We start from the raw sequence: 45,051 nt of genomic DNA on the forward strand, positions 1-45,051 counted from the left end.
CGTCGAGTCCTTTTCTTTCCGTCACTCCAGCTCTTCTTTCCGTCGCTTTGGCCTTTCTATCCGTCGCTTCGACTCTTCTTTCCGTCGCTTCGGCTTTTCTTTCCGTCGAGCCCTTTTCTTTCCGTCACTCCGGCTCTTCTTTCCGTCGCTTCGGCTTTTCTTTCCGTCGCTTCGGCCTTTCTTTCCGTCGAGTCCTTTTCTTTCCGTCGCTTCGGCTCTTCTTTCCGTCGCTTCGGCTTTTCTTTCCGTCGAGCCCTTTTCTTTCCGTCACTCCGGCTCTTCTTTCCGTCGCTTCGGCCTTTCTTTCCGTCGCTTCGGCTCTTCTTTCCGTCACTCTGGCTCTTCTTTCCGTTGCTTTGGCCTTTCTATCCGTCGCTTTGGCCTTTCTATCCGTCGCTTCGGCCTTTTTTTCCGTCGCTTCGGCTTTTCTTTCCGTCGCTTCGGCTCTTCCTTCCGTCACTCCAGCTATTCTATCCGCCACTTCGGCGATTAAATCGGCGGGGCATTGACATTGACCTTCAGTTCTACGCAAAAGCGCAAAAAAACTGCCCAACATGTAAGTTTGGACAGTCTCTGCATCATATGTTTTTAATCTTCTTTTTCGATTAGTGCTGCTAATGCTGTAACCGCTTGCTCAGCATCGTTACCAGTACCGCTAAGTACAACCTCTGTTCCTTTTGCAATGGCTAAGCTCATAACACCCATAATAGATTTAGCATTAACTTTTTTCTCGTCTTTCTCAAGAAAGATATCGGCGCTAAAGCGATTTGCTTCTTGTACAAATAGCGCTGCTTGTCTAGCTTGTAGTCCTAATTTTAATTTTACATGGACTCTTCTCTCGGTCATTCTTAAAACTCCCCTTTACTACCGTTCATCTTATTATTTTTATCTTACCTTACTTACTGACAAAAGAACAATACGAGATTAAGTATCATATTCATACCTGAAAAGTATGAATATTCAACCACCAATTTTTTCTCCGCTTCTTAATGCATCGGCAATCTCGTCGATTTTCCGTAATCTATGGTTGACACCTGATTTACTAACCGTTCCACTTGATACCATTTCACCAAGTTCTTTTAGCGTTACATCTTGATATTCTACTCGTAATCGTGCAATTTCACGAAGTTTTTCTGGCAATTGATCTAAGCCTATTGAATTCTCAATAAATCGGATATTTTCTACCTGACGTAATGCTGCACCTATTGTTTTATTTAAGTTCGCTGTCTCACAGTTGACAATGCGATTAACACTATTTCTCATGTCCCGTAAAATGCGAACGTCTTCAAATTTCATCATTGCTTGATGAGCTCCAACAATATTAAGAAAATCAGAAATTTTTTCCGCTTCCTTTAAATAGGTTACAAAGCCTTTTTTCCGTTCAATTGTTTTTGCATTTAGCTCAAATTCATTCATCAAATCCATTAAAGCCTCGCCATGCTCTTTATATAATGAATAAATTTCTAAATGGTAGGCAGATGTTTCAGGATTGTTGACAGAGCCACCCGCTAAAAATGCACCTCGTAAATATGCTCTTTTTTGACCACTCTTTTTAATGAGCTCTCGAGAAATAGTATGATTAAATTGAAAGTCGTCTGAGATGATTTCTAAATCAATTAGTAGCTCACGCGCACCTTCTCTTACACGGCAAATGTATACGTTATTTTTTTTCAAACGCATCTTTTTTCTAACAAGTAACTCTACATTATATGGATACAGCTTTTTCATAATCGTATAAAGTCTTCTTGCGATTGCAGCGTTTTCAGTTTGTACGTCTAAGCTTAACTGTTTATTAGCAAAGGATAATGAACCATTCATACGAATTAGGGCAGATACTTCTGCTTTCATACAATGATTGTCCGCTTCTATTTGAGTTATTTCCTTTTTCGTTTCAGAAGCAAAAGACATATCACGCCCCCCTTTCAACCTTTTGTTCTATGTATATGTCCATCTTATCATATACAATAAGCGCTTTATAATTCACTAATTTCTTGTTTATAGATATTTGCGTAATCTACAAGCCATTCTGCAACATTGGCCGCATTATGACGAACCGTCCCATCTGGGCGAATTGTGGCAATATCTCGTTTAATAACTTCTAATCCCATACTTTCGAGCTTTGCAACGTCAAACGTTACTGGCTCCGCACATTCTTCCTTATAAAGCTCTTTTACAGGAAGAGGTAGTTTTACGTCATTTACTAAAATAGAATCAATGAAGGAGTCTCCAACATGTTTATATATAGCTTTCACATGATCACCTGCAGTATAGGAAATGGTTTCACCTTTTTGAGTCATTAAATTACAAACGTAAATTTTTCTTCCTTTAGCCTTTACGACAGCTTCCCCAATTTCTTTGACAAGAAGGTTTGGAATAATGCTTGTATATAAACTTCCCGGACCAATTAAAATATAGTCAGCACGATTGATTGCTCGAATAGCCTCTGGTAACGGTTGCACGTTTTCAGGCACTAAAAAAACTCGACTAATTGGTTTTTTAGCCATTGGAATTTTAGATTCACCTTCAATTATTGAACCGTCCTCAAGTTCTGCATGTAAATTTATTTTTTTATTGGCTGCTGGTATAACGCGACCATGAACCTTTAAAACCTTTCCCATTTCACTAATGGCATGGTTAAAATCCCCTGTAATATCTGTTAAAGCAGTCAACATTAAATTACCTAATGAATGACCACGTAAATCTTCCGATGCTGAAAATCGATATTGGAACATTTGCTCTACAAGCGGCTCAACATCCGATAACGCCGCGATAACATTACGGACATCACCAGGTGGTGGAATGTCGTAGTCATCTCGCAAGCGTCCTGAAGAGCCACCATCATCAGCTACTGTCACAATTGCAGTAATATCAAATGGGTGATGTTTGAGCCCCCGTAGTAACGTAGAAAGCCCTGTACCACCACCTATTACAACAAGTTTTGTCCGCTTCTTTCCCATTCACTCAATCCTTTCTACGATTGATGTCACGATGCGTAATAACAGTATTTTCCTTCCCAGATAAATATGCCCCAAAAAATTCTGCTAATGTTACCGAACGATGTTGTCCCCCAGTACATCCAAAAGCAATAACAAGCTGTGATTTGCCCTCTTGTCTATAGAGTGGAATCATAAACTCAAACAAATCCGTTAATTTTTGGATGAGTGTTTGAGTATCTTCAAGTGCCAGTACATAAGACGATACCTCAGTTTGTAAACCTGTTTTAGGACGTAACTCTTCTACATAATATGGATTTTTTAAAAAACGAACATCAAACACTAAGTCGGCATCTATCGGCATACCATGCTTAAATCCAAAAGACATGATATTAACGGAGAAAATATTATCAGCATCACTAGCAAATTCTTTAGCGATTTTTTCACGTAGTTCTTTTGGCTTCATATTAGATGTATTATAGACAAATTTAGCGCGGCCCTTTACTTCCGATAAAAGCTTGCGTTCTTGTTTAATGCCATCTAATGGTAAACCATTTACAGCCAATGGATGTGCACGTCTTGTTTCCTTATAACGTCTAACTAAAGCTGCATCATCTGCATCTAAAAATAATATTCGTGCAACAATATCGCCTTCTTTAAGTATATGGTCGAGGGCGCCAATAAGAGAATCAAAAAAGTCGCCACCACGCATATCCATGACAGCAGCTATACGTGTAATATTTTTACCCGAATCCCTGAGTAGAGTTAAAAATGTTGTGAGTAACGCTGGTGGTAAATTATCAATACAGTAATACCCCAAATCCTCAAAGCTTTGAATAGCTACTGTTTTCCCTGCTCCAGACATTCCTGTAATAATAACCAATTCATGTGAACTTTTTTGGCCTTCAACCACCACTGTCAGCAGCTCCTTTATTGTTCTATTGATATTTGTATTTTCTCATGAAGTAACTCAAAATCAGTCGTATATTCAAACGTACCGTACTGAATGCCTGATTGTGAGATGGCAAATTGTAAGTTTGTTCGATCACCTTCAGCCATTGGCAAATGGTTTAAATCCTCAACTGGGTGCCATGCAAGTTTGCCTTCTCTAGTTTCTTTAAACGGTACTCCTTCTATATCCTTTGCAACAAATGTATATAGCATCCATTCGTCGACTACCTTATTATCTTCTTTAATAACCATCGTATAAACACCCTTTAAATGAGCATTTATTGGTGTGACATTTGTTTCTTCATGAAACTCACGTACAGCAGCCTCATAAATCGACTCCCCGCTCTCCATTTTACCGCCAGGAGCTACGTACCAACCACGTCTCGGCTTCTGAAGTAATAATACTTGACCGTCTTTTACGGCTATTAAATTTGCGATTCTTTGCATAGGCACACCTCTAATCTCTTTTACATTCTACCTTTTATTATAGCAAGACCAAACAAGGTTTGTCCTCAATTCTAAACTTTAGGTGCATTGCATTTTCAACTTCATCGATACTTATGGAAAGCATGTTTTTTGCCTCTACTCAAGCATATGAAACTCCGCCATAAAAAAATCAAAATTTCCGTTCACAACAAAAATAGGTTGCTCCACCTTATTTGGCGGAAACAACCTACTCAACAAAATAAAAGGGGGATTGCTAATTACATTTTATATATTACACCTTTTATATGTCATTCAAGTTACAACTATATTAAGACCGTATTAAAATTGTATTTTTTTCCTTAAAATAATGATCTTGGGCACTTCTCCATAACGTGTGGTTGATTTCCGTTCCGACCGGGCGCTTTGCCGCTGACGCTTCGCTTCGCTGCAGGGTCTCGGGCCAACAGATGTCTTTTGCGCGAAAGCGAAGCGGCAGCGGCACCGATGTTGGTCACGAAGGCGTTATCACAGGACGTGATGGTTTTAGCCTTCGTTCCTCTAATCGCTAATCCCCAAGGAGTCGCCCAGCCTCCACTCCAATCAACTTGTTAACATAGTAGGATACGTTTCAACAAATGTCATCCACAACTTTTGGTGATGAGCCAATCAAAAATAGATTTTTGTCTTGGTTCACTTTAAGCATTAATTTTTTCTAATAATTCTTCCACATAGTGCTGTACTGCTTGCGCTGCAATACTTCCGTCACCTGTTGCTGTAACGATTTGACGAAGTGATTTTTCACGGACATCTCCAGCTGCGAAGATACCTGGCACTGTTGTTTCCATATTATCATTTGTCAAAATATAACCAGCATCATTTAAAATGCCTAGAGATTCAAATGGTTTTGTTAACGGTAGCATACCAATGTATACAAATACGCCATTAGTAGCAAATTCAGATTCTGTACCGTCTACAGTTGATTGTAATGTTACACTTCCAACTTTACCTTCAGCCTCATTAATTTCTTTGACTGTTGCATTCCAAATGAAATCAATTTTTTCGTTAGCAAAGGCACGATCTTGGAGAATTTTTTGTGCACGTAATTTATCACGACGGTGCACAATTGTTACTTTATCAGCAAAGCGAGTTAAATAAACGCCTTCTTCAACAGCAGAATCCCCGCCACCTACGACAACAAGATTTTTTTGCTTGAAGAATGCACCATCACATACTGCACAGTAGCTGACACCACGGCCCCCAAGTTCTTTTTCACCAGGCACGCCCATTTTTTTATACTCTGCACCTGTAGAAAGAATAATTGCGCGTGTTTTATATTCTTTAGTACCTGATTTTATTGTTTTATATTCCTCACCATCAATAATTTCAGTTACATCGCCATATGCATATTCTGCACCAAATTTCTTAGCATGATCAAACATTTTTGTAGACAGCTCAGGTCCTAAAATTGTATCAAATCCTGGATAGTTTTCTACTTCTTCTGTATTTGCCATTTGTCCGCCAGGGATACCACGTTCAATCATTAAAGTTGAAAGGTTGGCACGTGATGTATAAACAGCTGCAGTCATACCAGCCGGACCTGCACCAATTATTACAACATCATAAATTTTTTCTTCTGACATAAAAACTTCCCCCTAAACAAATTACTTTTTTATAATAACTTCAGTATGTTCATCGTATGTGAAAGTAAAAAGTTATTCAACTATGTTGCTCACAGTCTACTTATGACTGTTTGGCAAAAACATTAAAATTTCTTCAATATACTTCGATAAAGTTGACACTGATACCCCGTATTGTTGAGCTATCTCCTTTTTTGTAACCTTGAGCATTCGGGAAGAACGAAATAAATAATCATTTGCTCCTGCAATAGCTGCCGGATTTGTAAAACGATAATTATTAATCAATGCTTGCTCACAAAGCACAAACCACATTTGGAACATGGGTGCAATTAATGTCGTAAGCTTGCCATATTGTTCTAGTAATATTTCTGGCACACTTACCGCTCGTATAAAGCTAGCCTCTACTTTGTTTTTCATATCAAATTGATGCCCTAGTGCATAAGCGAGGAATAGCTTTTCAAATGAATCAAATTGTTCAACGTCTATCCATTTTGGATGCGCAATAATTTCCTGTTTATGCGCTGTACAGCTAAGTAAAAATAAACCAAATATGCGCTCACTTGGATAACTACTCTCCAGTTTATCCACAATATAATCACGGTCATGCTCTAATGCATCAAGTGCATATCCGTTTTCTTCTTGACGCCAAGGTTCAAAGCCTTCTTTATCAGGATCTTGCTCAAGTAGCTGCTCCCAAGCACTCTTTGAAATTGATTCATGTCCTGAGAAATACGCTGCATGTGATAACCAAAAGTAAAAGCCAGCATCACCTACATAGCCTCGTTTTTGCATGCTACGCAACCATTTAAATGCTAAATCATATTGTCCAACGAGCGCTAATGTTGCGCCCAGCTTGTAGCGATGTTCCCATAAGTATGGCTGAATTTTTACAAGCACTTCTAAAAGATCCTTTAAATCTTCTTCATTTTTTTCATAATACGCAATAACCGTTAAATTACATAGTGCATGTAAATTCCCCTTATTTTCACGTAATACATTGTTTAGAAGAGCCTTCGCCTGTTCTGCTTCACCAACATAAAAATAGGCAAGAGCTAAGTTGTTATAAGCTGACCAAAAATCTGGTTTGTCTTCTATTAAATCTTCTAGAATACTAATAGCTTCAGGGAAATCCCCTTTTTCCATACAACGTCTCGCCTGTTCCTGCCGATATAAATCTTCAGCAGAACCTTCAAGCTCATCAAAATCATCCTGCTCAAAATCAACAAAATCTAATATTTCAGCAGCTTCATCTGCATAAGTACCCTCTGGCTCAATTTGTAAATATTGCTCTGCAAAGCGTTTAGCATCATGCATAATGCCGACACATCCTGAAACCTCTGCCATGTAAAAAATAATTTCTGGATTGTCTGGATCTATCTGATAGGCACGACGAAGAAGATCATACGCTTCCTCGAAACGTTGACCCTCTAACTCTACTATCGCTAATTGCAATAAAATCATTGGATCATCAGGACTTAAATCAACTGCTCGCTGTAAATATTTATAGGCTTTATTCATTTGTCCGCTATTCATTGCTTGAATTGATTTTTTATAATAATAGTCGCCTGTTGGAATGAACGACACTATATTCGTTTGATTCTCTTTTTGACGTTTCTTTTCCAAAATATTTCCTCCGAAACAAGAAATAAGGAACGTATTATACGTTCCTTTACACAGTAACTTATATTATACCATACAATAAGCAATATGCCGTTATTTCTCTTCGTGACGTTTTTCTAACACTTGTAACACGTCATATACACTTACTTTTTGCTCTTGTAGTAACACTAGTAGATGATAAATTAAATCGGCTGCCTCCCATTTTACTTCTTCTGCATCGCGATTTTTTGCACCTATAACAACCTCAGTTGCTTCTTCTCCAACTTTTTTACAAATTTTATCGATTCCTTTATCGAATAAATATGTAGTGTACGCCCCTTCTGGCATTTCTTGTTCGCGCTTTTCGATGACATTTACAAGTTTAGAAAGAATCTCAACAGATCCGACCTTGGCATTTTGCTGAATAATCTCTGTAAAGCAAGAAGTTGTTCCGTTATGACAAGCAGGACCAGCAGGAATTACGTCCACAACTAATGCGTCACCATCACAGTCCGCCTTGATAGACACAACTTTTTGCGTATGACCACTCGTTGCCCCTTTGTGCCAAAGCTCTTGACGTGAACGTGAGAAGAACCATGTTTCTCCTGATTCAAGTGTTTTCTCCAATGATTCTTTATTCATATATGCTACAGTTAGTACTTCTTTTGTATTAGCATCTTGTACAACCGCAGTGACAAGACCTTTATCATCAAATTTAATGTTGTCAATCATCTTACTGCCACTCCTTTTTCACGTAAGTACTCTTTTACTTGTGCTACGCTCGTTTCTTTATAATGGAAGATGGATGCGGCAAGTGCTGCATCTGCATCGATATCTTCAGCTAATACCTCGTAAAAATGTTCGGCATTCCCTGCACCGCCGCTTGCAATAACAGGAACTGTCACAGCCTCTCTCACAGCTTTTGTTAACGCTAAATCAAAACCGGATTTCTCACCGTCCTGATTCATACTCGTTAATAAAATTTCACCAGCTCCCAAGCGAACCGCTTCCTTTGCCCACTCAGTTGCCTGCCATGTTGTTTTGTTTCGGCCTCCGTGCGTATAAACCATCCACGTAGCATCTTCTTCGCTATAGCGGGCATCAATAGCTACAACAATACATTGTGCACCAAAAAAGTCAGAACCTTCTTTAATAAGCTCCGGTCGCTCTAAAGCAGACGTATTCACTGATACTTTATCGGCACCTGCACGTAAAATACGTTTCATATCATCTAATGTACGAATTCCACCACCTACTGTGAATGGAATTGCTAATGTAGCTGCAGTTTGCCGTACGACATCAACCATTGTTTCACGTCCTTCATGTGATGCCGAGATATCTAGAAACACAAGCTCATCTGCCCCTTGCTCATCATAAAACTTGGCAAGCTCTACAGGGTCACCTGCATCACGTAACGACACAAACTGTACACCTTTTACAACACGCCCATCTTTCACATCAAGACATGGAATAATGCGCTTTGTTAACATGATGCCACCCCCTTCAACCACTGCTCTAATAAATACACACCTAGTTCGCCTGACTTTTCGGGGTGGAACTGCATTCCCGTAATAGAGCCATTTGCCACAATGCCAGGAACCTTAATACCATGATAATCCGCATAAGCGACAAGCTCCGTTTCATCGATATCAGTTGCATAAAATGAGTGCACAAAATAAACATGCTTTGCCGTTACTTCACCCTTTAACCATGAAGGACGCTTTGTCACTACGAGCTCATTCCATCCCATATGCGGCACTCGATATGCCTGCCCAGCGTTGTCACCACTAAATCTTTTAATACTTCCTTTAAAAAAGCCTAGGCCTTTCGTTGGGGACACTTCATCACTTTGCTCAAATAATAACTGCATTCCTAAGCAAATTCCGAGAAGTGGTCGATTTTCAGTTTTCACCTTGTGTAAATATTGATCTAAATTCGTTTCAGCTAAACGTTTGATGGCATCTGGAAATGCTCCAACACCAGGGAGTAACAGTGCATCTGTTGCATCTAGCACTTTTTCATTAGCCGAGACAACAACCTCACAGCCAAGTCGTTTTAAAGCCTGTTCAACACTAAATAAATTCCCCATGCCATAATCAATAACACCTATTTTCACGTTAACAGCCCCTTAGTCGATGGTACACCTTTAACACGTGGATCAATTTCCACTGCTGCGTCAATGGCACGTGCTAACGCCTTAAAAATAGCTTCAATGATATGATGTGTATTATGTCCATAAGGTACGATGACATGAACATTCATCCGAGCCTCAAGTGCAAACTTCCACAAAAATTCATGTACTAATTCAGTATCGAAGCTACCGACCTTTTCCTTCAACTGTGGCACACGATATTCTAAGTGCGGACGATTCGAGCAATCCACCACGACCTGTGCTAGCGCATCATCCATTGGCACAAATGCTGTGCCGTAACGCTTTATTCCTTTTTTATCACCGAGCGCTTCACGAATAGCTTGTCCTAATACAATTCCAAGGTCTTCTGTTGTATGATGATCATCTATATATGCATCACCGTTCGCTTCTATCGTCCCATCGAAAAGCCCATGTTTGATAAATAGGTCTAGCATGTGATCCATAAAGCCAACACCCGTTTTAATATTCGCCTTTCCTTCACCATCTAAATCGATAGCTACTGAAATTTGAGTTTCATTTGTTGTACGTTCAACTTTTGCATATCGTTTCTTATCAGTCATTGTGCTACTCCTTTTCCCATCCACGTGATTCGACTGCACGAGCATGGCCCTCTAAGCCTTCCATACGTGCTAGACGTGCAATTTTCGGTGCATTTTCTGCCCAAGTTTTTTCACTATAAAAGACGACGCTCGATTTTTTCACAAAATCATCGACGTTTAAGCCACTTGCAAAGCGTGCAGTGCTATTCGTTGGCAGCACATGATTTGTCCCTGCAAAATAATCACCTACTGGTTCAGAGCTATAACGACCGATGAAAATACCACCTGCATGCCTTACCTGTTCAGATACAGTCTCAGCATTTTTTGTGACAATTTCTAAATGCTCAGGTGCTAGCGAATTAATTGCATCTACGGCATCTGCCATCGTTTCAGCCACATAAATAGCACCAAAGTTTTCGATAGATGCACGCGCTACTTCTTCACGCGGTAAAGTGGTTAATTGCTTCTCCACCTCATCAGCTACTTTTTTAGCCAATTGCTCAGAAGTTGTCACTAAAATGGCACAAGCCAATTTATCATGCTCAGCCTGTGATAGAAGATCTGCCGCGATTTCATCAGCAAATGCTGTGTCATCTGCCAGCACTGCAATTTCACTTGGACCTGCAATCATATCAATCGCTACCTCACCAAATACCTCACGTTTTGCTAATGCTACAAAAATATTTCCTGGACCTGTAATTTTATCAACAGGAGCAATTGTCTCTGTGCCATATGCAAGAGCCGCAATCGCCTGAGCTCCACCGATTTTATATATTTCCTCTACCCCTAAAATATGAGCCGCAGCAAGTACACCGGGAGGTAATTTTCCATCGCGACCTGCTGGAGATGTCATAACAATGCGTTTGACACCTGCAACTTGTGCAGGAATAACGTTCATCAAGACCGAAGATGGGTATGCTGCTGTACCTCCTGGAACATAAAGACCTACCGCATCGAGCGCAGTAATTCGTTGCCCAAGCCAAGAACCATCTTTAAGCTCTAAGCGATAACCTGAACGCTTTTGCTGTTCGTGATACAAGCGAATATTTTGGGCAGCCTCTGTTAAATCAGCATAAAGCTGATGATCAATTAAATTTACTCCCTCTTCAATTTCTTCCTTCGTTACACGTAAATGATCAGGGGCAAAGCCATCCCATTTCTCTGTATAAAAACGAATCGCCGCGTCACCTTGTGCACGAACATCTGCTAATACTTGACGTACAACCTTTAACTGTTCTTCATTTCCACCTTCAAGTGGTCGTTTTAAGGAAATACCTTTTGCTAGCTTGGTTATTTTCATAGGATTAATCTCCTTTAAATCTAGGAATGTGCCTCTTCCAATAGTAGACATTTTTATTTAACACATTTTTTTAAACGTTTCACAAGGTCGATAATACGGTCACTCTTCATGCGATAGCTTACTGGGTTGGCAATTAATCGTGATGATACGTCTGTAATAAATTCATACTCCACTAAACCATTTTCTTTCAGCGTCCGGCCAGTTGAAACGATATCGACAATTCGATCTGCTAAGCCAATCATGGGCGCCAATTCAATTGATCCATTTAGCTCAATAATTTCAACTTGCTCTCCAATACCCTTATAATATTTCATTGCAATATTAGGATATTTTGTCGCTATTCTTGGTGCAATTTCATTCATTGTCGTATTAGGTAAGCCTGCTGATGCGATATAACAAGTACTTATTTTCAAATCCAGTAATTCATGCACTTCTCGTTGCTGTTCTAACAAAACATCTTTCCCAGCAATGCCAATATCCGCTACACCGTGCTCAACATAAACAGGAACATCCATTGGCTTTGCTAATATAAAACGAATTTTTTCTTCTGGAATTTCAAGCATTAATTTACGGGACATTTCGACTTCTTCTGGTAAATTAAAGCCAGCTTCTATAAGCATTTGATATGCCTCGTCAAAAATGCGTCCCTTCGGCATAGCAATCGTTAATTCATTCACCGTCAACGTCCTCCTGTCCGACAACAATTACTTTTGTAAAGTGTGCTAAAAAAGATTCTTCATCAACAAGGCTACTCCTTAACTGTAAGGTAGCTTGTTTACCAGCTTCTCGTAGTGTCTGCACCTTTGTAAGAGCCGCTTCAAATTGTTCTTCCTCAAATAGTACAACTGTAGCTTCTTGTCGTTCATCACATTGCCCATCAAGTGTTTCTAATAGACGATCAACGCGAATACTAAATCCTGTAGCGCCTACTTTTGAGCCAAATACCTCCAGCAATCCGTCATAACGTCCCCCATTGCCTAATGGAAAGCCACTGCCAGTTGCAAACACTTCAAATAACATTCCTGTGTAATAGCTCATATGACTAGAAAGTGTAAAATCAAAGGCTACATAATCCGCTAAGTCTGCAATTGCTAGTAGTTTAGCGAGCTGCTGCATATATTCTAATGCGTCATTTTTGCGCACATATTTTTCAATATCTTGAATTTCTTTTAAATTCATAGCTTCTTCAATAAATTGCAATAATGCATCGGATTTTGTTTTAGGTAAATCGAATGATTCTACTGCTTCTTCAAAACCTACATAATTGCGTTGCACAAGTAGTGTCCGAAGTATATTTTGTTGTTCAATGCTTTCTGTATAATCTTGTAAAATACAATTTAATATACCTGCATGACCGATCGTCACTTTAAATTCCGCTAATCCAAATTGCTTTAATAACTCCATTGCCGTAACAATAACCTCAGCATCAGCAAATACAGAATTGTCTCCAATTAACTCGATCCCCATCTGATCAAATTCAGCTGGGCGTCCACCTTCCGCTTCCTGTGCGCGAAAGACACTAGCAAAATAAGCGAGGCGTATTGGAATCATCTCTTTTAATAATTTTGATGTTGCTACACGTGCAATCGGAGTTGTCATATCAGGTCGTAGTACTAACGTGTTGCCCTGGCTATCTACTAATTTAAATAAATGTGTATCGGCAATTGCTGATGCTTTACCGACTGTATCAAAATACTCAACTGCAGGCGTTTTAATAAATTCATAGCCTCTTCTGCATAAAAAGTCTCGTCCAGTGTTTCTTACAGCCTCTACCTTTTCAAATATTTGCGGAAATGTATCGCGCATTCCAAGTGGTTTCTCAAACATTTTAATCGACGACATTTTGACACTTCCTCACGTTTCACTTTAACTCACTAGAGTGTTAGAGAATTAGATTATGAAAGAATTCTAACTTATTTATCCCTTTCAGTCAATGCAAATTCCTCTGAATTATTGAACAATTTAAACACTGATTATTCTGTTAATTATACTCGAAAATAAATAAATTGAAACTTTATTCAGCAGAGCAAGTTCTTCTCTCCTCAAACTTGTAAACCTTTAGACAAAAACTATGTGAAATACAGAAGTTGGGTGATATAACGTGAAAGTTAGTGGATAAAATTCAAAAGTTGGGCGATAAAACCTAAAAGTTAGTGGATAAATTTCAAAAGTTGGGTGATAAAACTAAAAAGTTAATGTCATTCTTTTAAAACGTATGTCATGTCACCCCCTCGTTTTGCCGGAGAGTCATACTTTAATTTCATTGTTACAATTATTTCCACCAAAAAAAAAAAACACTGTGCATAGTAAAGCATGCACAGTGTAGATATTATTATTTTTTAGGCGTGCACCATTCCACTACTTCATTGCGTTTGCGCTCTGCCATCTGTTCAGCTGTATAGATAATTTGCATAGGGTTACCGCCTGCTAGACAGCCTGCTGGCACATCTTTATGGACTAGGGTTGCAGCTGACACAATCGCGCCGTCACCTATCGTAACACCTGGTAGTATCGTTGAATTGGCTCCAACCATTACTTCATTACCAATATGAACATCTCCAAGACGATATTCCTCTATTAAGTATTCATGCGCCAAAATAGTCGTATTGAAACCTATAACGGTATTGTCACCGATATGAATACGTTCTGGAAACATTGTATCTGGCATAACCATTAAAGCTATAGAAGTTTGTTCACCGATTTCCATTTTTAACAAAGTTCGATACAACCAGTTTTTCACACGTAAAAATGGTGTGAAGCGTCCAATTTGAATGACAACGAAACACTTCATCACCTTCCAAAAGGACACCGTATCATAAATATTCCAAAGCGAGTTTGCTCCTTCGACACGGTAGCGTTCTGTTTTACGTGCCATTTACTTACCCCACTTTCACAATTTCAAATAAATCCGTCATATGATGCAACATATATTCCGGCTTGAATTGCTGTAAGTATTCCTCACCTTTAAATGCCCATGCGACACCAGCCGCTCTAACTCCAGCATTGTGTCCTGCCTCAATATCGTGAGAATTATCACCAATCATAATCGCGTCTTCTTTGTTTACACCGAGGCGTTCAAGCGCAAGCAAAACTGGCTCTGGATCAGGCTTTACATTTTTCACATCATCCGTGCCAATACGGATATCAAATAAATGACTTGCGCCTAGTACAGATAGACCACGGTCAATCATCCCATTACGCTTTGTAGACACAATCGCTAATTTGATACCCATATCCTTTAATTGCTCTAAAGTTGATACAACATCAGGATATTGAGTGACAAGCTCATCGTGATGTAGTTCATTATATTCACGATATTTTGCCATCATTGCGTCCTCTTCACCAGGAGTAATGTCACTAAATGTCTGTTTTAAGGACGGCCCAAGGAATTTCAAGCAATCTTTTGGCGAATATTGCCCGGGAAATCGTTCATTTAAAACATGCATAAATGTTTGAATGATTAAATCATTTGTATTGAGTAATGTGCCATCAAAATCAAATAGTAATGCCTTTACAGCCATGCTTTGCACCCCTTATTTATCATCTAAATACTTCACTGCTGGTTTTACTTTTATACGTCGGTAAATGATCGCACCAAGACCCACTACAATACCTATTATCGAAACAACCTGAGCTGAGCGTAAATCTCCTACTAAATATAAGCTATCTGTACGCATACCTTCTATATAGAAGCGACCAATTGAATACCAAATTATATAGCTGAAGAATATTTCACCACGATTTAAATTTACTTTGCGTAATACTAATAAAATAATTAGCCCAATGAAGTTCCAGACGGACTCATATAAAAAAGTAGGATGTACATATGTTCCTAATTCTTCAATATACATTTGATTAATAATCCAATCCGGCAGCCTTAGATTTTCTAAAAATTCGCGTGATACCGGACCACCATAAGCCTCCTGGTTCATAAAATTTCCCCATCGGCCAATTATTTGTCCAATTAAAATACTCGGTGCCGCAATATCCGCTACTCGTAAAAAGCTTATATTTCTTCTACGAGTGAATATGTAAGCTGTCAAAAATGCACCAATAAGTGCACCATGAATAGCGATACCACCATTCCAGATTTGAATAATCATCCCTGGGTTTTCACTATAATAATCCCAACGCATCGATACATAGTAAATACGTGCGCATACTATGGATATAGGAACAGCCCATAGTAATAAATCCGCAAGAAATTCCTCGGGTAAGCCTCTCTTAACGGCCTCTCTTTGTCCCACAAAATAAGCTAAAATAATACCCGATACAATTAGTAACCCATACCAACGAACTGGGATAGGTCCTAAGTGGAAAGCGATCGGATTAATTTCTAATAATAACAAGTCCATCTTGTTCTCCTCTCAAATCAATTCATTGCACTTGCAAAACTTACGCACAGTTAAAACCATGTTGCTGTCGCTTCGCTTTCGCACAGTTAAAACCATGTTGCTGTCGCTTCGCTTTCGCACAGTTAAAACCATGTTGCTGTCGCTTCGCTTTCGCACAGTTAAATTGCCACAGGACGTGGCGTTCTTAGACTGAGTTCCTTTATTTCAGCGGATGTTTGGATACCCGCTGAAAGAAGTTAAAAACGATTAGTCGTCTAACTCATCCGTTGATGAGATCACCTCATCTAATCGTCTTGAAAATTCCTCGGCTGCATTAACGCCCATCTTTTTCAAACGATAATTCATTGCTGCTACTTCAATAATAACAGATACATTGCGTCCAGGTCTTACAGGAATCGTTAACTTTGTTAATTCAGTATCAATGATTTTCATTTTCTCTTCCTCTAAACCTAAACGATCATATACTTTTTCTGGATCCCATATTTCCAACTCGATAATTAATGTGATCCGTTTGTACGGCCGTACCGCACTTGCCCCAAAGAGTGTCATAATATCGATAATACCAATGCCTCGAATTTCGAGTAAATGTTCTAAAAGAGGTGGTGGACTACCAATTAAAAAATTCTCTGATTCCTGACGAATCTCCACACAATCATCAGCCACTAAACGGTGCCCCTTCTTGACAAGCTCAAGTGCTGTTTCACTTTTCCCTACACCACTTTTTCCTATGATAAGTACACCGATGCCGTATACATCAACTAAAACTCCGTGAGCAGCAGTCATTGGTGCTAAGCGACCTTCTAAATAGTTTGTTAGTCTACTCGAAAATTTTGTTGTTGTCATGTGTGTTTTAAATACAGGAACATGCTTTTCATTGGACGCCTGTAAAAGTTCCTCAGGTACCTCTAAATCGCGAGAAATAATAATAGCTGGGGTATCCTGCGAACACAGTAGACGCATCCGCTCCAGTTTCACATTTGCAGGTAGCATTTCAAAAAAAGAAAGCTCTGTTTTTCCAAGCAATTGTACTCGATTTGCAGGATAATGCGTAAAATATCCCGCCATCTCGAGCCCCGGTCTTGAAATATCACTAGTAACAATCGTTCTTCCTATTCCTTCCTCACCAGCTAATAGTTCTAACTTAAATTTCTCCATAACATCTCTTGTTAATACTACGACCAATGTTTAGTAGCCTCCATTCAAAGGAATTGAATATGTTTTATCCCGCGTAAACAGTCAGTAAATTTCCACTTATCGTGGCCATTAATTGTCTGTAAACTCCGATTGGTTAAACTAGCAATCAGCCATTCTGATTGCAGTTTCACCTTATTTTAGCATGTCTATGTATAAAAGAAATGTATTTACACTCTGTTAGTTTGACTAAAAAATTCTGCAAAATATAAAAAACTAGCGGTACTCCAGCCCGCTAGTTTCATTATCATTTTATTTTTGAGTAGCCAACCATTTGGCAACTGCTTCTGCATCTCCATCTTTAACAATACCAGCAGGCATTGCATTTTTACCATTTTCAATAACATTCAAAATTTCTTTTTCTGATAAACGAGAGCCTACATCGCTAATTTTTGGTGCATTTCCTTGGCCTTGTAGCTCGCCACCATGGCAAGTAATACAAGATTTCATAGCAATTGTTTCGCCATTTGGAGTAGTTGTTTTAGTACCTTCAGTTGTTGATGTTTTACCTCCGCCACAAGCAGCTAAGAATATTGCTGAACCAATCGCTAATGTTAACATTGCCTTTTTCATTAGGGCCCCTCCTCAAAGTAAATAAGTATCTTTCTCTGACATTATACCAAAATTATGCACGTTTGAAACCTTCACCTAACACCTCATAAGCATTAGAAACGATAACAAACGCTGATGGATCAACGTTTTTAATGAGTTGTTTCAGCTTTGTGAACTCTGTTTGGTAAACAACAACCATAAGTACTGGTCGTGCTTCCCCTGTATAGCCACCTATTGCAGGCAACTTTGTCACTCCTCGATTGATCTCGGCATAAATGGCATCACGTACCTCATCTTGTTTCATCGTAATAATGTAAATCATTTTAGACTGACTAAAGCCGAGCTGAATAATATCAATCGTTTTTGTAGTGACATAAAGTCCAATTAGAGCATATAAACCTTTCTCTAAGTCAAAAACAATTGCTGCACTAATTGCGATAATCCCATCAATTAATAGTACACTTGTACCAAGCGATAATCCGGTATACTTTGTAATAATTTGCGCTAGTAAATCAGTGCCACCAGTAGAAGCATTCCCTTTAAAGACAAGTCCTATTCCTAAACCGACAACAATTCCCCCAAAAAGTGCACCGAGTAAAGGATTATCTGTCCAAGGCCCCCATCCGTTCGTTAATAATACAATAAACGGTAATGTCACTGTTCCAATAAATGACTTTATCCCGAACTTTTTTCCAAGGAATAATACACCTGCAATAAATAATGGAATATTGAATGCATATTGTACAAAACCAGGATTCCAACCAAATAAACCGTGTAAAATTGTACTAATCCCGCTTACTCCGCCAGAAGCTACTTGATTTGGTAATAAAAATACATTAAAGCCAATAGCAATAATTGCCGCTCCTACTATGACGTACACATACTCCACAATGCCTTCCCTTACATCATGATTCATTTCCCCCACGCCCACTTTAACTATCAGAATTTTTTTAAGACGAGATGATTATAGCAAATAGTTTTCGCATTGAGAACTTCGTCTTGATGAAGGGAATATGTATTTTTATAATTTTGTTCATTATCATAATGTGGGGTTGATTTCATAAGTTTCAACAAATGTCATCCACTACTATAAATGATGAGCCCAATAATGTATAAAACATAAAAAATAAGCTACCTTAAAAAGAATTTTAAGATAGCTTATTTTTGGCTTTTCACTAAAATATATACTTAACTGTAATTTCCACTATAGGACATTTTAGATCAAATCCTTGTTTATAAAGATTTTTCTGCCCACTCCATTGCTTCATTGTATAAAAGATCGATTTTTGTTAAATCAATATTGAGCTGAGGAGCTAAATTTTCTAAAGTAGACCAATCTAACTTGCCTAGCGCAATACTGAATTCCAAATAAGGTGTCATCTCAGTTTGATTACCTAAAATCGTTTCTGTTATGTCTTCTGAAAAAGGTAGCTGCTGTAAAATAGCCATCAGCGGTCTTTGCAACAAAGTGTCTATCAAAGAAAACATCCCAACTAAAAAATATTCAGAGAAGTTTTTCTTATAGGAAAGCTTGGCTAATTTCTCACATACTTTTGCTCTAAATAACGATGTACACATGACTTCTTTAAAAAGATCAGTATCTGCATTCACATCAATTTCTCGCATCGCCAATAAATAAATCCACTTTCGTAAATTTGAAACGCCGAGCAATAAAATCGCTTGTTTTATCGAACGAACCTTGGATTTAGATCGCATCTCTGAATTATTAACCATTTGCAATAACTTATACGTTAATGAAATATCACGCTCAATATTTTCAGCTAATAACTGAACATTAGGTTCCTCTTCTTTTAATAATGCAATAATACAAAAATATTGAATAGTATTAGCTGGTATATCGGTCGCTGTAATTATTTGAGGTTGTTCAAAAAAATAGCCTTGAAATAATTCATAACCAGAATGCTTTGCCACTTCAAATTGATTACGTGTCTCAACCTTCTCTGCGAGCAATTTTATGTGAGGGAAATTTTCTTTCACTTTATTTTCAATTTCCATTCGCTCAAGTAACGGTGACAATAAAAAGTCAACTTTTATAAAATCGATATAAGCAAATAACTCATCATAAACTTGTACCTCATTATCCAAAACAAAATCATCTAATGCAATTTTAAACCCATATGATTTCAGCTCAATGACTCTCTCTACTAACTGAGGTGTAAGTGGGACGTCCTCTAAAATCTCAATAACAACTTGCGATGGATTTAAATATTCATTTAAGGGACTCTTAAGCAAGTTTTCTGTAAAATTAACAAAACTAGGTTTGCCTTTTGTTACCTCTTCAATGCCAATTGAAAGAAATGAGTTTACTAGTACATCAATTGTTGCAGCATCTGAATCAACCATCGGAAAAGCATTCACGTTTTTGCTACGATATAATAATTCATACGCAACGATTTGTTCATGAAGGTTAAAAATAGGTTGTCTGCCGATAAATACTTTCATTTCGTCGCCCCCCATTTCTCCATTTTCTAGTAATTAATATTATAGCATCTTTCATTACTCTCTGCTTCCGTCTAAAAATTTCTAACAATAATCAGCATTATATACAAGAAAATGGCACATCACCATAACATAGAATCGATTTCCATTCTGCCTGAGTGCTTCTGAAGGCGTCGGGGCAACAATTAGTTTCTGTGCAAAAGCGTAGCTGCAGCGGTAGGATATTGGTCATCCGTAACACTGATTTCCAAGGAGTCGCCAAGCATTCACTCCAATCAACTTTTCCTCATGCTATACACAAAGTACAATCTCTAACTTTAGGTAATAAACTAAGAAAATTTATTACCTACACAAATACCTTTCTCCTATGCTTCGCCACATATATTATTTATTCCTTTCTCAGAATGACCTTTTTTCGCTCAATCCTTCCAAAAAATTTCTCGAGTCGACTTATTCGGAAATTCCATTTTATATGGACATTTTCCAAATTTTGATTTATAGTACATTACAACACTAATGCACTATGTTACATAGGACTGAAAGGGGGTTTTTCGATGCTCGTTCATCTAGATGGTACAACACCTATTTATATTCAAATTGCCGAATGGCTACAGCACGAAATCATTGCCGAACGATTACAGGCGGACGAGAAGGTCTATTCACAATACCAGCTAGCTGAATTATTTAATATAAATCCTGCTACTGCTGGTAAAGGGCTGACAATCTTACTTGAAGAACAACTTTTATATAAAAAACGGGGGTTAGGTATGTTTGTCTCTACGGATGCAAAGGAACGAATTTTAATGAAACGTCGAAACGAAATATTGACGAAAATGGCGCAAGAGATCGTATTAGAGGCAAAACGTTTACTTGTATCTGATGAAGAATTGCTAGTGCTTATTCGAAAAACACAGGAGGGGTTGGAATGAATATTATTCAATGTGAGGAGTTATCTAAAAGCTTTGGACGTCGTCATGCACTTCAGCAAGTAACCTGCGCTATTGATGCAGAGAAAATTATCGGTATTATTGGTCGCAACGGTGCTGGTAAGTCGACTTTACTTAATATTTTTGCAGGCTATCTAAAGCCTACAAGTGGGTCATGCAAAGTGTTTAATGAAAATCCCTTTAATAATATTCAAACTGCTGCCAACATGATTTTTATCGATGATCGATTAAGCTTCTCTGATTACTTGTCACTCGAAGATATTTTAAAGATGGGGGCCGATTTTTATCCTAATTGGCAAAATGAGCTAGCTTATCGCATGCTCGATTATGCGGGTATAGATCTCACAGCAAAGCATCAGCAACTATCTAAGGGGCAATTAGCAACCTTTAACCTTGTTTACGGATTAGTAAGTCGCTGCGCACTAACGATTTTAGACGAACCGATGAATGGTATGGACGAAGTGATTCGTACAGATTTTTACAGGGCGATTTTAAAGGAGTACCTTGCCTTTCCACGAACATTTTTAATTACTAGCCACCATTTGCAAGAGATGGAATCTATTTTAGAAGAAATTTTACTAATAGATGATGGCTCTGTCATTGCACATGCACCATTAGATGAATTTAAGGAACAGCTCATATCACTTAGCGGACCAAGTGATGCACTTGCAGATTTACTCTCTGAGATGGAAGTGTACGCTCAAAAGATTGTAACAGGGATGACCTCAGCAATTGTAGATGCTAGTAAACTATTCGTCTCAGAAGAAACACTTCGAACAAAAGGCATTACGATATCGTCCCTTACCGCAAGTGAAGTCTGCAAGTATTTAACAAGTAGAAAAGGACGTGATATTGATGCAATCTTTGACTAATATTTCACTTAAAACAATTGTACAAAAACAGGTGAAATGGAAAGCAAAATTATATATTTCCGCCCTTAGTTCTTTAGTTATTGTACAAATCATTTTTGGAGTTTTAACATCTGGCTCTGGAAATGCATCTACTGGTCATGGGCGGGGAAATTTAAATATTCAATTCTCTATTTACTCAATCGATACGTTTCTTATTGTTACAGCAGTTTGGGCATTTATTGTAGCACTTCTCTTTACAACAAAAGCGTATCGTACTGATGATTTATCTGTTATTTCTAGTCGGACATCAAGCGCCATTGCAAATATAATTGTCATGATTATTTACAGTTTTATTGCAGTCATCATTATGATTTCGACTTACTATTTACAAGTAGTATTAGGAATTTCTTTAGTGGAAAAGAAATCTTTTGTTATAGAAAATCTATTTATTTCACCTTCAACATTACTATTATGTTTCAGTAGCATCTGTTTATTTGGCGCAATCGGCTTACTACTAGGCACCAGTTACAAGGGGCCAGTAATTATAAAAATATTTGTATCTATGTTTATGTTGTTAGGCCTCATATTAATTTTTATGTCACCAGGGTCTATTAACCTTCTGCCAATCATAATGTTATCCAATCTTATGATTAGTGTTATTTATTTGCTTGTAGCTTTACTATGTTTTAGCCTCACTATTTGGATTGCAGATAAATCGGAGGTGTCTCGCAAATGATAACGACATTTTTCTTATTTTTTATTCCACTACTATTCGTAGTTGCTATTTTTCTACTACTAAGTAAATTAGGTAAAAAAGCTAAAAATATTTGGACACCTAAACGTATTATGATTGCTATTATTAGTTATATCGCACTTGGACTTACTGCCTTCCTATACATTAGTTTTTTTTCAGAATCAACAATACCAGTACTCTCTCGTTCTGAAATTAAACAAGTTGAGAAAAAGTTCGATCAAATCCAAAAGTATGATCAAGAATACAATTCTTCCTATTTAACCGAGGACTATAAAAAGAAAACATGGGAAATTAACTTTGAAGGAAATACTTTACCTGTTGTTATAAATGATGACAATTTAAGCTTGAAGATTCGACAACGTTATAATGATAGTATTGAATCTGGGAAAGCTCTTGTTACCTATTATCAATTTCCTTTCATTATAGAAGGTATTGATGTTTCAAACGAAGTACCGTTACCTAACGTATACGTGGCAGAAAACCAGTTATTTATTGGATCTTTACAAGAACAAGTAAATTATTATCGTATAAATGCAACATTAGGTATTTTAGATATGAATCGTGGGATAGAACGTGAACCATATACAATGGACTATTCTTATTCAAGTGTCATAGTTATCGATTTACCACGAAGTACGGTTCTAGAAGATTCCCAGGGTCTTGTTCAATATATAGAATAGATAAAATGGATAATCACACACAGATGTTTAGGTATGACATTCGAAAATACGTATGCAATATATGTGTTAATGTTATGATGATGAGCAAAAAAAAGGACAGTCCTAAGTGATTTTTTTATCACATTTGGACTGTCTTTTTTTATTTTCCACTTGCTTTTGCTTTAATAGCACCAACTACAGCTGGGACAACTGAAAGCAAGATAATTAATATAAGAACCGTTGAGAAGTTATCTTTAATAATTGGAATATTACCAAAGAAATAACCTAGTAATGTACAGCTGAGTACCCATAACACTGCACCTAAAACATTATACATAATGAAGTAGCTATACTTCATTTTACTAGCCCCTGCAACAAATGGTATGAATGTACGGATGAAAGGCATAAAACGTGCGATGACAATCGTTTTTCCACCGTGTTTATTAAAGAACTTTTCTGCTGCTTCCATACGTTCTTTTTTAACGACTCTACCAAGGAAGCTCTTTGGTGGAATAGACGTTCCCACTTTATGACCAATATGATAATTCATCGTATCCCCTAATATCGCAGCTGCCAAAAACACTGGAATTAATATCCACATATCAAATGCGCCCATTGCTGCTGCTAATGTACCACTTGCAAAAAGCAATGAATCACCTGGAAGGAATGGGAAAATTACGACACCTGTTTCAACAAAAACAATTGCAAACAGAACGAAATAACTCAAATTTCCGAATTTATGAATGATTTCCTCTAAATGCACGTCAATATGCATAATAAAATTAATTAACTCCTTGATGAGTTCTATCATTTTTCCATATGCTCTCTTTCAATTAAATTTTCTATAGGCTTTGACGTAGCTAGACACCAAAGGGTTCCATTCTTCTTTACAATTATTGGTGTTACTTCTCCCTCACTATATGACAAGCCTGTGAAAAGTATGTAGATTTCACAAGTTTGATTTTATCACTTCCAGACATCTACACTCAACTTATTTAAATAAGTCACCGTGCTTTTTTACATTGCTGTAATATTGGCCTACAGTGAAACTTCAATTAGTGGGTATTCCTCGTCCCTCATTAGAAGAACACAAGCTAAAATTTCATATTCTTTGAAAACGTTTGTGTGAATAACCACCTGTCCCCTAATCAATTGAACTTTTACGGGCAGTTAATCTCCCACTTACATTTATTGCTTCTCTTAAATCTTGAAATGTGAGTCTAACTGTTCATTTATGCGGTATAAAAAAAGCTACTATTTTTCAATAGTAGCTACTGTTTCTTATACTTTTTCTTTTAATGAACGGCGCAAAATTTTTCCTGTCGTATTTTTAGGTAATTCATCTATAATCTCAATTACTTTAGGAACCTTGTATTTCACCATATGCTTTGCACAGTATGCGAGAAGGTCTTCAGTTGATGTTGCATCTGCATCTTTTAAGACAACATATGCATGAACTGCCTCACCTAAGTTAGGGTCTGGGTAACCTACAACTGCCGCTTCAACGATGTTATCATGAGCAAAGAGTACTTCTTCTACCTCTCTTGGATAGACGTTATATCCTCCTACAATAATCATATCTTTTTTACGGTCAACGATGTAAAAGTACCCTTCGTCGTCCATTTTTGCTAAGTCCCCTGTGTATAACCAGCCATCACGTATAGCCATCGCTGTTTCTTCCGGTAATTTATAATAGCCCTTCATAACATTAGGTCCTCGTACAATTAGCTCTCCTACTTCGCCAATGGGCACTTCTTGTCCATTTGCATCCACTACCTTATTTTCAACATTGGAAATGGATGTCCCAATAGAACCTGCCTTACGGTCACGATCCAATGGATTAAAGCACGTTACTGGTGAAGCCTCTGATAAGCCAAAGCCCTCTGAAACACGCACATTAAATTTCTTTTCGAAATTATGTAATAGTGCTACAGGTAAAGACGCGCCACCTGAAATTGCTAAACGTATGGATGAGAAATCTTCAGGGTTGCCTTCAGGTAATTGATACAAGAAGTTATACATAGTTGGCACACCAGCGAAGACTGTTGCTTTTTGTTCCTTTGTTATTTTAAAGATTTCAGTTGGACTAAAACGTGGTACAAGTAAAATCGTTGCTCCTCTCAATAAAGGTGCATTGGCAACGACAGTTAACGCGAATACATGGAAAACTGGTAATGTCGCAATAATACGATCTTCTGCTTTATAGCCCAAATAATGCGCAACATCTCGTGCATTGGAATAGATATTTCCATGAGTCAACATTGCACCCTTTGGAGTACCGGTCGTTCCTGAAGTATATAAAATAATTGCATTATCATCGTCAGCTACTTCTACTGGTTGGAGAGAGTCAGATGCACTAGCGATTACTTGTGAAAATAAATGGATTTTTGCCTTTGCCTCTTCGGATAAAGTAGTTACTTTTTCAGCAACATCTGCTGTTGTTTCACAAATAACAAATGTTTTTACTTTTGGAAAAGCATGTACACCCATTTCTACTAATGGAAGAAGTGCGTCAAGTGCAATAACAGCTTTTACATCACCATTATGCAAAATATACGAAATTTCATCTGGTGTATAGATTGGATTAATTGGAATTGCCGTTGCCCCTAAACGCATTGTTGCATATAACGCAATTAAATAATGTGGTGTATTGCCGAGTAAAAACGCCACATGGTCCCCTTTTTCTACCCCTAAATCTGCTAACCCCTTCGCAAAGCGACCAACTGTGTGTTCAAATTCACCGTACGTCGTATTTTTCCCCATAAAATGATACGCAATTTTATCCGGTTGCTCTAATGCTTGTTGACGAACACTTGAAACTAAATTCAATTACACCATCCCCTTTATCGTATCAATTTCGCCTTGGCGTAATTGCCGCTGACGCTTTGCTTTCGCGCAGATAAACAATGCGTCCGGATTTTGAATTGTGTTTAGGCCTGCACGATGCAGGTCAGTTAGCCGTTTTCGCAGGATGCGAAGGCTTTAGGCTAACATCCTTTATTCATTCCTTTTAAAATCCGTGACATCCGCCGGAGGCTTTATCTTCATTCAGTAGATGTATGGACATCCCTAAAAAAAAGGAATCACACCCAAATCCATCTCACCACCTCAGAGGTGGGAGTCTACTACTGAATGAAGATAAAATGAATCATTATTCAGTAATATTATATAAGAAATATATCTAAAAGACAACGAAACTTTTTATTTCATGTCATAAATTACGTCAAATAATTCATTTTTTTCTCTTTTATACACTTTTATTACGAACGAATATGCGAGATGTAACGCCAACGAATCAAATAAAAATAGACTACTTGTATTAAAACAAAAAAACCAAAAGCAAAGAAAACTTCTTTTACAATGGAAATATTAGCAATATCCTTCAAGATGCCTTGAACCATAAGAAAAGCAAACATGCTATGCAACATTGCAATACCCCATGGTAAGAAAAATTGTGGGAATAAATGACGATTCACAAGCTTTTTGAGCTCTGTATCTGTTAAGCCCATTCGCTTTAAGACATCGAATTTACGTTTTTCTCTTTCAAGAGAAGTATGCAGTTTAAAGTAAACGAAACTACCTGCTGCTAATAAAAATACCGTTGCTACCAAGACCCCTACTAATGTGAATAATGAGTAGGTAGCTAATATATAAGAATAATTTAATCCTGCATTTTCAAAGTAAAATGGGCTAAATCTATCCTTCTTATAAAAATATTGAGATGCTGCTAACTCGTCTATGCCCTTGCCAATATCTTTCGTTTCCATCCACTGAGGAATATAGAAGGTAAATAAATGATAGGTTGGCTGCACAACGTCTTTATCGGCAATCGGCTTTACGAGCTTTACAAAATCCTCATCGCTTACCACTATAGAATTAACGCTAACAATAGAGCCTGGGAATACTATTTTAGGATATACGCTATCAATTGTTATCGGGATAGAATTTTCCTCTAATACCGTATGCACAACTTTATTTTTTAGCTTTTTTAGGGAATCTTCCGAGTATGGTATAAACACTGCCTCCCCTGAAGCCAAATCAAGTAATGGGTAACTAAAGGAAGACAGCAATACATTCATATCTGATTCCCTAAAAACCTCAACCTCATTGTGAGAATATGAAGATGTTTGCTTGATGACAACAAAGCGAGATAAATGATAGGACAAACCCTTCTCCTCTAATTGAATTCGTAAAGAGGCGATATGATTTCGCTCATATGGATTGTCGACATCTCCCTTATAGACAAGCCCTAGTGGATTTAAACGGTCATATTGTATTGTATATGAAGACATCGTTGCTAAAACACCGACCGATAAAAATGCCATTGTCGATACCATCGTTACCACAAAAAACATTTTCACATTGTCCATCATAATATGAGTTTGCTCAGCTAACGAAAGAAGGCGATAGCGTTGCCAATGAAATTTACGTTTGCCCCGTGCTTTATCTAAGAAGCAAGGTAAAGAATCACTGAAAAAATAATATGTTCCAAAGGTTGCTAAAAACGGGATTAACAATGCTAAACCGATCCAAGATGTATTCGATACGATAAACGCTAATACGTATGCTGATAAAATAAGAGCAATACCAAATACTGCACGGATTTTAGAATAAGTTGAAACACTATTTAAATAGTCACTTCCCTTAAGGAGATCGCGCAATTTTCTTTCACGTGTAAAATACACACTAATAAAGGAAATGACCACAAAAGCACTTGTGAAGACACCAATTGTCAGTAAAAAGGGCTGCCATGAAACATATAAGGGTAGCGCATTTAAATGTAAAATTTCTCGGACAATCATGAAAAAGAATTTCGAAAATGAGAAACCAAATATAATTCCAACAAAAATAGAGCCCGATCCAATAATCATTGTCTCCAAAAAGACAAGCCTATTCATCTGGCGTTTTTCCATTCCTAAATGTAATAAAATTGCAAACTCATGTGATCTTGCCTCTAAAAAAGCACTCATCGAGTAATATAAAAAGAATAATGTAAAAAGGACGAGTACGATTTCCGCACCAACCATCCCAATTAACGATGCTTCTCCTAAAATTCCTTGCTCAATATCCGGATGAAACATGAGCATTGAATAGATAAAAAACACAGCCACAGAAAAAAAGCTTGCCATGAAAAAGGCACCGTATATACGGCTGTTCCGTACGACATTACGGTAAGCGAATTGTCGAAAGGTCACCTACTTGTCCTCCTCCTAGTAAGCTCAAAACATTTAAAATTCGTTGGAAAAACATTTGACGACGGTCATCTTTATGAATTTCATTGAAAAATTCTCCATCTTTAATAAATAACACGCGATCACAGTAGCTAGCTGCAATTGGATCATGTGTTACCATAACGATTGTCGTTAGTTTATCCCGATTGATTTTTGTTAAAAGTTCAAGTACATCACGCGAAGAATTCGAATCCAAATTTCCGGTCGGCTCATCTGCTAAAATGAGACTTGGATTATGAATAAGTGCTCGACCAATGGCTGTTCTTTGTGCTTGTCCACCTGATATTTCATTTGGGCGTTTGTGCAAGAAAGAGGTTAAATCGAGCTTTTCCACAATGCTTGCAAGACGCTCCTCCATTACTTCTAATGGCTGTTGGTCTAACGTAAGTGGCAGCACAATATTCTCTTCTACTGTCAGCATATGCAATAGATTAAAGTCCTGAAAAACAAAACCAAGCTGTCTTCTTCTAAAATAGGCTAGCTCAGTTGCATTCAGCAAATGAGGATTCATGCCATCTAAAATGATTTCTCCACTCGTTGGTTCATCGATCGTAGAAATGATATTCAATAAAGTTGTTTTTCCACTTCCTGATGGGCCCATAACTGCTAAAAACTCACCTTCCTCCACATCAAAGCTTAGTTGATTTAGTGCACGATGAGTTACTTTGCCTTCATATACTTTCGTTACGTCTTTTATTTGTAAAATAGGCATACCTTGTTCACCTTATTTCTTGATTAATTCCATGGATTCTGGTAAAAGCCATTGCAATACTACTTCAAAGCCAATTTGAAAATGCGGCTCTGTTAATGTTTCAGTTGACTTATTACCATCCTCCTCCACTAGACTAAAGCAATGCGAACCAACAATTACATCCCAGGCATCCATTTCACCTTCAATTATTTCTCCACAAATCGTATAATGCCCACTGTACATCACTTGTTCACCTTCTACAGGAAAAGCATTAAGTAAAGTTGGTTTATGTAAGTCTAGCCCAAGCTTATTCGAAAAATGCATTACCTCTTCATTAAGCAAAAAGCTAGCCTTACGGAAATTTTTGCAGGATAAACACTCACAAACATCGTTATGCGATTCGTATAGTGCCGCTGTTTTTTCAGTCTCTACATTTAAAACCCATTCATCCAAACTTACTTTCATCATTTCCGATCCCCCTAATTTGTAAATGTCACTGTCACAATCGTTCCTTTTCCTACCTCTGATGTAATGTTTAATTCGTGACCGAGTTTTTCACAGATTTCTTTCGCCAAATATAAACCCATCCCTGTGGATTCCCCTGTTTTACGCCCATTCTCACCAGTAAAAAAGGCTTTAGTGACCCGAGAAAGATCGGAAACTGGAATACCAATTCCTTCATCACAAATGGCTAACTGTACATAGTCATCCTTTTTAATAGCAGAAATCACTATTTTTTTATTAGCCTCAAAAGTATATTTAACCGCATTGGTTACGAATTGCCCGATAATAAAGCGAAGCCATTTTGAATCACTTGCAACGATCATGTCATCTTCAATATGAATTTCTGGGAAAACTTGCTTCGTAATAAATAAACGTTTATTTTCATTAACAGTTGCCGTAACAATTGTTTTTAAAGTAACCTGTTCTACTTGCATATCATCTTCAAAATTTTCTAATCGAGCATTCACAAGTACCATATCCAAGCCTCTACGTAAGCGGTCAATTTCCTCCTGCACATTCTTTTTATCGAGAGGACGCTCATCCTGTAATAAGAGCTCAATAACAGAAATGGGTGTTTTCATCTGATGAACCCATTGATTAACAAACTGATCATGGCGTTTTTGGCCTGCATATAACGATTGGAGCTCATGCTTATATAGTCGATATAGTTCATGCATATATTTCTCAACCTGTATCGCCTCAGGTGTTTTAGCATTTTTTTGCAACACATCCTCCATTGTTTTAGGAAGCTGCGATATTTTTAATAAGTAACGTTGACGCATTAAATAACGGATAAGTAAAAAAGAGGCTAACAACACTAAACTAATACAGAAGGAATAAATAGCAGTATCAACATTTCGAAAGCCGTCCAACCAATATAAGACCATGATAAAGCCGACTAATAAGAACTGGAATACAATGAACGATGCGTAATCACGCAAAAATAATTTCCAGCCCACTATATCTCACCTGCACTTAATATAAAGCGATAGCCTGCTCCACGTACCGTTTCGATAGAAGACGTAATATGATAATCAGCTAGCTTCTTACGTACTCGTGTCATATTGACGTTCAATGTATTTTCATCAACAAATGCCTGATCGTCCCAAAGCTCTTCTAACAGTTGTTCACGCGTCACAACTTTTGGAGCATTTCCCATCAACAGTTCTAAAATGATACATTCTTTTTTCTGAAGCGGAATTTCTAAATCATTTTTATGAAGCTCCATTCTTTCTAAATGAAGAACAAGCTGTCCTTGTTTAATTGTCCGTTCCTCTTGTCTTGCTGCATATTCACCATATGTACGACGCAAGTGGCTACGGATTTTAGCCAGTACAATCTCATAATTAAATGGCTTCGTAATGAAATCGTCGCCCCCATTTTCAAGCGCAAAAATTTGATCCATTTCTCCAGAGCGAGCTGAAATGAAAATAATTGGACAAGTTGTATGTTGACGTAGTTGGCGACACCAATAGTAGCCATCGTACGAAGGTAAATTTATATCAAGCAACACCATATGTGGATTAAATTCTGTAAATTCTTCAACGAGATGATCAAATTCTCTAATTGTTTCAACTTCGTATTGATATTTTCTAAGCGTTTCTGCGAGCAATGATGCAATCTTTACATCATCTTCGACAATAAATATTCGATGCTTCTCCATACCAACACTCCTTTCTATCTTATATTGTATCAAAAAAAGGTCCGTCGACATAACTGTCAGCGAACCTTTTGTAGCAGGTGTGTTAATTAACCATTTTTATCCACTCTGATTAATTAGAAGGCTCTGATTTCCGCTACGGGCTACTCGCTTTGTCGGAACGGAAATCAACCACACGTTATGGAACGGTTCCATTTTGAAAAAGTGTGTACTCTTATATCTCAATAAGGACATTTGCCAATTTCTACACAAGCTCTTCTTAATAAACTAATTGTAAAAACTCTTCTGTCGTAATTCCACCGAAGTATGTTGGAATATCGATATCCGTTAGCGCCTCAGCAATTGCAGTTCGATCATAGTTTGTCCCAACTAAACGTTGTTCAACATCTGCCATGTCGCCCACACCGAAGAAATCACCAAAAATATGCGCTTCTTCAATAATTCCTTGATTCACTTCTAAGCGAATATCAATGCCTCCTGTTGGGAAGCGATGTGTTTTTTGAATATTAAAGCGTGGTGATTTGCCATAGTTCCATTCCCACGTTTGGTAACGCTCAGCAGATAGCTTGTGGATATTTTCCCAATCTTCCTCCGTTAACTCATAATAGCGAATATTTTCTTCACCACCGAAGATGGATTTTAAAATTTCTAGGCGGAATTCTTCAACTGTCATCTTATCCTTTAAGAACTCTGAAATATTAGCTACTCGTGAACGAATCGATTTAATGCCCTTTGATTCGATTTTATCTTTCTTCACCTTTAATGCAGATACAACAGCATCAATTTCTGTATCAAACATTAAAGTACCGTGGCTATACATACGGCCCTTTGTAGAAAACTGTGCGTTCCCAGAAACTTTACGTCCTTCCGCTAAAATGTCGTTGCGGCCTGAAAGCTCAGCGTGAACGCCCATTTTTGCGAGTGCATCTACGACAGGCTGGGTGAATTTTTTATAATTCATAAAGCTATCACCATCGTCTTTAGTGATAAAACTATAGTTAAGGTTCCCTAAATCATGATACACTGCGCCTCCACCAGAAAGACGTCGTACAACGATTATGGCATTATCCTCCACGTAATCTGTATTAATCTCTTCGATAGTATTTTGATTTTTACCAATGATGATTGAAGGCTGATTTATGTAAAAAAGTAGCACTGGCTCCTTCTCAACATCCATCGTTTTTAATAAATACTCCTCAATGGCAAGATTAATGCGTGGATCATGAATCCCTTTATTATCAACGAATATCATAAATTACGTTTCCTCCTTCACAAATTATACATAATTATTTTAACGTAAATTAGGCATTTTGTGTTGACGAAAAGCATCTGTTATAATACACTAGAAAATATCAAAACAGTAATAGTACAGATGAACTTAAAGGAGGAGTCCACAATGTTAGAAAATGTAGTTGAATTTTTCAAGAACCTACCTGCAAAGCAATGCACAGAATGCGGTGAAAAAATTGAAGAGCAAAGTGAATGCTACAGCAACACTTGTGAAAAATGTAACCACCTATAAACATTTGCCTATTCTGTAATTGTCATATACGTGCCCCACACGTACTAATAATGACAACCCTCATCATACTTTGATGAACCCTTAATTAAATCTCTTACACTTACAAGACAGCAGCTGATACGCTCATATCAGCTGCTGTTTTTTGTATGATTTTTTTGTAAGTGGCGATTTTTTGTTGGAGCCGAGCAGTTCTCATTCAACTACAAAAAAACACCCACCAATATTGATGGGTGCAAAAAATCCTATTTTTAGTTCTCTTCGGCTACATTTGAGTAACGTTTTGAGTGTAGTAACATGAAGTAACCGAAAGTAATAGCTAAGAATGCTACTAGGAAGCCTGCTAGAATTCCGTAGTTTTGCATTAAGAATGATGTATCACCAGTTGAGATACTCGCTTTAAATGCTGAAACAGTATATGTCATTGGTAATAGTTTATTAAATACTTGTAATGGTGATGGGATTAACTCAAGTGGGAATGTACCCGCACTTGTTGTAAGTTGTAAAATCAATACAATAATCGCCATGAAGCGTCCTGGATCACCGAAAATAGATACTAACATTTGAATTAAAGCTAGGAAAACATAGCTTGTTAATAATGCTGTTAGGAAGAAGTAACCTAAACTGTATACTTCAAGACCTAAGCCCCATTTTACAATAACCACTGTTAATATAGTTTGAATTAAGCCAACTATTGCTAAAACTGAGATTTTACTTGTAAACCAAGCTGCCCCATTTTTCGGACGAATCGCTGGTTCCACAAATGGGAAAACGATAGAGATCATTAAAGCACCAACGAATAAGCCTAAAGAGATAAAGTATGGTGAGAAACCTGTTCCATAGTTAGGTACATGGTTAACAGATTCTTTATCAACCTCAACTGGGCTACCTACCATATCATAAGTGTCTTTATTTACATGAACTTCTTTTGCTTTTTCACTTGCTTCACCTAGTTTGCTAGATAAAGTTGATGTACCATCTACAAGTTCAGTTGTACCATCAGCAAGCGTTGCAGAACCTGCTGCTAATTCACCTGATTTAGATGCAAGTGTTGTTGTACCTTTATTCAATGTTGTTGTACCACTTGCTAGCTCATTTAACCCTGAAGCTAATGTTTTTGAACCTGTTACGGCGGTCTTAACACCAGCATTTAATTCACCTAATTTTTGAGCTAGTGTTGCATTACCAGCTTGAAGACCTTTTGCTCCTTGGACTAACGCACCACTTTTTGATGTTAACTCATTAGCACCTGCTAACACTTGTGATTGACCTGCTGCAATTTGTGATGCACCAGAACTTACTTGTTTAGCACCAGCTTGTAGTTTTTCTGTACCAGCAGTTAAAGAACCTAAGCCATTATGCACGCTTGCACTTCCTGCTTGTAGCTCTGCTAATGTTTGTTTTAATACTGCCGCTTGTTCTTCAGGCAATGAAGCCATCATGCCTTGTAATTGATTAGATAAAGCAGTGATGCCTGCTTCTACTTTTGCAGAACCCGCTGTTAATTGGCCTGCTGCACCATTTAATGCGCCTGCATTATCAGCAATTGAAGCTGCTCCTGCACTAATTTGTTGTTGTTTATCGTTAATGGTAGCTAAACCTGCTTGAACCTTTGCTACACCCTGTGTATATTGTGATACACCTTGCTCAAGAGATGTTGCTCCAGATGCTGCTTGCTGTGCACCTTGTTGTAACTGTCCAGTGCCGTCTTGTATTTTTACTAGACCAGTAGATAAGTCATTTGCACCTTTTGCAGCGTCTCCAGCACCTTTAGTAATTTTATCTGTACCATTCGACAATTCAACTGTACTTGATGCTAGTTGCTCTAAATAACCTTTTAAATCTTTTGCACCTTTTGATAAAGTTTTAGCACCTTCATCTAGCTTACTAGAGCCATCAGCAGCCTCCGTAAAGCCATCTCCCATTGTTGTAATAGAATCAAATATTTTTTCAGCATAAGTAGTTGAAACTTGTTTATTCACTTCCGCACGTATTTTTTCCATTGCTGAATCACCAATTTGTGCACTAAGGAAGTTTAATCCTTCATTTGGAATATAATTCATGACTAATTTAGAAGGTTTGTCATCTAATAACGTAGTCGCATGCTCAGAAAAATTTGTTGGAATTTCTAGAGTCATATAATAATCTCGGCCATTTATGCCTTTTTCAGCTTCTTCTTTGGATACTTCAATGAATTTAAATTGCTCACTCTTGACGAGATTATCGACCAAGTCATTCCCTAAATCTAATTTAACGCCTTCCATTTCAGCGCCCTTATCTTCATTGACAACAGCTACTGGTAATTTCGGCAGGCCTGCATATGGATCCCAGAACGCCCATAAAAACATGCCTGCGTACATGACTGGGATAAATAATACAGCGATTATTGAAACAAGCATTTTTCTTGTTTTAAAGATTTTCAGCCACTCAGCTTTAATCATAAGTTTTCTTCACTCCTATACCATTTGACCAAAAACGTCATTCAGTCATTTTTATTCAAAAAAATCTACAACCTTCACAGGGTTTAAAACCCCTAGACTATCATTGATTCGCCTTCACTCAGCCGAATCAAGTTAAAATTAGCCCACGGAAGATTGTTTGCTTAAAAAGATTTAGTATCTTTTCTTCTGGAATAATGTCGCCATGTAGTTCATGCCAATCAACGACAAATGCTAGATACGCCTTTAGCAACAGAAAGCTTACTAATTCTGCATCACAGTCTCTAATTTCTCCTTTATCGATACGTCTTTGAATTAATTCAGCAACATAGGATAAAACTTCAGTCTCAATGCGAACTAATACTTGTTTAACTGCTGGCGTTCGTAGCTCCTTTTCTTCCTCTAATAACTTCGCAAATAAAAGATGTTTTTCACGGAACTGTAGCATTTTCATTAAAGCATTGTGTGCATTATCCATAAAGCTAGCTGATGCATCCAACACTGCATCTGCTTCTGCTTGCATCTCCCGTATAAGTGACATAGCTATCTCTTGAAATAAAATTTCTTTATTTGCAAAGAATGTGTAAATCGTCCCTTTACCGACATTGGCGATTTTAGCCACTTGCTCCATCGTTGTTGCTTTGTAACCAAACAATGTAAATGATTTTGCAGCTGCTTCAAGAATTTCCTGCCTACGATCCATTAGTAACATCCTTTCTTGTTAAGTTATGTACATGCCTTTGTACACTAAAATGATAATGACCAGAAAACCATTTCGGTCATCTGGTCATTATCATATTCCTATTTTAATAATAATGCAAGCATTTAATGATGATTTTTTTCATTTTTTTTCGTGATCATTATGCTCAGAAGTATCATTACCATGATTCATCATGTTATGATCCATGCTGTTGTTATTTGCTTTTTCATCCTCTGGTAAAACTTTCGTCATATCGGGGCTTCCAGCAGTAATTTGTTGCTTCGGCATACTATGAACACCATTGCCTGTAGTAGTATGAGCATACATATAATATACACCATCGTGGTCAAATTTAGTCGTCGCTTTATAAATACCCTCTTTCTCTAATTCGCCGCTAACCATTTGCCCTTGATCACGTTTACCTGATTCCCATACTTCGAATTCCACAACTGCATCATCCAAGTTTTTTCCACCTTGTACAACATGTGCAGCAAGTTCAATCGTTTCATTGATCTTTACTTCTTTCGGTGTTAAAATTTCAACTTCTGGTATTTGAGCTACTTCAGGCTCTGGTAAAGCGGCAGGCTCTTTCTTTTCTCCGCAACCTACTAATAAAGCAGGTACTGCGACTAATGCCAATAACCATTTCTTCATGTTTTACTCCTCCATTAACGGCAATGTAATTTTCACAACTGTGCCTTTTTCAACTTCACTTTCAATCTCTATCTTGCCATGTAACTGCTTCAACAATTGTTCAACAATCGACAAGCCTAGTCCACTGCCACCATCTGCTCGACTCCGTGCTTTGTTAACACGATAAAAGCGTTCTGTTACATGCAATAAATCCTCCTGTGGAATACCAATTCCATAATCCTTTATGGTAATTTGCGCACTGCCATTATCTTCAAAAGCAGTAATTTCAACCTTTGACTGCTCATGCGAGTAATTAATGGCATTTTCAATTATATTAATAATAATTTGTTTCAGCTTTACTTCATCAGCTTTGATGATTAATGCATCATCAGTATCCAAATGGAGCGCAATGTTCTTCTTCTCTGCCTGATGAGTTAATATTTTTTGAACCTCACGTAATGTTTCGGCAAGAGGAATAGGATATAAAGTAATTTCTGCTTGTTCATTTTCCATACGAGCAAGTTGAAGTAGTTCGTTCGTTAAACGTTCCATACGATTTGCCTCACGGACAATCAGTTGGATCGTTTCCTCTTTTTGATTTTCTGGAATAATGCCATTCTGCATTGCTTCACTATACCCTTTTACATAGCTAATTGGTGTCCGTAGCTCATGTGAAACTGTAGCTAAAAACGTTTTTTGAGCCTCATCCTCTTGTTGTATCGCCTCTGCCATTGTATTAAAGGTGCTAGATAATTTTCCGATTTCATCTTTTGAATTAACCGGCACACGTGTTCCATAGTTTCCGTATGACATTTGCTCAACGGCTCTTTGTAAATTGCTTAACGGTCGCATAATATGACGAATTCCTTTATAAATTAAATAGCTGATGACAATTAAAAATATAAAGGCACTGACAAATAAGAAAATGACTTCATTATTCGCTAACTCACTAATTTTTGCTAGAGGGAAGTAAATATAAATAATGCCTTCAAGCCTATTTTGATCTACTAGCGGAAATACTACAGAAATGAGCTGTCTATCAAATCGGGGCTCATACCCAATTTTTTGTACATATTCACCTGCAAGTAATTGCTGTCGCTCTTCTGAACCAATTAATGTTTCGAAATCAATATCAAACGGCACACAGGCACTTAGTTCTCGCGGATTTCTTACTGCAAAAATATTCAAATTTGAGAAATTGGCATAATGTTCAATATCAGCAATAAATTCATCCGTTACCTTACTACCGTTATACATCGTCTGCAGCTTGGTCCCTACTTCTACCATCGTTTCTTCTGTATCTTCTACATAAAGTCTTTCATATAAATAATTAGTCAGGACATACATAAAGACAACGGTAATGATTAAAAATGCAAAGATTAATAACCAAATGCGTGTTGAAATCTTTCTCATTCGCCAGGATCAAAGCGGTAGCCCACTCCCCAGACGGTTTGAATATGCCCCGCCGCTTCCTTCCCAAGCTTTATACGTAAGGTTTTTATATGAGTGTCAACAGTTCTTGTTCCCCCTATATAATCAATATCCCAAATGCGTTCTAGTAATTGCTCCCTTGTATACGCATTCCCAGGATTTTTCATAAATAAATGTAATAGTTCAAATTCCTTTAAAGTAAGCGGAACACTCTTTCCATCTACAGATACCTTTCGTGCAATCTCATCTATTTTAATAGGTCCTAGCACCACACATTTTTGCTGCAATTCTTCAATATCAGTACCACTTCTTCTTAACACAGCGTGGATTCGTGCAACCAGTTCATCGTTTGTAAAGGGTTTTACAATATAATCATCTCCGCCAATTGTTAGGCCTTTAACTTTATCCTCATTTGCATCACGTGCTGTCAGGAAAATAATTGGTATATTCGACATCGCACGTATGCTTTGACAAACCATAAAGCCATCTTCATGCGGCATCATCACATCAAGTAGAACTAAATCGATTTTTTCACGTACAATAATATCATAGGCTTCTGTACCACTTGCTGCTGTTAAGGTCTCAATCTTTGAATTATTGAGCATCATTTCTATTAAATTGCGCATATCTTGCTCATCATCAACAATCAATACAGTTGTCACATTTCTTCCTCCCTCACTAACAGTTGAAATGCACCTTTCCCCACATCAACTGTTTTTTTCACCTGACCTTCTTTTATGAAATACAAAGTATGGTCATCATAGCCAGCGACAACAATATAATCTTTAAACTGATTTACAACAAATGGATTAGCTCCTACCTCTTGTTGCCATTTCACATTTCCATTAAAGTCGGCAACATATAATTCATTCCGACCATGACTAACAACGAGGACAGCATCCTTTGTTTTGGTTAATCCAACAGGCATCAAAGGCATTTCTATCTCACCATGTTGGACTCCTGTCAAAAGATCATATTTTTTAACAGAGCTATTCGGTTTACTTCCTTCTCCATGACCACCAATCCATAGTTCATTTGCCTCTTCAATAATTGCTATTCCATGTGATGATTTTTGAATCGGCCACTCTTGCTCAACCTTTAGATTCTCAATATTCAACACCGATAATTTAGTATCTTTATAATTAATCACATATAGCTTATCTTTATAGGCTGCCATTGACATCGGATAATTACCAAGCTTCTGTGTTGCCAGTTCGTTGCCCTTCTCATCAAAGCTTGTCACTGTATTTGTTTTGCTATTCGTAATAAAAAACTGTTTTTTATTCTCAGCATAATACGCATTCGTTGTACCAAGATGGACTTTTTTGGAATAGAGCTTCTTTCCGGTTGATAATGTATAGACGTCAATCTCATTTAATTGATGGCCATACAATAACACACGATCATTTTCGAGTAGTATTGCTCCTGAGTAAGCTTTGTCAAATAACCAAGTTGCCATCACTTTACCTTGTTCATCTATAAAATCTAGCGAAGGCTCTTGTATATTTAAGGACGCAATAAAATTCCTATCGCGTTCAATAGGCTCAAACGATTTCTCCGTACATCCTGCTAGCCATAAAAGCTGGACTAAAGAAAAAATGAAGAATGCCCATTTTTTCAACATCATCACCTCTGTTTCTTAACTATACTTCACAATTGTGAAATTCACGTGAAACTTGAGAGGTAAATTTATGACAAAGAAAACTAGCAAATTTCACGATCTACGAGCATTAATCCAACCAAAAAATATAGTAGCATCATATACTACAACGATTATGATAAGGAGGAATCAACTTTTTGTTGTCAATTAGTTTATGTATGAAAGTGAAAAATGAAGAAGACGTCATCGATAGATATCTTGCATTATTGAACCTCCATTAAACAAAAAAAGTAGTACAAACATTGATTTTCAAGTTTGTACTACTCATTAATAAGTATCTATTCCTTATAAATTCTTAAACAATTCCTTTACTATCTCGTCAGCAACATTTTTACCCTGCTCAACGCACTCAGGTATTGATATTCCTTCGAAGGAACTTCCCGAGAGCTTAACAATCGGAAAATGTTCAAGTAATTCTTGTTTTACACGTTCTATCTTCGCTTCATGTCCTACCGTGTACTGTGGCATGGCATTTTTCCAGCGAGAAACTACGGTCATTAACGGTTCTCCATCAACACCAATTGTTTTCATTAAATCCTGCAATACGGTCTTTTCAATTTCAGTATCGGATAGTGCTACAATTGCCTCGTCGCCCACTCGGCCAATATAACTACGTAAGAGCACGTAATCATCTGGTGTTGTGCCAGGCCATTTTCGATTAATCCATGTACAGGAAGTTATTGAAAAATCACTATTTCGGGAGACAAAAAATGATAATGCATCTAGATCACCCAACTGATCTTTTTTAAATGCCATTGTCACAGTAGCAATAGTCGCTGCTTTCATCGTACCTAATTCAGTTAATAATTGGTGTTTACTGAACATTTTTCTTGCCACATTAAATGGTGTAGCAATAATAACAGCATCTGCTTTTAATTGTGTAAAGTTGTTTAACATAACTTGGACAGTACCATCCTTACCATGCTCAATTTCCTCTACTTTAACACCCTTCATAACTGTCCCAGGAAGTAGTGATTCTTCAAGTTTTTCGATAAGCGTCTCAAGACCATTATTAAATGTTTGAAAAATCCCCTTATCTTTCGTCATGAGATTGTTACTTAAAAAATTCGCACCAGACTTTTTCATACCAATAAGTAAGCTACGATATTTTTGTTCTAATCCATAAAGCTGTGGGAATGTTGAGCGCATGCTTAACTGCTCAATATCACCAGCAAATGTTCCTGCAAGTAATGGCTCTACTAGATTTTCCACAACTTCAGCACCGAATCTTCTTCTAAAAAATCGTCCTAATGGTTGGTCATCATCCTGTGCAGAGCGAGGGATGAAAAAGTCCCCCGCTGCACGAACTTTCCCGCTAAGTGAAAACAAACCTGATGTAATAAATGACGAAACATGTGGTGTAGCTCCAGACAAAAGAGTACTCGGGATTGGATACAACTGACTACCAACAGCAACGTAAATCGGTCCTGTATTGCTTGTAATCATTTCCTGTTCAATGCCTAAATCCTTTGCCAAAGCATATACATAGTTCTCACGATCAAAAAAAGATTCTGGCCCGCGTTCGATTATAAAGCCATCTTTTCTTAGTGTTTGTATTTTTCCGCCAAGACGTAATGACGACTCGACAAGTACGATATCTAACGGCAATTCTTTTGCGCTTGCTTCTTTTTGCAAATAGAACGCAGCTGTGAGGCCAGTAATGCCACCGCCTACAACAACTACCTTTCGTCTTTTCTGAGTCACCAACATCATCACTTTCTTTTCGCTTAGCTTAATTTTTTATGAATGGCATCAACCATTGCATCAATAAATAACGGGTGTGTATTTGGCATTGCTGGACGATAATAGTTCGCGCCAAGTTCATCACAAACAACTTTACATTCATAATCGTTGTCATATAAAACTTCTAAATGCTCTGTTACAAAACCAACTGGTGTATACACGAAAGAACGGAAGCCCTTTTGCTCGTAAAGTTCACGCGTTAAGTCCTGAACATCCGGACCGATCCATGGCTCAGGTGTTTGCCCTGCTGATTGCCAGCCAACTTCCACATTCTTTACACCTGTCGCTTCTTTGATAAGTTGAGCCGTCTCTATTAATTGATCTTCATAGGGATCGCCCAACTCTTTAATTTTCTCTGGAAGTGAATGTGCAGATACGATTAAACATGCTTTTTCACGTTCTTCATTAGACATTGCATTAAACGTTTCATTCACTTTAATTTTCCAATACTCAATGAACTTTGGCTCATCATACCAGGATTCCACAGAAGTAATTGTTAATCGATCTCCAGCTGCTTCTGTTGCACGACCATTATATGATTTAATGGAGAACGTTGAGAAGTGAGGAGCTAATACGATAGAAACCGCTTCTTTAATTCCTTCTGCTACCATTCCTTCAACAGCATCTTCAATGAATGGGTGGATATGCTTTAAACCGATAAATAGTTTGTATTCCACATTATCTTGTACTTCATTTAAACGTGCACATAATGCCTCAGCCTGCGCTTTAGTAGCAGCAGCAAGTGGCGATAAACCACCGATAGCTTCATAACGACTGCGTAAATCTTCTAAATGCTCTTCTGATGGTTTGCGACCGTGGCGAATATGCGTATAGTACGGTTCGATGTCTTCTTCTTTATAGGGTGTTCCGTATGCCATAACTAATAAGCCTTTAACTTCTTTCATTATCCTTTTCACCTCTAAATAATAGTTAAATATATCTTTGGTCGTACAGTATGTGACAAAAAGAAGCTGTCCAATTCATTAGGTTGGACAGCACCCTTTCTACGATGAAATCGAGATATCATTCATAGAAAAGAATATGAGATTTAATATCTTTAAAAACGTGCTTGAATTTGTTGAGCACTATACTCATGAATAAGAGCTGTTAAACGTTTTAACACTTCTGGGTCTACCTCTGGGAATACACCATGACCTAAGTTAAAGATATGACCTGGCATTTCTAAGCCTTGATCGATAATATCTTTCGTGCGCTTTTCAATAATTGACCAATCAGCAAGTAATAGTGATGGATCTAAATTGCCTTGTACTGGTTTAGTTATACCGTTTGCACGTGCTTCTTTAATTGGTAAACGCCAATCTAAGCCAACAACATCAACCGGTAAATCGTTCCACTCTTTCGCTAAATGACTTGCACCGACACCAAACTGAATAAGTGGCACATTTTCTTTTCTCAGCTCGGCAAAAATACGTGTCATAATCGGTTTAATGAAAACACGATAGTCTTCAACATTTAAAGCACCTACCCAAGAGTCAAATATTTGGATAGCTTTTGCTCCCGCTTCTACTTGAGCAGAAATATCAGAAATAATCATATCAGCTAGCTTGTCCATTAATGCAAACCAAGCTTGAGGCTCTGATACCATAAATGATTTTGTTTTATTATAGTTTCTTGAAGGACCACCTTCAACCATATAGCTTGCGAGAGTAAATGGTGCACCTGCAAAACCGATTAGAGGTACATTCAATTGTTCCTCAGCTAACAGCTTTATCGTTTCTAAAACGTACGGTGTATGTTCTTTCGCATTGAATTCCCCTAGTTTTTCTATATCAGCGATTGAGCGAATAGGATTTGAAATGACAGGACCTACGCCTGCTTTGATTTTTACATCTACCCCAATACCAGGAAGTGGTGTTACTATATCTTTGTATAAAATCGCCGCATCAACATTGTAATTTTCTACTGGTAATCGCGTTACATATGCACAAAGCTCAGGTTGAAGTGTAATTTCCTCTAAAGAATACTTTTCTTTAATCGCACGATATTCTGGCTGAGAGCGTCCTGCTTGTCGCATATACCATACTGGTGTATGTTCAGTTCTTTCTCCTCGTGCAGCACGTAGAAGAGTATCATTAAAAGTTGTCATGAATAGTTCCTTCCCCTCAATAAAATTCATATCGTAAAATTCTCTTGTTTATTCCGTTATTATTGATATCCGTTTTCAATAGTAAACGCTTCCTCTGTAATTGTATAGTTTTCATAGGGAAATGTCATAAAATTGTTCTTTCTAAGGGATTTCTTTTTTGACAAAGCTATAGACTTACACTTAAATGGAGATAATCACGCTATATTATGAAAATTCATAAGGAGGGCAATATTATGTATATTTATTTAACATCTGGTACAGGTGATTTTTTAGAACAATTAAAAAATAAACATACAAACGAAGTAATGATTTTAATACACGGAGAAGGAAACTCTGTGCTTATACATGAAACCGAAGGAAAATCTGTCTTTGCCACACCACGTAAATTCGAGGTGTTAGATTCAGTAAATGATATAGAAGAACGTGGCTTCTTTGTATTCAACAATATTCCCGTTACAGATGAAGGTCGACCAGTTTTTGAACATCGCTTTTTAAATAGAGCACGTGCTATTGAAGATGAACCAGGCTTCGTAGCATTCCGACTACTTCGTCCAGTAAATAGTGAAACATACATTGTCATGACACAATGGAACGGTCCTCATTCGTTCGAAGCATGGAAAAGCTCAAAGGCCTTTGCATCAGCACATGCTGAACGTAAAGAATCAACAGGTGTGAATCAGCAAAACATATTCTCAGCAGCTTCCTATGTCACAACCTACAGTGCTGCTCCGAAGGAAGAAAACGAAGATTAGTTAAGGCGTGAAGGGAGTCATTGCTTTTCGTGGGTATTCCTCGGGTGCGCGGGTATTCGATGCTCTTCCGCGGGTATTCTACTCGCATTCGCGGGTATTTCCTGTTCTTCCGCGGGTATTCCCCGGGTGCGCGGGTATTCGATGCTCTTCCGCGGGTATTCTACTCGCATTCGCGGGTATTCGCTGTTCTTCCGCGGGTATTCTCCTCGCATTCGCGGGTATTTCCTGCTCTTCCGCGAGTATTCCCCGGGTGCGCGGGTATTTGATGCTCTTCCGCGGGTATTCCCTGGATGCGCGGGTATTCGATGCTCTTCCGCGGGTATCCCCCTCGTATTCGCGGGTATTCGATGCTCTTCCGCGGGTATTCTACTCGCATTCGCGGGTATTTCCTGTTCTTCCGCGGGTATTCCCCGGGTGCGCGGGTATTCGATGCTCTTCCGCGGGTATTCTACTCGCATTCGCGGGTATTTGATGCTCTTCCGCGGGTATCCCCCTCGCATTCGCGGGTATTCGCTGTTCTTCCGCGGGTATTCCCCGGGTGCGCGGGTATTCGATGCTCTTCCGCGGGTATCCCCCTCGTATTCGCGGGTATTCGCTGTTCTTCCGCGGGTATTCCCCGGGTGCGCGGGTATTCGATGCTCTTCCGCGGGTATCCCCCTCGTATTCGCGGGTATTC

45 protein-coding genes are annotated in these 45,051 nt (G+C 37.9%); 7 read left to right on the plus strand and 38 right to left on the minus strand.

The genetic code is table 11. The features are described from left to right. Positions 1-509, plus strand: a 509-nt coding sequence (locus ACQKMV_RS08160) for a hypothetical protein (RefSeq protein ID WP_427503315.1), incomplete at its 5' end; no start/stop codon positions are given. A 79-nt stretch (positions 510-588) separates the two neighbouring features. Here the strand turns inward: ACQKMV_RS08160 and ACQKMV_RS08165 are convergent. The 21 genes from ACQKMV_RS08165 to ACQKMV_RS08265 all read right to left on the minus strand — a co-directional run bounded on the left by ACQKMV_RS08165 (position 589) and on the right by ACQKMV_RS08265 (position 20,098). Then, positions 589-846 (minus strand): HPr family phosphocarrier protein, encoded by a 258-nt coding sequence (locus ACQKMV_RS08165; RefSeq protein WP_427503316.1) that lies wholly within the window; start codon positions 844-846, stop codon positions 589-591. A 114-nt stretch (positions 847-960) separates the two neighbouring features. Then, positions 961-1,908 carry a DNA-binding protein WhiA gene (gene whiA / locus ACQKMV_RS08170; protein WP_427425880.1) on the minus strand — a complete coding sequence of 316 codons (948 nt, stop codon included), beginning with the start codon at positions 1,906-1,908 and terminating at the stop codon, positions 961-963. A gap of 65 nt (positions 1,909-1,973) precedes the next feature. Next, positions 1,974-2,957 (minus strand): gluconeogenesis factor YvcK family protein, encoded by a 984-nt coding sequence (locus ACQKMV_RS08175; RefSeq protein ID WP_427503317.1) that lies wholly within the window; start codon positions 2,955-2,957, stop codon positions 1,974-1,976. A gap of 4 nt (positions 2,958-2,961) precedes the next feature. Continuing rightward, positions 2,962-3,849: an RNase adapter RapZ gene (gene rapZ, locus ACQKMV_RS08180; RefSeq protein WP_427503318.1), complete on the minus strand. Its 888-nt coding sequence runs from the start codon at positions 3,847-3,849 to the stop codon at positions 2,962-2,964. 14 nt (positions 3,850-3,863) lie between these two features. Beyond that, entirely contained in the window at positions 3,864-4,331 is a 468-nt protein-coding gene (locus ACQKMV_RS08185; protein WP_427503319.1) for an NUDIX domain-containing protein, read from the minus strand. A gap of 674 nt (positions 4,332-5,005) precedes the next feature. Continuing rightward, the gene (gene trxB, locus ACQKMV_RS08190) at positions 5,006-5,950 is read right to left on the minus strand and encodes a thioredoxin-disulfide reductase (protein WP_427503321.1); all 945 of its coding nucleotides are present in this window, start codon (positions 5,948-5,950) and stop codon (positions 5,006-5,008) included. A gap of 96 nt (positions 5,951-6,046) precedes the next feature. Next, the gene (locus ACQKMV_RS08195) at positions 6,047-7,570 is read right to left on the minus strand and encodes a tetratricopeptide repeat protein (protein ID WP_427503323.1); all 1,524 of its coding nucleotides are present in this window, start codon (positions 7,568-7,570) and stop codon (positions 6,047-6,049) included. A 90-nt stretch (positions 7,571-7,660) separates the two neighbouring features. Beyond that, positions 7,661-8,278 carry a bifunctional phosphoribosyl-AMP cyclohydrolase/phosphoribosyl-ATP diphosphatase HisIE gene (hisIE, locus tag ACQKMV_RS08200; protein ID WP_427503324.1) on the minus strand — a complete coding sequence of 206 codons (618 nt, stop codon included), beginning with the start codon at positions 8,276-8,278 and terminating at the stop codon, positions 7,661-7,663. Next, positions 8,275-9,036: an imidazole glycerol phosphate synthase subunit HisF gene (gene hisF, locus ACQKMV_RS08205; protein WP_427503325.1), complete on the minus strand. Its 762-nt coding sequence runs from the start codon at positions 9,034-9,036 to the stop codon at positions 8,275-8,277. The genes hisIE and hisF overlap by 4 nt, the downstream gene beginning before the upstream one ends. Then, positions 9,030-9,662, minus strand: a complete 633-nt coding sequence (hisH, locus tag ACQKMV_RS08210) for an imidazole glycerol phosphate synthase subunit HisH (RefSeq protein ID WP_427503326.1) — start codon at positions 9,660-9,662, stop codon at positions 9,030-9,032. The genes hisF and hisH overlap by 7 nt, the downstream gene beginning before the upstream one ends. Further along, complete coding sequence (gene hisB, locus ACQKMV_RS08215; RefSeq protein ID WP_427503327.1) at positions 9,659-10,258, minus strand: imidazoleglycerol-phosphate dehydratase HisB; 600 nt, start codon at positions 10,256-10,258, stop codon at positions 9,659-9,661. Before hisB ends, hisH begins: the two co-directional genes overlap by 4 nt. Positions 10,259-10,262: 4 nt before the next feature. After that, the gene (gene hisD / locus ACQKMV_RS08220; RefSeq protein ID WP_427503328.1) at positions 10,263-11,537 is read right to left on the minus strand and encodes a histidinol dehydrogenase; all 1,275 of its coding nucleotides are present in this window, start codon (positions 11,535-11,537) and stop codon (positions 10,263-10,265) included. A 53-nt stretch (positions 11,538-11,590) separates the two neighbouring features. After that, entirely contained in the window at positions 11,591-12,214 is a 624-nt protein-coding gene (gene hisG, locus ACQKMV_RS08225; RefSeq protein WP_427425869.1) for an ATP phosphoribosyltransferase, read from the minus strand. Beyond that, positions 12,207-13,379, minus strand: coding sequence for an ATP phosphoribosyltransferase regulatory subunit (locus ACQKMV_RS08230; RefSeq protein ID WP_427503330.1), 1,173 nt, complete (start codon positions 13,377-13,379; stop codon positions 12,207-12,209). Before ACQKMV_RS08230 ends, hisG begins: the two co-directional genes overlap by 8 nt. A gap of 490 nt (positions 13,380-13,869) precedes the next feature. Continuing rightward, positions 13,870-14,412, minus strand: coding sequence for an acyltransferase (locus ACQKMV_RS08235; protein WP_427425867.1), 543 nt, complete (start codon positions 14,410-14,412; stop codon positions 13,870-13,872). A gap of 4 nt (positions 14,413-14,416) precedes the next feature. Then, positions 14,417-15,058 carry a pyrophosphatase PpaX gene (gene ppaX, locus ACQKMV_RS08240; RefSeq protein WP_427503331.1) on the minus strand — a complete coding sequence of 214 codons (642 nt, stop codon included), beginning with the start codon at positions 15,056-15,058 and terminating at the stop codon, positions 14,417-14,419. Positions 15,059-15,070: 12 nt separating this feature from the next. Then, positions 15,071-15,892 (minus strand): prolipoprotein diacylglyceryl transferase, encoded by an 822-nt coding sequence (gene lgt / locus ACQKMV_RS08245; protein ID WP_427503332.1) that lies wholly within the window; start codon positions 15,890-15,892, stop codon positions 15,071-15,073. Between the two features lie 246 nt (positions 15,893-16,138). Continuing rightward, positions 16,139-17,074 carry an HPr(Ser) kinase/phosphatase gene (hprK, locus tag ACQKMV_RS08250; protein ID WP_427425864.1) on the minus strand — a complete coding sequence of 312 codons (936 nt, stop codon included), beginning with the start codon at positions 17,072-17,074 and terminating at the stop codon, positions 16,139-16,141. 261 nt (positions 17,075-17,335) lie between these two features. After that, positions 17,336-17,656 (minus strand): cytochrome c551, encoded by a 321-nt coding sequence (gene cccB / locus ACQKMV_RS08255; RefSeq protein ID WP_427503334.1) that lies wholly within the window; start codon positions 17,654-17,656, stop codon positions 17,336-17,338. A 52-nt stretch (positions 17,657-17,708) separates the two neighbouring features. Continuing rightward, positions 17,709-18,551, minus strand: a complete 843-nt coding sequence (locus tag ACQKMV_RS08260; protein WP_427503335.1) for a YitT family protein — start codon at positions 18,549-18,551, stop codon at positions 17,709-17,711. 317 nt (positions 18,552-18,868) lie between these two features. Beyond that, entirely contained in the window at positions 18,869-20,098 is a 1,230-nt protein-coding gene (locus tag ACQKMV_RS08265) for an EAL and HDOD domain-containing protein (protein WP_427503336.1), read from the minus strand. A 551-nt stretch (positions 20,099-20,649) separates the two neighbouring features. Here ACQKMV_RS08265 and ACQKMV_RS08270 point away from each other — a divergent pair. The 4 genes from ACQKMV_RS08270 to ACQKMV_RS08285 are packed head-to-tail and all read left to right on the plus strand — an operon-like array spanning position 20,650 to position 23,327. Further along, the gene (locus ACQKMV_RS08270) at positions 20,650-21,024 is read left to right on the plus strand and encodes a GntR family transcriptional regulator (RefSeq protein ID WP_427425860.1); all 375 of its coding nucleotides are present in this window, start codon (positions 20,650-20,652) and stop codon (positions 21,022-21,024) included. Beyond that, on the plus strand, positions 21,021-21,914 hold the full coding sequence (locus ACQKMV_RS08275; protein WP_427503337.1) for an ATP-binding cassette domain-containing protein: 894 nt from the start codon (positions 21,021-21,023) through the stop codon (positions 21,912-21,914). The genes ACQKMV_RS08270 and ACQKMV_RS08275 overlap by 4 nt, the downstream gene beginning before the upstream one ends. Beyond that, on the plus strand, positions 21,898-22,629 hold the full coding sequence (locus ACQKMV_RS08280; RefSeq protein ID WP_427503338.1) for a hypothetical protein: 732 nt from the start codon (positions 21,898-21,900) through the stop codon (positions 22,627-22,629). Before ACQKMV_RS08275 ends, ACQKMV_RS08280 begins: the two co-directional genes overlap by 17 nt. Continuing rightward, positions 22,626-23,327, plus strand: a complete 702-nt coding sequence (locus tag ACQKMV_RS08285; protein ID WP_427503339.1) for a hypothetical protein — start codon at positions 22,626-22,628, stop codon at positions 23,325-23,327. The genes ACQKMV_RS08280 and ACQKMV_RS08285 overlap by 4 nt, the downstream gene beginning before the upstream one ends. A gap of 139 nt (positions 23,328-23,466) precedes the next feature. Here the strand turns inward: ACQKMV_RS08285 and ACQKMV_RS08290 are convergent, their stop codons facing one another. The 8 genes from ACQKMV_RS08290 to ACQKMV_RS08325 form a co-directional block, all read right to left on the minus strand. Beyond that, positions 23,467-24,114, minus strand: coding sequence for a VTT domain-containing protein (locus ACQKMV_RS08290; RefSeq protein ID WP_427503387.1), 648 nt, complete (start codon positions 24,112-24,114; stop codon positions 23,467-23,469). Positions 24,115-24,587: 473 nt separating this feature from the next. Further along, complete coding sequence (locus tag ACQKMV_RS08295) at positions 24,588-26,135, minus strand: fatty acid--CoA ligase family protein (protein WP_427503340.1); 1,548 nt, start codon at positions 26,133-26,135, stop codon at positions 24,588-24,590. A gap of 431 nt (positions 26,136-26,566) precedes the next feature. Then, the gene (locus tag ACQKMV_RS08300) at positions 26,567-28,501 is read right to left on the minus strand and encodes an FtsX-like permease family protein (protein WP_427503341.1); all 1,935 of its coding nucleotides are present in this window, start codon (positions 28,499-28,501) and stop codon (positions 26,567-26,569) included. Then, positions 28,473-29,249, minus strand: coding sequence for an ABC transporter ATP-binding protein (locus tag ACQKMV_RS08305; RefSeq protein ID WP_427425854.1), 777 nt, complete (start codon positions 29,247-29,249; stop codon positions 28,473-28,475). Before ACQKMV_RS08305 ends, ACQKMV_RS08300 begins: the two co-directional genes overlap by 29 nt. Positions 29,250-29,261: 12 nt before the next feature. Further along, positions 29,262-29,696, minus strand: a complete 435-nt coding sequence (locus ACQKMV_RS08310; RefSeq protein WP_427503342.1) for a hypothetical protein — start codon at positions 29,694-29,696, stop codon at positions 29,262-29,264. A gap of 11 nt (positions 29,697-29,707) precedes the next feature. Then, positions 29,708-30,691, minus strand: a complete 984-nt coding sequence (locus ACQKMV_RS08315) for a sensor histidine kinase (protein ID WP_427503343.1) — start codon at positions 30,689-30,691, stop codon at positions 29,708-29,710. Further along, positions 30,691-31,395 (minus strand): response regulator transcription factor, encoded by a 705-nt coding sequence (locus ACQKMV_RS08320; protein ID WP_427503344.1) that lies wholly within the window; start codon positions 31,393-31,395, stop codon positions 30,691-30,693. Before ACQKMV_RS08320 ends, ACQKMV_RS08315 begins: the two co-directional genes overlap by 1 nt. 256 nt (positions 31,396-31,651) lie before the next feature. Next, on the minus strand, positions 31,652-32,644 hold the full coding sequence (locus ACQKMV_RS08325) for a lipoate--protein ligase (protein ID WP_427503345.1): 993 nt from the start codon (positions 32,642-32,644) through the stop codon (positions 31,652-31,654). Between the two features lie 144 nt (positions 32,645-32,788). Between ACQKMV_RS08325 and yhfH the strand changes: the two genes are divergently transcribed. Continuing rightward, entirely contained in the window at positions 32,789-32,914 is a 126-nt protein-coding gene (yhfH, locus tag ACQKMV_RS08330; RefSeq protein ID WP_012292204.1) for a protein YhfH, read from the plus strand. Positions 32,915-33,162: 248 nt separating this feature from the next. On the opposite strand, the gene ACQKMV_RS08335 is transcribed toward yhfH, so the two are convergent. The 9 genes from ACQKMV_RS08335 to hemE all read right to left on the minus strand — a co-directional run bounded on the left by ACQKMV_RS08335 (position 33,163) and on the right by hemE (position 43,623). Then, a complete protein-coding gene (locus ACQKMV_RS08335) occupies positions 33,163-35,352 on the minus strand; it encodes a YhgE/Pip family protein (protein WP_427503347.1) in 2,190 nt (729 codons plus the stop codon). 127 nt (positions 35,353-35,479) lie between these two features. Then, positions 35,480-36,052 (minus strand): TetR/AcrR family transcriptional regulator, encoded by a 573-nt coding sequence (locus ACQKMV_RS08340; RefSeq protein ID WP_427425849.1) that lies wholly within the window; start codon positions 36,050-36,052, stop codon positions 35,480-35,482. A 138-nt stretch (positions 36,053-36,190) separates the two neighbouring features. Further along, on the minus strand, positions 36,191-36,703 hold the full coding sequence (locus ACQKMV_RS08345; protein WP_427503348.1) for a FixH family protein: 513 nt from the start codon (positions 36,701-36,703) through the stop codon (positions 36,191-36,193). Positions 36,704-36,706: 3 nt separating this feature from the next. Continuing rightward, positions 36,707-38,095 (minus strand): sensor histidine kinase, encoded by a 1,389-nt coding sequence (locus ACQKMV_RS08350; RefSeq protein ID WP_427503349.1) that lies wholly within the window; start codon positions 38,093-38,095, stop codon positions 36,707-36,709. After that, the gene (locus ACQKMV_RS08355; protein ID WP_427503350.1) at positions 38,092-38,775 is read right to left on the minus strand and encodes a response regulator transcription factor; all 684 of its coding nucleotides are present in this window, start codon (positions 38,773-38,775) and stop codon (positions 38,092-38,094) included. The genes ACQKMV_RS08350 and ACQKMV_RS08355 overlap by 4 nt, the downstream gene beginning before the upstream one ends. Next, positions 38,772-39,737 (minus strand): YncE family protein, encoded by a 966-nt coding sequence (locus tag ACQKMV_RS08360; protein WP_427503351.1) that lies wholly within the window; start codon positions 39,735-39,737, stop codon positions 38,772-38,774. Before ACQKMV_RS08360 ends, ACQKMV_RS08355 begins: the two co-directional genes overlap by 4 nt. 321 nt (positions 39,738-40,058) lie before the next feature. Next, positions 40,059-41,486 (minus strand): protoporphyrinogen oxidase, encoded by a 1,428-nt coding sequence (gene hemY, locus ACQKMV_RS08365; protein WP_427503352.1) that lies wholly within the window; start codon positions 41,484-41,486, stop codon positions 40,059-40,061. Positions 41,487-41,500: 14 nt separating this feature from the next. Further along, a complete protein-coding gene (hemH, locus tag ACQKMV_RS08370) occupies positions 41,501-42,421 on the minus strand; it encodes a ferrochelatase (RefSeq protein WP_427503354.1) in 921 nt (306 codons plus the stop codon). Positions 42,422-42,573: 152 nt separating this feature from the next. Then, entirely contained in the window at positions 42,574-43,623 is a 1,050-nt protein-coding gene (gene hemE, locus ACQKMV_RS08375; RefSeq protein WP_427503356.1) for a uroporphyrinogen decarboxylase, read from the minus strand. A 233-nt stretch (positions 43,624-43,856) separates the two neighbouring features. Between hemE and ACQKMV_RS08380 the strand changes: the two genes are divergently transcribed. After that, positions 43,857-44,375, plus strand: coding sequence for an antibiotic biosynthesis monooxygenase family protein (locus tag ACQKMV_RS08380; protein ID WP_427503357.1), 519 nt, complete (start codon positions 43,857-43,859; stop codon positions 44,373-44,375). Positions 44,376-45,051: the final 676 nt, after the last annotated feature.

It is taken from the genome of Lysinibacillus sp. NPDC094403, from assembly GCF_050278745.1.
Classification (GTDB): domain Bacteria; phylum Bacillota; class Bacilli; order Bacillales_A; family Planococcaceae; genus Lysinibacillus.

Bases quoted from the DNA above. Each gene is read 5' to 3' on its own strand.
- ACQKMV_RS08165 (WP_427503316.1), bottom strand. From the start codon at position 846: ATGACCGAGAGAAGAGTCCATGTAAAATTAAAATTAGGACTACAAGCT.
- whiA (WP_427425880.1), bottom strand. From the start codon at position 1,908: ATGTCTTTTGCTTCTGAAACGAAAAAGGAAATAACTCAAATAGAAGCG.
- ACQKMV_RS08175 (WP_427503317.1), bottom strand. From the start codon at position 2,957: ATGGGAAAGAAGCGGACAAAACTTGTTGTAATAGGTGGTGGTACAGGG.
- ACQKMV_RS08185 (WP_427503319.1), bottom strand. From the start codon at position 4,331: ATGCAAAGAATCGCAAATTTAATAGCCGTAAAAGACGGTCAAGTATTA.
- trxB (WP_427503321.1), bottom strand. From the start codon at position 5,950: ATGTCAGAAGAAAAAATTTATGATGTTGTAATAATTGGTGCAGGTCCG.
- hisIE (WP_427503324.1), bottom strand. From the start codon at position 8,278: ATGATTGACAACATTAAATTTGATGATAAAGGTCTTGTCACTGCGGTT.
- hisF (WP_427503325.1), bottom strand. From the start codon at position 9,036: ATGTTAACAAAGCGCATTATTCCATGTCTTGATGTGAAAGATGGGCGT.
- hisB (WP_427503327.1), bottom strand. From the start codon at position 10,258: ATGACTGATAAGAAACGATATGCAAAAGTTGAACGTACAACAAATGAA.
- hisD (WP_427503328.1), bottom strand. From the start codon at position 11,537: ATGAAAATAACCAAGCTAGCAAAAGGTATTTCCTTAAAACGACCACTT.
- ACQKMV_RS08230 (WP_427503330.1), bottom strand. From the start codon at position 13,379: ATGTCGTCGATTAAAATGTTTGAGAAACCACTTGGAATGCGCGATACA.
- ACQKMV_RS08235 (WP_427425867.1), bottom strand. From the start codon at position 14,412: ATGGCACGTAAAACAGAACGCTACCGTGTCGAAGGAGCAAACTCGCTT.
- ppaX (WP_427503331.1), bottom strand. From the start codon at position 15,058: ATGGCTGTAAAGGCATTACTATTTGATTTTGATGGCACATTACTCAAT.
- lgt (WP_427503332.1), bottom strand. From the start codon at position 15,892: ATGGACTTGTTATTATTAGAAATTAATCCGATCGCTTTCCACTTAGGA.
- cccB (WP_427503334.1), bottom strand. From the start codon at position 17,656: ATGAAAAAGGCAATGTTAACATTAGCGATTGGTTCAGCAATATTCTTA.
- ACQKMV_RS08260 (WP_427503335.1), bottom strand. From the start codon at position 18,551: ATGAATCATGATGTAAGGGAAGGCATTGTGGAGTATGTGTACGTCATA.
- ACQKMV_RS08265 (WP_427503336.1), bottom strand. From the start codon at position 20,098: ATGAAAGTATTTATCGGCAGACAACCTATTTTTAACCTTCATGAACAA.
- ACQKMV_RS08270 (WP_427425860.1), top strand. From the start codon at position 20,650: ATGCTCGTTCATCTAGATGGTACAACACCTATTTATATTCAAATTGCC.
- ACQKMV_RS08275 (WP_427503337.1), top strand. From the start codon at position 21,021: ATGAATATTATTCAATGTGAGGAGTTATCTAAAAGCTTTGGACGTCGT.
- ACQKMV_RS08280 (WP_427503338.1), top strand. From the start codon at position 21,898: ATGCAATCTTTGACTAATATTTCACTTAAAACAATTGTACAAAAACAG.
- ACQKMV_RS08285 (WP_427503339.1), top strand. From the start codon at position 22,626: ATGATAACGACATTTTTCTTATTTTTTATTCCACTACTATTCGTAGTT.
- ACQKMV_RS08305 (WP_427425854.1), bottom strand. From the start codon at position 29,249: ATGCCTATTTTACAAATAAAAGACGTAACGAAAGTATATGAAGGCAAA.
- ACQKMV_RS08310 (WP_427503342.1), bottom strand. From the start codon at position 29,696: ATGATGAAAGTAAGTTTGGATGAATGGGTTTTAAATGTAGAGACTGAA.
- ACQKMV_RS08320 (WP_427503344.1), bottom strand. From the start codon at position 31,395: ATGGAGAAGCATCGAATATTTATTGTCGAAGATGATGTAAAGATTGCA.
- ACQKMV_RS08325 (WP_427503345.1), bottom strand. From the start codon at position 32,644: ATGATATTCGTTGATAATAAAGGGATTCATGATCCACGCATTAATCTT.
- yhfH (WP_012292204.1), top strand. From the start codon at position 32,789: ATGTTAGAAAATGTAGTTGAATTTTTCAAGAACCTACCTGCAAAGCAA.
- ACQKMV_RS08335 (WP_427503347.1), bottom strand. From the start codon at position 35,352: ATGATTAAAGCTGAGTGGCTGAAAATCTTTAAAACAAGAAAAATGCTT.
- ACQKMV_RS08340 (WP_427425849.1), bottom strand. From the start codon at position 36,052: ATGGATCGTAGGCAGGAAATTCTTGAAGCAGCTGCAAAATCATTTACA.
- ACQKMV_RS08345 (WP_427503348.1), bottom strand. From the start codon at position 36,703: ATGAAGAAATGGTTATTGGCATTAGTCGCAGTACCTGCTTTATTAGTA.
- ACQKMV_RS08350 (WP_427503349.1), bottom strand. From the start codon at position 38,095: ATGAGAAAGATTTCAACACGCATTTGGTTATTAATCTTTGCATTTTTA.
- ACQKMV_RS08360 (WP_427503351.1), bottom strand. From the start codon at position 39,737: ATGTTGAAAAAATGGGCATTCTTCATTTTTTCTTTAGTCCAGCTTTTA.
- hemY (WP_427503352.1), bottom strand. From the start codon at position 41,486: ATGATGTTGGTGACTCAGAAAAGACGAAAGGTAGTTGTTGTAGGCGGT.
- hemH (WP_427503354.1), bottom strand. From the start codon at position 42,421: ATGAAAGAAGTTAAAGGCTTATTAGTTATGGCATACGGAACACCCTAT.
- hemE (WP_427503356.1), bottom strand. From the start codon at position 43,623: ATGACAACTTTTAATGATACTCTTCTACGTGCTGCACGAGGAGAAAGA.
- ACQKMV_RS08380 (WP_427503357.1), top strand. From the start codon at position 43,857: ATGTATATTTATTTAACATCTGGTACAGGTGATTTTTTAGAACAATTA.